57 protein-coding genes and 1 pseudogene (2 of these 58 running past the window's edge) are annotated in these 56,103 nt (G+C 66.7%); 40 read left to right on the top strand and 18 right to left on the bottom strand.

Going from position 1 to position 56,103, the window contains the following annotated elements:
• The 4 genes in view from CVV68_RS12300 to csrA are tightly spaced (at most 36 nt apart) and all read left to right on the top strand, a layout consistent with a single transcriptional unit that may run on beyond the window.
• A protein-coding gene (locus CVV68_RS12300) for an EscU/YscU/HrcU family type III secretion system export apparatus switch protein (protein ID WP_110501301.1) crosses the window boundary here: on the top strand, positions 1-1,032 show its 3' portion. 123 nt of this gene lie to the left of the window's left edge; the window shows 1,032 of its 1,155 coding nt (coding positions 124-1,155); its start codon lies beyond the left edge, outside the window; the stop codon is at positions 1,030-1,032.
• Positions 1,029-3,071 (top strand): flagellar biosynthesis protein FlhA, encoded by a 2,043-nt coding sequence (locus tag CVV68_RS12305; RefSeq protein ID WP_110501302.1) that lies wholly within the window; start codon positions 1,029-1,031, stop codon positions 3,069-3,071. The genes CVV68_RS12300 and CVV68_RS12305 overlap by 4 nt, the downstream gene beginning before the upstream one ends.
• Positions 3,049-4,032, top strand: a complete 984-nt coding sequence (locus CVV68_RS12310; RefSeq protein ID WP_146238879.1) for a hypothetical protein — start codon at positions 3,049-3,051, stop codon at positions 4,030-4,032. Before CVV68_RS12305 ends, CVV68_RS12310 begins: the two co-directional genes overlap by 23 nt.
• A gap of 36 nt (positions 4,033-4,068) precedes the next feature.
• The gene (gene csrA / locus CVV68_RS12315; RefSeq protein ID WP_110501304.1) at positions 4,069-4,395 is read left to right on the top strand and encodes a carbon storage regulator CsrA; all 327 of its coding nucleotides are present in this window, start codon (positions 4,069-4,071) and stop codon (positions 4,393-4,395) included.
• A gap of 42 nt (positions 4,396-4,437) precedes the next feature.
• Here csrA and CVV68_RS12320 read toward each other — a convergent pair whose 3' ends face one another.
• From CVV68_RS12320 to CVV68_RS12335, 4 genes are all read right to left on the bottom strand, one after another.
• Positions 4,438-5,961 carry a stealth family protein gene (locus CVV68_RS12320; RefSeq protein WP_110501305.1) on the bottom strand — a complete coding sequence of 508 codons (1,524 nt, stop codon included), beginning with the start codon at positions 5,959-5,961 and terminating at the stop codon, positions 4,438-4,440.
• Positions 5,962-6,017: 56 nt separating this feature from the next.
• Complete coding sequence (locus CVV68_RS12325) at positions 6,018-7,403, bottom strand: FAD-binding oxidoreductase (RefSeq protein WP_110501306.1); 1,386 nt, start codon at positions 7,401-7,403, stop codon at positions 6,018-6,020.
• A 100-nt stretch (positions 7,404-7,503) separates the two neighbouring features.
• On the bottom strand, positions 7,504-7,914 hold the full coding sequence (locus CVV68_RS12330) for a DoxX family membrane protein (RefSeq protein ID WP_110501307.1): 411 nt from the start codon (positions 7,912-7,914) through the stop codon (positions 7,504-7,506).
• Between the two features lie 183 nt (positions 7,915-8,097).
• Positions 8,098-8,787, bottom strand: a complete 690-nt coding sequence (locus CVV68_RS12335; RefSeq protein WP_110501308.1) for a TetR/AcrR family transcriptional regulator — start codon at positions 8,785-8,787, stop codon at positions 8,098-8,100.
• Positions 8,788-8,976: 189 nt separating this feature from the next.
• Here CVV68_RS12335 and CVV68_RS12340 point away from each other — a divergent pair, with 189 nt between their 5' ends.
• The 3 genes from CVV68_RS12340 to CVV68_RS12350 all read left to right on the top strand — a co-directional run bounded on the left by CVV68_RS12340 (position 8,977) and on the right by CVV68_RS12350 (position 13,008).
• Positions 8,977-10,353 (top strand): flavin monoamine oxidase family protein, encoded by a 1,377-nt coding sequence (locus CVV68_RS12340; protein ID WP_110501309.1) that lies wholly within the window; start codon positions 8,977-8,979, stop codon positions 10,351-10,353.
• A 193-nt stretch (positions 10,354-10,546) separates the two neighbouring features.
• Positions 10,547-11,479 carry a universal stress protein gene (locus tag CVV68_RS12345; RefSeq protein WP_110501310.1) on the top strand — a complete coding sequence of 311 codons (933 nt, stop codon included), beginning with the start codon at positions 10,547-10,549 and terminating at the stop codon, positions 11,477-11,479.
• Positions 11,476-13,008 carry an APC family permease gene (locus tag CVV68_RS12350; RefSeq protein WP_110501311.1) on the top strand — a complete coding sequence of 511 codons (1,533 nt, stop codon included), beginning with the start codon at positions 11,476-11,478 and terminating at the stop codon, positions 13,006-13,008. The genes CVV68_RS12345 and CVV68_RS12350 overlap by 4 nt, the downstream gene beginning before the upstream one ends.
• Positions 13,009-13,049: 41 nt before the next feature.
• On the opposite strand, the gene CVV68_RS12355 is transcribed toward CVV68_RS12350, so the two are convergent.
• Positions 13,050-13,412, bottom strand: a complete 363-nt coding sequence (locus CVV68_RS12355) for a DUF5997 family protein (protein ID WP_438502637.1) — start codon at positions 13,410-13,412, stop codon at positions 13,050-13,052.
• Positions 13,413-13,506: 94 nt separating this feature from the next.
• Here CVV68_RS12355 and CVV68_RS12360 point away from each other — a divergent pair, with 94 nt between their 5' ends.
• On the top strand, positions 13,507-14,322 hold the full coding sequence (locus tag CVV68_RS12360) for a substrate-binding domain-containing protein (protein WP_245933507.1): 816 nt from the start codon (positions 13,507-13,509) through the stop codon (positions 14,320-14,322).
• Positions 14,323-14,417: 95 nt separating this feature from the next.
• Here CVV68_RS12360 and CVV68_RS24250 read toward each other — a convergent pair whose 3' ends face one another.
• Together CVV68_RS24250 and CVV68_RS24255 are read right to left on the bottom strand one after the other, a co-directional pair.
• Positions 14,418-15,287: an MFS transporter gene (locus CVV68_RS24250; protein WP_245933508.1), complete on the bottom strand. Its 870-nt coding sequence runs from the start codon at positions 15,285-15,287 to the stop codon at positions 14,418-14,420.
• Positions 15,288-15,306: 19 nt separating this feature from the next.
• A pseudogene (locus CVV68_RS24255) lies at positions 15,307-15,876 on the bottom strand (MFS transporter); the annotation flags it as partial.
• 58 nt (positions 15,877-15,934) lie between these two features.
• On the opposite strand from CVV68_RS24255, the gene CVV68_RS12370 reads away from it, so the two are divergent.
• Positions 15,935-16,531: a TetR/AcrR family transcriptional regulator gene (locus tag CVV68_RS12370; RefSeq protein ID WP_110501314.1), complete on the top strand. Its 597-nt coding sequence runs from the start codon at positions 15,935-15,937 to the stop codon at positions 16,529-16,531.
• A 147-nt stretch (positions 16,532-16,678) separates the two neighbouring features.
• Here CVV68_RS12370 and CVV68_RS12375 read toward each other — a convergent pair whose 3' ends face one another.
• Together CVV68_RS12375 and CVV68_RS12380 are read right to left on the bottom strand one after the other, a co-directional pair.
• On the bottom strand, positions 16,679-16,948 hold the full coding sequence (locus CVV68_RS12375; protein WP_110501315.1) for a WXG100 family type VII secretion target: 270 nt from the start codon (positions 16,946-16,948) through the stop codon (positions 16,679-16,681).
• 197 nt (positions 16,949-17,145) lie between these two features.
• On the bottom strand, positions 17,146-18,153 hold the full coding sequence (locus CVV68_RS12380) for an NADPH:quinone reductase (protein WP_211320817.1): 1,008 nt from the start codon (positions 18,151-18,153) through the stop codon (positions 17,146-17,148).
• A gap of 492 nt (positions 18,154-18,645) precedes the next feature.
• Between CVV68_RS12380 and CVV68_RS12385 the strand changes: the two genes are divergently transcribed.
• From CVV68_RS12385 to CVV68_RS12490, 22 genes are all read left to right on the top strand, one after another.
• Positions 18,646-19,812 carry a branched-chain amino acid ABC transporter substrate-binding protein gene (locus CVV68_RS12385; RefSeq protein WP_211320818.1) on the top strand — a complete coding sequence of 389 codons (1,167 nt, stop codon included), beginning with the start codon at positions 18,646-18,648 and terminating at the stop codon, positions 19,810-19,812.
• A 143-nt stretch (positions 19,813-19,955) separates the two neighbouring features.
• Positions 19,956-20,849 (top strand): branched-chain amino acid ABC transporter permease, encoded by an 894-nt coding sequence (locus CVV68_RS12390; protein ID WP_110501318.1) that lies wholly within the window; start codon positions 19,956-19,958, stop codon positions 20,847-20,849.
• A complete protein-coding gene (locus CVV68_RS12395; RefSeq protein WP_110501319.1) occupies positions 20,850-21,914 on the top strand; it encodes a branched-chain amino acid ABC transporter permease in 1,065 nt (354 codons plus the stop codon).
• Positions 21,911-22,798: an ABC transporter ATP-binding protein gene (locus tag CVV68_RS12400; RefSeq protein ID WP_110501320.1), complete on the top strand. Its 888-nt coding sequence runs from the start codon at positions 21,911-21,913 to the stop codon at positions 22,796-22,798. Before CVV68_RS12395 ends, CVV68_RS12400 begins: the two co-directional genes overlap by 4 nt.
• Positions 22,798-23,508: an ABC transporter ATP-binding protein gene (locus CVV68_RS12405; RefSeq protein WP_110501321.1), complete on the top strand. Its 711-nt coding sequence runs from the start codon at positions 22,798-22,800 to the stop codon at positions 23,506-23,508. Before CVV68_RS12400 ends, CVV68_RS12405 begins: the two co-directional genes overlap by 1 nt.
• A 33-nt stretch (positions 23,509-23,541) precedes the next feature.
• Complete coding sequence (locus CVV68_RS12410; RefSeq protein WP_110501322.1) at positions 23,542-24,567, top strand: proline racemase family protein; 1,026 nt, start codon at positions 23,542-23,544, stop codon at positions 24,565-24,567.
• Positions 24,568-24,788: 221 nt separating this feature from the next.
• A complete protein-coding gene (locus CVV68_RS12415) occupies positions 24,789-25,064 on the top strand; it encodes a hypothetical protein (protein ID WP_211320819.1) in 276 nt (91 codons plus the stop codon).
• Positions 25,065-25,110: 46 nt separating this feature from the next.
• Positions 25,111-25,641, top strand: coding sequence for a hypothetical protein (locus tag CVV68_RS12420; RefSeq protein WP_110501323.1), 531 nt, complete (start codon positions 25,111-25,113; stop codon positions 25,639-25,641).
• Between the two features lie 19 nt (positions 25,642-25,660).
• Positions 25,661-26,254 (top strand): hypothetical protein, encoded by a 594-nt coding sequence (locus CVV68_RS12425; RefSeq protein WP_146238880.1) that lies wholly within the window; start codon positions 25,661-25,663, stop codon positions 26,252-26,254.
• Positions 26,255-26,266: 12 nt separating this feature from the next.
• Positions 26,267-26,629: a hypothetical protein gene (locus CVV68_RS12430; protein ID WP_110501325.1), complete on the top strand. Its 363-nt coding sequence runs from the start codon at positions 26,267-26,269 to the stop codon at positions 26,627-26,629.
• Between the two features lie 867 nt (positions 26,630-27,496).
• The gene (locus CVV68_RS12435) at positions 27,497-28,147 is read left to right on the top strand and encodes a hypothetical protein (RefSeq protein ID WP_110501326.1); all 651 of its coding nucleotides are present in this window, start codon (positions 27,497-27,499) and stop codon (positions 28,145-28,147) included.
• An 8-nt stretch (positions 28,148-28,155) separates the two neighbouring features.
• A complete protein-coding gene (locus CVV68_RS12440) occupies positions 28,156-28,791 on the top strand; it encodes an ATP-binding cassette domain-containing protein (protein WP_170133163.1) in 636 nt (211 codons plus the stop codon).
• A 225-nt stretch (positions 28,792-29,016) separates the two neighbouring features.
• Positions 29,017-29,922, top strand: a complete 906-nt coding sequence (locus tag CVV68_RS12445; RefSeq protein WP_110501328.1) for a dihydrodipicolinate synthase family protein — start codon at positions 29,017-29,019, stop codon at positions 29,920-29,922.
• An 11-nt stretch (positions 29,923-29,933) separates the two neighbouring features.
• Positions 29,934-30,935, top strand: coding sequence for a proline racemase family protein (locus tag CVV68_RS12450; RefSeq protein WP_110501329.1), 1,002 nt, complete (start codon positions 29,934-29,936; stop codon positions 30,933-30,935).
• On the top strand, positions 30,932-32,212 hold the full coding sequence (locus CVV68_RS12455) for an aconitase X (protein WP_110501330.1): 1,281 nt from the start codon (positions 30,932-30,934) through the stop codon (positions 32,210-32,212). The genes CVV68_RS12450 and CVV68_RS12455 overlap by 4 nt, the downstream gene beginning before the upstream one ends.
• A complete protein-coding gene (locus CVV68_RS12460) occupies positions 32,193-32,681 on the top strand; it encodes an aconitase X swivel domain-containing protein (RefSeq protein ID WP_110501331.1) in 489 nt (162 codons plus the stop codon). Before CVV68_RS12455 ends, CVV68_RS12460 begins: the two co-directional genes overlap by 20 nt.
• A gap of 33 nt (positions 32,682-32,714) precedes the next feature.
• The gene (locus CVV68_RS12465; RefSeq protein ID WP_110501332.1) at positions 32,715-33,668 is read left to right on the top strand and encodes an ornithine cyclodeaminase family protein; all 954 of its coding nucleotides are present in this window, start codon (positions 32,715-32,717) and stop codon (positions 33,666-33,668) included.
• A gap of 64 nt (positions 33,669-33,732) precedes the next feature.
• On the top strand, positions 33,733-34,401 hold the full coding sequence (locus CVV68_RS12470) for a GntR family transcriptional regulator (RefSeq protein WP_110501333.1): 669 nt from the start codon (positions 33,733-33,735) through the stop codon (positions 34,399-34,401).
• 426 nt (positions 34,402-34,827) lie between these two features.
• Positions 34,828-36,012 (top strand): NAD(P)/FAD-dependent oxidoreductase, encoded by a 1,185-nt coding sequence (locus CVV68_RS12475; protein ID WP_110501334.1) that lies wholly within the window; start codon positions 34,828-34,830, stop codon positions 36,010-36,012.
• Positions 36,005-36,352, top strand: coding sequence for a (2Fe-2S)-binding protein (locus CVV68_RS12480; protein ID WP_110501335.1), 348 nt, complete (start codon positions 36,005-36,007; stop codon positions 36,350-36,352). Before CVV68_RS12475 ends, CVV68_RS12480 begins: the two co-directional genes overlap by 8 nt.
• The gene (locus CVV68_RS24610; RefSeq protein WP_110501336.1) at positions 36,349-37,911 is read left to right on the top strand and encodes an FAD/NAD(P)-dependent oxidoreductase; all 1,563 of its coding nucleotides are present in this window, start codon (positions 36,349-36,351) and stop codon (positions 37,909-37,911) included. Before CVV68_RS12480 ends, CVV68_RS24610 begins: the two co-directional genes overlap by 4 nt.
• Complete coding sequence (locus tag CVV68_RS12490; RefSeq protein ID WP_110501337.1) at positions 37,908-39,368, top strand: aldehyde dehydrogenase (NADP(+)); 1,461 nt, start codon at positions 37,908-37,910, stop codon at positions 39,366-39,368. The genes CVV68_RS24610 and CVV68_RS12490 overlap by 4 nt, the downstream gene beginning before the upstream one ends.
• Before the next feature lie 114 nt (positions 39,369-39,482).
• On the opposite strand, the gene CVV68_RS23480 is transcribed toward CVV68_RS12490, so the two are convergent.
• The gene (locus CVV68_RS23480; protein WP_170133164.1) at positions 39,483-39,659 is read right to left on the bottom strand and encodes a hypothetical protein; all 177 of its coding nucleotides are present in this window, start codon (positions 39,657-39,659) and stop codon (positions 39,483-39,485) included.
• Positions 39,660-39,668: 9 nt separating this feature from the next.
• Between CVV68_RS23480 and CVV68_RS12500 the strand changes: the two genes are divergently transcribed.
• A complete protein-coding gene (locus tag CVV68_RS12500; protein WP_110501339.1) occupies positions 39,669-40,061 on the top strand; it encodes a universal stress protein in 393 nt (130 codons plus the stop codon).
• A 40-nt stretch (positions 40,062-40,101) separates the two neighbouring features.
• Here CVV68_RS12500 and CVV68_RS12505 read toward each other — a convergent pair whose 3' ends face one another.
• From CVV68_RS12505 to CVV68_RS12520, 4 genes are all read right to left on the bottom strand, one after another.
• The gene (locus CVV68_RS12505) at positions 40,102-40,785 is read right to left on the bottom strand and encodes a FadR/GntR family transcriptional regulator (protein ID WP_110501340.1); all 684 of its coding nucleotides are present in this window, start codon (positions 40,783-40,785) and stop codon (positions 40,102-40,104) included.
• Between the two features lie 69 nt (positions 40,786-40,854).
• Positions 40,855-41,988 carry an L-talarate/galactarate dehydratase gene (locus CVV68_RS12510; RefSeq protein WP_110501341.1) on the bottom strand — a complete coding sequence of 378 codons (1,134 nt, stop codon included), beginning with the start codon at positions 41,986-41,988 and terminating at the stop codon, positions 40,855-40,857.
• Between the two features lie 177 nt (positions 41,989-42,165).
• On the bottom strand, positions 42,166-43,140 hold the full coding sequence (locus CVV68_RS12515; RefSeq protein WP_110501380.1) for a bile acid:sodium symporter family protein: 975 nt from the start codon (positions 43,138-43,140) through the stop codon (positions 42,166-42,168).
• Between the two features lie 72 nt (positions 43,141-43,212).
• Entirely contained in the window at positions 43,213-44,319 is a 1,107-nt protein-coding gene (locus tag CVV68_RS12520) for a GTP pyrophosphokinase (RefSeq protein WP_110501342.1), read from the bottom strand.
• Between the two features lie 92 nt (positions 44,320-44,411).
• Here CVV68_RS12520 and CVV68_RS12525 point away from each other — a divergent pair, with 92 nt between their 5' ends.
• The 5 genes from CVV68_RS12525 (at position 44,412) to CVV68_RS12545 (ending at position 48,776) form a co-directional block, all read left to right on the top strand.
• On the top strand, positions 44,412-45,368 hold the full coding sequence (locus CVV68_RS12525; RefSeq protein ID WP_110501343.1) for a carbohydrate kinase family protein: 957 nt from the start codon (positions 44,412-44,414) through the stop codon (positions 45,366-45,368).
• Entirely contained in the window at positions 45,361-45,882 is a 522-nt protein-coding gene (locus CVV68_RS12530) for a YbhB/YbcL family Raf kinase inhibitor-like protein (protein WP_110501344.1), read from the top strand. Before CVV68_RS12525 ends, CVV68_RS12530 begins: the two co-directional genes overlap by 8 nt.
• Before the next feature lie 111 nt (positions 45,883-45,993).
• Complete coding sequence (locus CVV68_RS12535) at positions 45,994-46,803, top strand: HAD family hydrolase (RefSeq protein ID WP_110501345.1); 810 nt, start codon at positions 45,994-45,996, stop codon at positions 46,801-46,803.
• 9 nt (positions 46,804-46,812) lie between these two features.
• Entirely contained in the window at positions 46,813-47,616 is an 804-nt protein-coding gene (locus CVV68_RS12540; protein ID WP_245933509.1) for a glycerophosphodiester phosphodiesterase family protein, read from the top strand.
• A 44-nt stretch (positions 47,617-47,660) separates the two neighbouring features.
• Positions 47,661-48,776: a glycerate kinase gene (locus CVV68_RS12545; protein ID WP_110501346.1), complete on the top strand. Its 1,116-nt coding sequence runs from the start codon at positions 47,661-47,663 to the stop codon at positions 48,774-48,776.
• A gap of 18 nt (positions 48,777-48,794) precedes the next feature.
• Here the strand turns inward: CVV68_RS12545 and CVV68_RS12550 are convergent, their stop codons facing one another.
• Positions 48,795-50,099, bottom strand: coding sequence for a uracil-xanthine permease family protein (locus CVV68_RS12550; RefSeq protein WP_110501347.1), 1,305 nt, complete (start codon positions 50,097-50,099; stop codon positions 48,795-48,797).
• Between the two features lie 192 nt (positions 50,100-50,291).
• Here CVV68_RS12550 and CVV68_RS12555 point away from each other — a divergent pair, with 192 nt between their 5' ends.
• The gene (locus CVV68_RS12555) at positions 50,292-51,164 is read left to right on the top strand and encodes a class II glutamine amidotransferase (protein ID WP_110501348.1); all 873 of its coding nucleotides are present in this window, start codon (positions 50,292-50,294) and stop codon (positions 51,162-51,164) included.
• Positions 51,165-51,185: 21 nt separating this feature from the next.
• On the opposite strand, the gene CVV68_RS12560 is transcribed toward CVV68_RS12555, so the two are convergent.
• On the bottom strand, positions 51,186-51,494 hold the full coding sequence (locus CVV68_RS12560; protein ID WP_110501349.1) for an ArsR/SmtB family transcription factor: 309 nt from the start codon (positions 51,492-51,494) through the stop codon (positions 51,186-51,188).
• A 53-nt stretch (positions 51,495-51,547) separates the two neighbouring features.
• Between CVV68_RS12560 and CVV68_RS12565 the strand changes: the two genes are divergently transcribed.
• Complete coding sequence (locus tag CVV68_RS12565) at positions 51,548-52,471, top strand: cation diffusion facilitator family transporter (RefSeq protein WP_110501350.1); 924 nt, start codon at positions 51,548-51,550, stop codon at positions 52,469-52,471.
• A gap of 163 nt (positions 52,472-52,634) precedes the next feature.
• Here the strand turns inward: CVV68_RS12565 and pgm are convergent, their stop codons facing one another.
• Positions 52,635-54,278 (bottom strand): phosphoglucomutase (alpha-D-glucose-1,6-bisphosphate-dependent), encoded by a 1,644-nt coding sequence (pgm, locus tag CVV68_RS12570; protein ID WP_110501382.1) that lies wholly within the window; start codon positions 54,276-54,278, stop codon positions 52,635-52,637.
• A 215-nt stretch (positions 54,279-54,493) separates the two neighbouring features.
• Here pgm and CVV68_RS12575 point away from each other — a divergent pair, with 215 nt between their 5' ends.
• Entirely contained in the window at positions 54,494-55,030 is a 537-nt protein-coding gene (locus CVV68_RS12575) for a DUF4190 domain-containing protein (protein WP_146238881.1), read from the top strand.
• Between the two features lie 109 nt (positions 55,031-55,139).
• Here CVV68_RS12575 and CVV68_RS12580 read toward each other — a convergent pair whose 3' ends face one another.
• Positions 55,140-56,103, bottom strand: partial view of a peptide MFS transporter gene (locus tag CVV68_RS12580; RefSeq protein ID WP_211320825.1) — the 3' portion only. It continues 434 nt past the right edge of the window; the window shows 964 of its 1,398 coding nt (coding positions 435-1,398); its start codon lies beyond the right edge, outside the window; the stop codon is at positions 55,140-55,142.

Raw genomic sequence — 56,103 nt, forward strand, 5'->3', positions numbered from 1 at the left:
ATCATGGTTCCGGGCGTCATCAGCCGCGCGTCAAATGCCCTGGCGGACCAGATGTTCACGGCCGCCTCGATGGCCGCGCACCCCGATCCGCTGGTGGCCCTGCGCGCCCTGGAGACGGCGCTGGGCACCCTCGCCGGCATTCTGGGTCCCATGCTGTTCACCGTCGTCGCCGCCGTGACGGCGGCAGCGGCCATCCAGGGCGGCATCCACTTCAAGAAGTTCAAGCCAAAGTTCGAGCAGTTCGATCTGCTCAAGGGGCTCAAGAACGTGGTGGGCACCCAGGCGCTGTGGAACGGCGCGAAGGCGCTGCTAAAAACGGCTGTCGTGGGGCTGGTGCTCTACACCGTGGTCCAGGGCCTGATCCCGACCCTCCTTCAGGCGGGCGGCCTGCAGATTTCCGAGCTGCTCGGCGCGGCGGGCGGCGGCGTTGTCCAGCTGGTGCAGTACGCGGTGGCCGCCGGCATGCTGCTGGCCGTGGCTGACGTTTTTGTCATCTCGCGGCGCAACCGCAAGAAGACCCGCATGAGCAAGAAGGAAGTCAAGGATGAGAACAAGTCCACCGACGGGGACCCCTTGATCAAGTCGGCCCGGCGGCAGCGCCAGCTGGCCATGGCCCGCAACCGCATGATGAGCGCGGTGGGGACGGCCGACGTCGTCCTCGTCAACCCCGAGCACGTGGCGGTCGCGCTGCGGTACGAGCCCGGAAAGTCCGCCCCGCGCGTGGTCGCCAAGGGCGCGGACCGGGTGGCCGCCCGGATCCGGGCCGAGGCCGAGGCGAAGAAGGTGCCCATGGTCAGGGACATCCCGCTGGCCCGGGCCCTGCACGGTTCCTGCGAACTTGGCGCGGAGATCCCGGTGGAACTCTACAACCAGGTGGCGGCCGTGCTGGCGTTTGTCATGGCCCTGAAGAAACGCGGGGCCGCAGCCGGCACACACCGGATCCTGCCGGCCGGTTCAGCCATCCCGCCCCGCCCCGAGAAAAACAGCCCAGCCACCGCCGGCACCACCCTGAACAAAGGAATCCCCGCGTGAACCGCAACTTCTCGAAGCTGGCCGTCCCCATGGGGGTGGTGGGAATTGTGCTGCTCCTGGTGGTGCCGATTCCTGCCGTGCTGCTGGACGTCCTCCTGATCATCAGCATCGTCTTCGCCCTGCTCGTGCTGATGAACAGCATGTTCGTGAAGAAGCCGCTGGACTTTTCCGTGTTCCCTTCGCTCCTGCTGGTGGCCACGCTGTTCCGGCTGGGGCTCAACGTGGCCTCCACCCGCCTGGTGCTGGGCCAGGCGCACGCCGGAGCGGTGATCCAGGCGTTTGGCGAGGTCACGGTGGGTGGCAACCTGATCATCGGCGGCGTGATCTTCCTGATCCTGGTCGTCATCCAGTTCGTCGTGGTGACCAAGGGTGCCGAACGTGTGGCCGAGGTGGGCGCCCGCTTCACCCTCGACGCCATGCCCGGGAAGCAGATGGCCATCGACGCCGACCTCAACGCGGGCCTGATCACCGACATTGAGGCCAAGGAGCGCCGCGTGGAGGTCTCCGCCGAGGCCGACTTCTACGGCGCCATGGACGGTGCCTCCAAGTTCGTCAAGGGCGACGCCATTGTCGGCATCATCATTATCATCATCAACCTGGTGGGCGGCATCGCCATCGGCATGCTCCAGCGCGGCATGGACATCACAGATGCCGTGAACACCTACTCGCTGCTGTCCATCGGCGATGGCCTGGTGACGCAGATCCCCGCACTGTTGATGGCCGTTGCCACCGGTATGATCGTCACCCGCTCCAACGCCTCCTCGGACATGGGCACGACGGCGGCCCAGCAGCTTACGCAGTCACGCTCGGCGCTGCTGGTGGCCGGGACCGCGGCCATCATCATGTCCGTCATTCCCGGCATGCCGATCTTCCTGTTCCTGGCTGTCGGGGCAGTCCTGTTGTTCATCGGCCAGCGGGTCGGGGCGGCCGACACGGCTGCGGCTGCGGCGGCGGTGGTGGCGGCCGTGCCGGCGCCGCAGGCCGAAACCACGGAGGACATCATTGAGAGGATGCGGGTTCAGGCGCTGGAGATCCAGTTGTCCACCGACCTGGTGGACCTGGTTTCCGGCTCCGCCGACGATCTCCTGGCCCGCATCAAGGCGCTGCGGCACAAGGTGGCCATGGAGATGGGCATGGTGGTGCCGCCGGTGCGCACCCGCGACCATGTGGAACTGCCGCCGTCCACCTACGTGATCCGCATTGCCGGCGTCGAGGCCGGGCGGGGGACCGCCCCCGCCGGCCGGGTGCTGGCGCTGGGCGAGCAGCTGGGGTCCCTGCCGGGCACCCCCACTGTGGAGCCGGTGTTTGGGCTGGCCGGCAAGTGGATCCCGGCGGAAATGCGGCACAGCGCCGAGATGGCCGGTGCCACCGTGATCGACCGCGTGTCCGTGCTCATCACCCATCTTTCCGCCGTGGTCAGCGCCAACGCCGCCCGGCTGCTCAGCCGGGAGGACGTGCGCGTGCTCACCGAAGGGGTGAAGGAAGTCTCGCCGTCGATCGTGGAGGAACTGGTGCCCGGGATGCTGTCCCTGGGTGAGGTCCAGCGCGTCCTGCAGGGCCTGCTGGGGGAGCAGGTGCCCATCAACGACCTTCCCCGGATTTACGAGGCGCTGTCGCTGCAGGCGAAAAAGGGCACCGAACCGGAGCCGCTCGTCGAGTCGGCCCGGACCGCGCTGGGCCCCGTCATCGTGGACAGGTACCTCGATGGCGGTTCGCTGGCCGTGCTGATGATCGACCCCTCCCTGGAACAGTCCCTGCTGGAGGGCCTGCGCCCGTCCGAGCTCGGCACCCAGATTGTGGTGGACCCGTCCCGGATGGAGGCGTTCCTGGTGTCCGTGACGGAGTCCTTCGCCGCCGCGGAGACCGCCGGCCACAGCCCCGTCCTGGTCTGCGCCCCGGCACTTCGTCCGGCCGTGTGGCGGCTCGTATCCGGGCGCGTCAAGGGACTTCCCGTGCTTTCCTACACGGAGGCGACCGCCGGAAATCCCACCATCGATACCGTAGGGGTGGTGCGCAGTGTCCAGTCGATTTCAGCTTAGGGGACACACCATGGAGGGCCTGCGCTGGCAGCTCTTTGACACGTACGGCTCACGGGCCCGGATCATCCGGGCCGAGCGCGTCCAGACGGGCGGGGTGTTCGGCATCGGGGCCACCACCTCCTTTGAAGTGACGGTTGAGGTGGACGGGGGGCCGGCGTCGAACCCGGCGGCCACGTACCGGGGCAGGTCCGCGGCGGAGCGGGCCTTCCGCCGGCCCGCCTCCACGCGGCGCGGCCTGGCCGATTTGCTGGCGGATGCCGATGACGGGGACGACGCCGGCTCCTCCCCCCGCGCCATGGTGGTGTCCACGCAGAAACCCGACTTTGACGCCATCCTGGGCCGGATGGCCGAACGGATTGGCGACGGGCCCGGCAGGCACGCACTGGCTGCGGCGGTGCCGGACGCCGGCGTTCCGGGCGCCGGAGTGTTGGACTCCGACGTGGTGGATGCCGGGTTGCCGGATGCCGGGACGGGAGTACCGCAACTGTCCACGGTGCCCGGGGACCTGGTGGTGTTGGTGGGGCTGCGCGACCAGCCGCTGCGCACGGCCTGGACCATGGCCGGCGCGCTTGAGGGCGGGGTCGAGCTGCGGACCTCTGGCGACTACCGGTCGAACGGGGTCGGCCACGTCCTCATCGACAGCCCCGAGGTGGAAAAGGTGCAGGCCCTGGCGGCCGTTGACGGCAAGCCGCTGTTGATAGCATTCAGTGTGGGCGCAAGGGGGTCCTCAAGCCCGTCGGCACTCGCCTCGTTGCGTCCCGACCAGCTGTGGCTCGTGGTGGACGCCGCCCACAAGCCGGATGACACCCAGACCTGGGTCCGGCAGGTGTCCTGGCATGCGGTGCCCGATGCCCTGGCGGTGCTTGGATCGGCCGACACAGCCACCCCGGAGACCGTCAATGAGCTGGGCTATCCGCTCGGCTGGGTGGATGGCTACCAGGCAACGTCGCCCATTTTTTAGGATTCACCCCATCAGCACATCCATGGAAGGAACGCCATGCTGGTATTGACACGCAAGATCGGCGAGACGATCATCATCGGCGGGAACATCACGGTGACCATCCTCGACGGCGGCCGCGGCGAGGGGGTGCGCATCGGCATCGACGCGCCCCGGGACGTCAGCATCCACCGCAGCGAGGTGGTGGAGGCAGTGTCCGCCAGCAACCGGGAAGCCGTTGCCGGTTCCGCCGGAACTGCCGCTTCCACCGCTGAAAGCCCCGAACAGCTGATCCTGGCGGCCCTGGGACTTGGTCCGGCGGATCCCGCCCCCGTGGACCCAGCACAGACGGGACCGGCGCCGGTGGACCCGGCCGCCACGGATTAGCGCCCGCGCGCAGCCGAGGGTGGATGCGCCTGGCGTTAGGGCCTATTTTTCCCAGGGCGCCTTGATGGGGAAGTACTTTTCCAGGAAGTCCGTGAGACGTTCGCGGCGTTCGGTGGCATCCACCTGGGGATTGCTGCCGTCGTTCAGGCACAGGAAATCGGCGTTTCTGCCCGCCAGGATCCGCTCCAGCGAATCCAGCCCCTTGGGTGTGGTGGTGTCTACGTAGACGCCCTTGCCGTCGGCGTGCATGACGGCGCGGCCGGTGAACAGGGCGTAGTAGTGGTACAGCGAATTTGTCACCGAAATGTTCTCCGCCGCCCGGAACCGGCTGGCCGCGGTGGCGGCAAATTCCTGGGGGAACGCGGCCTCCAGCTCCGCCATCACCGACTTGCGGAACGGTGCCGCCGAGTGTTCCAGGTGCCGGGTGGCCACGCGGCCAAACCTGTCCTGCAGGAGCCGCCGGTTGACCCTGGCGGAATTTTCAAAGCCGCTGCGCTCCACGGAACGCTCGCCAAGGCCGATCCTGTTCGGGGAGACCATGAAGCGGGTGATCCCGCCCGGGGTGAAAAACATGTCCGGGCCAACGGGCCGGCCAAAAAACATGTCGTCGTTGGAATACAGGAAGTGCTCGGCCAGGCCCTCGATGCGGTGCAGCTGGGATTCCACGGCCATGGAATTGTGGGTGGGGAGGACGGACGGGTCCGCAAAGTGCTCGCTGCTGCGCACAATGCGAACCCGGTGATGCTCCGCCAGCCAGGCCGGGGCGGGGGAGTCCGTCGCGATGTAAATGGTGCTGATCCACGGCGCAAACATATAAATGGAGCGCAGGGCATATTTCAGTTCATCGATCTGGCGGTAGCGGGACTCATGTGCGTCACCTTCGCCAAGCACGGCGCCGGCTTCCTGCTCCTGGCGGGCTGCCCGGTACTCCGGGGAGCTGCCGTCCACCCAGCTAAAGACGATGTCCACCGTGAACGGGACGTCAAAGGCGTGGCTGGAAAACATGTCCTCGATGGTGGGCCAGGACTTGCCGTGGAGTTCGACGGTGCCGCGCCGGACATCCTGAACCCATACGCTCCGGCGGGTCAGGGAGTTCTCCACGGGAAGCTTGATCCGCCCCTTCCCGGGGTTCCACAGTTCCAGCTGGACGCCGGCGGCGGCCCCGAAATACAGCCCGCCGGCCGGTTCCACGCGCGGCCGGAACAGGCGCAGGATTCGCGTTTTCGACTCCTGTGCCAGCTTGCCGTCGGCCACCAGCAGCGTGACCTTCTTCGTGTCGATGCTGCGGGCGTAAAACGGCTCGTCGGCGAAGGCCCGGACCAGGGCATTTTTCAGGGCGTGACGGTGGGACCTGTCCACCGCCAGCACGGGGTGTGCCCGGTTGCCCCGGACCAATAAATAGGGGATGGCGTACGCATCGAGTGCGGCGCGGACGGCCAGCAGGTCCGCCACGGTGGCCTGCTCCTGCGTCAGCGTGTCATTGAGGAGTGTCAGGCGGCCCTTGTGGAGGACGACGCCGGCCCGCGCCAGTTGTCGTGCCGCGGCTGGCGTGGGCTGGGTGGGCAAAGCGGCGCTCCTGAAAAGGGTGGTGGCGGCTGATGCGCCGGGCGGGCGCTCCCAGTTTACCGTGCGGGCACCTGGCCCAGCCTGAACAGCGAATCGGGGTCATAGTGGGCGGCGAGCCCGGACAGCCTGGCAAGCACGTCCGGTGTGTAGCTGGCGGCGAAACCGGCGGCGCCGCCGCCCGCTGAGAAGTTCGGCAGGCTTGCCCCGAATTGCCACGCGTTCATGGCCGACTGGACGCCCGCGGCGTGGTCGGCCACGGCGGGCAGTTCCGGTGGTGCCGCCACGCCCACGCTGTACAGGCCAAAGGCGGCGTCACGGTGGCAGAGGGCGCTGGCGATCTCAGGTTCGGCGGACAGGGCACCGCCGAACTGGCGCACTTCCACGAGCAATTGAGGTGAGCCGGTTTCCGGGCCTACGGCACCCACCAAGGTTTCGGCGGCGTCGGCGGAGAAGTCCGTCAACAGGCAGGAGGCCTCGGAGGCGGGCATCGCGTCCTCGGGATCGGAGTGCACCAAACCGATCATTGAATAGGGCATCGTTTGCACCGCATCGATGAGGGGCGCCCCGGCCGCGCGCATCGGCGCAAGCCAGCGCGCGCCGTCGTCCGCGTTGCCGGTGTACACATACCGAACCGCGACGGTGAACTTTCCGGCCAGCGGTTCGGGAACCCCGGGCATGGGCGGGAGCTGCATGAGGCCCAGCGATGTGGTGGCCTCCGGAGGAAGTGTGGGGCACCACTGGGACCAGGCGGCAGTGACGTCCGCGACCGAGTCCGTGCCGAAGAACAGGGCGCCGGCGTAAATATAAGGCAGGGGGAGCAGGCTGAATTCAGTGGTCGTGATGATGCCCAGGGACGATTTTCCCCCGCGCAGCCCCCAGAAGAGGTCCGGCTCGGATTTCGCGGTGACGTGGCGGAGGCGGCCGTCGCCGGTGACGACGTCGAAGGAGCGCACCCGGTCGGAAGCCGCTCCGAAGGTCCGCGCCACGGGGCCGATCCCGCCGCCGCTGGTGTATCCGGCCACGCTGACGCCGGGGGACGAACCGCACAACCCGGCGAGCCCGTGGTCCGCGCAGGCCGCAAGCACGGTTTTCCAGGTGACGCCCGCGCCGGTGCGCGCCCAGCCGCCAGGGTCGACGGTGCACCCGGCCAATTGCCGCGTATGGACCAGCAGGGCGCCGTCCAGGTCGCTGGCGATCCCGTGCCCCGTGGCCTGCACGGCGACAGCCAGCCCGTTGGCGGCTGCGAACCGGACGGCCTGGACGACGTCGTCGGCGGTGGCTGCCTCGAGAACTGCGGCCGGGCTGGTGCGCACCGCAACGTTCCACGGGGTGGCCAGCTCGGCATAGCCGGGGTCGCCGGCTTCGTAAAGGGTGCCGGCCACGTTGCTGCGCAGTGAATCAAACGCGGCCAACCGACCCGTCTGGTGTCCAATGGGTTCCATGTCTTCTCCTCCAAGGTGCGGCCGCGCTACACGATGGATGAGACCTATGGCGGCCTATGCCTAGGATGCCATTGAAGTGGTGGTGTGGCCAGTGCCCCCTTTACTTGCGCTTGCGGTGGAAGATCAACGCAATGGCAATCCCGACCATCCAAATGTCCTTGGCCATGGCCGTGCCGGCGGCTGTGGGGCGGACGCCGTCCGCCTCGGTCATGCCGGGGGACTTCAGGTACGTGGCGAAGAGGCCGCCGGAAAACGCGGCGAGGGCCAGGCCCGCCAGCCGGGAGGGGATGAAGGGGGTGAGAATGAAGGTGCCCAGGCCGATCTCCGCGGCGCTGAGGTACTTCCCGAACTGGGCCGGCTCCAGGGCCGCGGCCTGCGGGATGACGCGGGCCGCTGCGCCCTGCAGCCCGGCCGCGTGCTCAGGGTCCAGATGGAGCTTGCCGATGCCGGAATTGAGGATGAAGGCTCCCGTTGCCAGCCGGAGTGCGGCGTTGCCGATGCTGAAACCCATGGTGTTCTCCCTTGAGGCGTTGCTCGAAATGGTGTCGAAGTTCAGCCTAGGGATTCGCCGGCGCCATGGCTAGTCATTCTCCCGGTGTGGACGGCGCGTCAGCACGCGCGGGGGCGTGCCAAGCTGTCCACGGCGTAGTAAATTTCCCACGCCGCCGCTGGCTTGGCACGCCGTCGGCGTATGTCAGCGCGTGGCGGACGCCAGCGTCGCCGCCAGCCCGGCCACCATGGCGTCCAGGCCCAGCGCGAAGGCGGCGTCGGCGTCGTTGTGCCCTGCCGGATTCCCGCGCCGGGCGACGGCGGCCGTGAAGTGGGGCGCCGCGTCCTCCAGCTCACCGGTGGCAAAGATATCCCCGGGGGCATTCACGTCGTACGCGGAGCCGAAGACAAACGACTCAAGCGCCACGATCGCGTTGATGATTCGCTCCTGCGGCCAGCCTGCCCGCAGGAAGCCGTCCGTCACGGCCTCGTACATCGTGATGGTCTGCGGCGCATTGGTCACGGGCAGCAGCGCAATGACGGGGATCAGCGGCAGATGAGCTGAGAAGACGTCCCGGTACGAATGCGCCCACAGCCGGACCGCCTCCTCCCACGGCCTCTCGGTGAATGCCGAAACGTCCACCCTGCCCATGAGGGCGTCCTCGACCAGCAGCAGCACGTCCTGCTTGGAACTGACGTGGTTGTACAGGGCCGACGGCGCCACATTCAGCGACTTGGCGAGCCCGGACATGGTGAGGGCCTTGTAGCCGTCGCGCGTCACCAGCCGCAGTGCCGCCCGGGTGATCTGCGCATGGCCCAGCAGGGCGCGCGGGGGCCGGCCGGCCCGGCGTGGTGCGGTTTTGGTGCCGACACCCTTTACCGGCACCGGCGGCATTGGCGCTGGCTTCCCGGACACTGCACTTTCGGACACTGCACGCTCCCCTTCGTTGCCGGTGAGCCGACCGGCGCAAATTATTTTCCCGCACCCGTTTACCTTTCGGGGTGACGTCGATTACAGTATATTGTAAATGAACGTCATTCATTTAGTGAAACGGCTCACCAGCCGGTCACGGGAGAGGGAAACATGGGCACCACAGAAATTTTGCAGCGCGACGTCGTCATCATCGGGGCCGGTCCGTCCGGGCTGACGGCGGCGCATGAACTGACCAAGGCCGGCCTCTCAGTGGCCGTCATCGAGGCGCGGGACCGCGTGGGCGGGCGCACCTGGTCCAACACGATCGACGGCGCCTGGCTGGAAATCGGCGGCCAGTGGGTCTCCCCGGACCAGACCGCCCTGATCGGCCTGCTCGAGGAGCTGGGTCTGGACACCTATTCCCGCTACCGCGACGGCGACAGCGTCTACGTTGCCCCGGATGGCACCCGCACCCGCTACACCGGCGAGATGTTCCCGGTCGCACCGGACACGCAAGCCGAGATGAACAAGCTCATCGACACGATGGACGACCTCGCAGCGCTCATGGACCCGGAAAAGCCCTGGGACCATCCGGCGGCCCGCGAACTGGACACCATCTCCTTCCACCACTGGCTGCGCACGCAGTCCACCGACGAGGAGGCCTGCAACAACATCGGCCTGTTCATCGCCGGCGGCATGCTCACCAAGCCCGCCCACGCATTCTCGGCACTGCAGGCCGTCTTCATGGCATCCTCCGCCGGCTCCTTCACCAACCTCGTGGACGACAACTTCATCCTCGACAAGCGCGTGGTGGGGGGCATGCAGGGCGTATCCCTGGCCATCGCGGAGAAGCTCGGCGCCGACGTGATCCTCAATTCACCGGCCCGCACCGTCCGCTGGGAAGAGGCCGACGGCGGCTGGCTCGCCACCGTGGTCAGCGACAACGCCACCGTCACCGCCAAGCGCGTGGTCATGGCCGTGCCGCCGAACCTGTACAGCCGCGTCTCGTTCGACCCGCCGCTGCCGCGCCGCCAGCACCAGATGCACCAGCACCAGTCCCTGGGCTTCGTCATTAAGGTCCACGCCGTCTACGAAACCCCGTTCTGGCGCGAAGACGGGCTCTCCGGCACCGGCTTCAGTGCATCCTCGCTGGTTCAGGAGGTCTACGACAACACGAACTTCCAGGATCCCCGCGGCACCCTGGTCGGCTTCATCTCCGACGAAAAGGCCGACTACGCGTTCACCCTGTCGCCCGAGCAGCGCAAGAAGGAAATCACGGCCTCGCTCGCCGAGTTCCTGGGCGACGCCGCCCTGGAGCCCGTGGTCTACTACGAATCCGACTGGGGCACCGAGGAATGGACCCGCGGCGCCTACGCCGCCAGCTACGACCTCGGCGGCCTGCACCGCTACGGCCCCGACCAGCTCACGCCCGTTGGCCCCATCCACTGGTCCTGTTCCGACCTGGCGGCCGAGGGCTACCAGCACGTGGACGGCGCCGTCCGCATGGGCCAGTTCACCGCCGCGAAGCTGATCGCGGACCTGGCGTAGGACTCGTGGTGGTGGACCGGCATTCCCTCGGTCGCTATCCGACGCGTCGGCCGCGGGCGGCCTTTGGCGTCTCCTTTACGCGACCTACGGAAACACCGGTCCACCACCTCGCCATTGGAACGCCGCAGTCGCGATCCGGTTGCGGCGGATTCACCCGGCATGATCATGACAAAGACGTCCAAGGAGGACACTTATGCGTTTCGTAGTCGGATACACGGCCAACGCCCGGGGCGGCGACGCGGTCAACCTGGCGGTGGCACTGGCACGCAGCCAGGGTGCCTCCCTTGACCTGGTCATGGTGCTGCCGGAGGACTCGCCGTACAACGGCGCCTACCCGCCCGAGTCGGGCTTTGAGTCCATCCTGGCCGGGCAGTTGGCGGCCTGGCTGGACGAGGGCCTGGCCCTGGTCCCGGCGGACGTGCCCGCCAAGGCGCACATCCGCCGCGGCGAATCGGAGGCGGAGGCCCTCATCAGCGCCGCCGTCGAACTGGACGCGGCCATGCTGGTCATCGGGGCCAGCAGCACGGGGCCGTTCAAGCGGTTCTCCATCGGCTCGGTGGCCGGCGCCCTGCTGCACGCGTCCACGGTGCCGGTGGTCCTGGCCCCGACCGGGTACAGCCGCACCAAGCCCATCACCCGCCTGACATGTGCGCTGGGGACCCGGGCCGGCGCCGAGGACGTGCTGCGCACCGGCATCGCCATGGCCAGGCGCCGGCCCCTGCCGCTGCGCCTGGTCTCGCTCGTGGCGCTTGGCGCGGACGACGCCGGTGCCACCGTTGATGACGCCAGGAACCACCTGAGCGCCGTCGCCCAGGCCAGCCGGGGCGTGGACCCGGCGTCTCTGGACAAACTCGACATCGACGTCGTGGTTGGACGCGGCCGCACCATCGAAGACGCAGTGGACCGCCTGAACTGGAAGGCCGGGGAGCTGCTGCTGATCGGCTCCAGCAGGCTGGCCCACAACAAGTCGATCTTCCTCGGCGCCACCGCCAACCGCATCCTGCGCGCGCTCCCGGTCCCCATGATTGTGGTGCCCCGCAACCATGAGTTCCAATCCGACGAGCTTTTCCACACAACCCAGGTCCCCGTCGTTGACGCCGCCGGACCCACAGAGGTGAGCAAATGACTACCCCCAAGATTGTCAAGAACGCCACGGGCGACCACGGCCTGAGCGAGAAGGGCCTGAAGGCCGGATCCGTCGGCCTGATCGGCGCCGTCGTGATCGGCATTTCCTGCATCGCGCCCGCCTATACGCTGACCGCTGCCCTGGGCCCCACGGTGTCCGAGGTGGGCGTGCACCTGCCGGCGATCTTCCTGGTTGGCTTCATCCCCATGCTGCTGGTGGCGCTGGGCTACCGGGAACTGAACAATGCCATGCCCGACGCCGGCACCTCCTTTACCTGGGTGACGCGTGCCTTTGGCCCCTGGCTGGGCTGGATGGGCGGGTGGGGCCTGATTGCGGCCACCATCATTGTGCTGTCCAACCTGGCGGCCGTGGCGGTGGACTTTTTCTACCTGATGCTGGCGCAGATCTTCTCCAACCCGTCGCTGGCGGACCTCACCCGCGTGCTGCCGCTGAACATCGCCACCACGCTGGTGTTCATCGCCGGGGCATGCTGGATCTCCTACCGCGGGATGGAAACCACCAAGGCGTTCCAGTACATTCTGGTGGCGTTCCAGCTGCTGGTGCTGGGCTGGTTCGCCATTGCGGCGTTTGCCCACGTGGCCAACGGCACGGCCTTTGACGCCACCGTCATCTCGGCGGACTGGTTCAACCCCTTCGCCGTGGGGTCCTTCTCGCAGTTCGCTGCGGGCGTCTCGCTGTCCATCTTCATCTTCTGGGGCTGGGACGTCACGCTGACCATGAATGAGGAAACAAAGAACCCGGAGAAGACGCCCGGCCGCGCGGCCACCGTCACGGTGGTGGTGATTGTGATCATCTACATGGTTGTTTCGCTGGCAACGCTGTCCTTTGCGGGCATTGGCACCACGGGGCTGGGCGCCGGAAACCCGGAGAACCAGGGCAGTATTTTCGCCGTGCTGGCCGGCCCCGTCATGGGTCCGTTCGCCATCCTGATGTCGCTGGCCATCCTCAGCTCCTCGGCCGCGTCCCTGCAGTCGACGTTTGTCTCCCCGGCAAGGACGCTGCTGTCCATGGGCCACTACAAGGCACTGCCCGGCAGCTTCAGCAAGATCAGCCCCACCCACAAGTCACCCAGTTACGCCACCATCGCAGCAGCCATTGCCGCCGCCGGGTTTTACATCATCACCCGGACCCTGTCGGAGAACGCCCTGTGGGACACCATCACCGCCCTGGGCATGATGATCTGCTTCTACTACGGCGTCACGGCGCTGGCCTGTGTCTGGTACTTCCGCGCCGAGGCCTTCCACGGCGTGCGGAACTTCCTGTTCAAGTGGCTGGCCCCGCTCATTGGCGGGGTGATCCTGCTGGTCATGTTCTTCAAGACCGCCTACGACTCCATGGATCCGTCCTACGGTTCCGGCTCCAACATTGGCGGGCTGGGCCTGGTGTTCATCCTGGGTATCGGCGTGATCCTGCTCGGAGCCGTGTTGATGCTGATCATGAACTGGCGCCACCCGGAGTTCTTCAGGGGCCAGGTCCTCAGCCGCACCAGCCAGGTCTACAACCCGTAACCCGGGCTTTGCTTCGGATGGCAGGTACCGTGAACCCGGTGTCAGCTCTTCGGGCGGCGGGCCGCCTCGCGCTCCTTGGCCAGCTTCGCTTCGGCACGGGCCTTGGCGTGCACGGCGCGTTCCTCCACCAGCCACGCCGGGGGAGCCTGGAGCAGCGCGGTGATCTCCGCCGTCGTGAGCGGCTCAGTAATGTCCGAGCGGTTCAGGCCGCCAATGGAAATGTTCAGCTTCTGGGCCACCACCTGGCGCGGGTGCGGGCCGTTGCGGCGCAGCTCCTCCAACCAGGCCGGCGGATTCTCCTGCAAAACCTTGAAATCCTCCCGGATGATCGCGCTTTCTTGAAATTCCGCGGGGGCGGCGGGCAGGTGGATGCCCAGCTTCTTGGCCGCGGTGGCGGACTTCATGGCTTGGGGCGACGGTTCAATGGTCATGGTTCAAGGGTACCGGTACCGGTGCCGGCACAGTGCCCCAGGGGATGCAGTGCGTTAGGGTAAACAAGTGCCTGAAACCCGCGAACTTACAGTGACCTTTGTCCCGGGAGTGACCCCCGGGAAGTGGATCCACCGCTGGGAGGAACGCATGCCGGATGTGGCCCTCCAGTCACACCCCGTGGCGGAATCCCGCCAGCTCGACGCCGTGCGCGCTGGCGAGGCGGACATGGCCTTTGTCCGGCTGCCCGTGGACAAGGCCGGCCTGAACGTCATTCCGCTCTATACTGAGCTGTCAGTGGTGGTGGCGCCCAAGGACCATCCGATCGCCGCGTTTGAGGAAATCGCCGTCGAGGAACTGGCCGACGAGTACCTGCTGGCGGACCCCGACGACTTCCCCGCCTGGCGGGACACCTCCACCGAAATCCGTGAAGGCACGCGCAAACCGCTGCCGGAAATGGCTTCCGCGGAGGAGGCCCTGGACCTGGTGGAGGCCGGCCTGGGCATCTTGATTTTGCCCATGTCCGTGGCCCGCCACTTCAACCGCAAGGCGCTGCGGGCGCGCGTGGTGACGGGCATCCCGGAATCCGGGATCGGCCTGGCCTGGCTCCAGTCCGACGTGCCCCTCCCGGACGGCTTTGACGCCGTCATCGAGGAATTCATCGGCGTGGTGCGCGGGCGCGGGAGGAACAGCTCGCGCCAGCCGTCTGTGCAGGCCAAGCAGGATGCGGCCCCCAAGAAGGGTGCCAAGGGTGCTGCAAAAAGTACGACGCCGGGCGCCGGCGGTGCCAAGGGCAAGAGCGCAGCCGGAAAGGGCGGTCCCACGTTGCGCGGGGGCGGGCGCCCCGGCGGCAAAGCCCGGGCACAAAAGCGCGGCCGGCGCTAGCGTCACACTGGCATCGCGGTGCATCGAGTGGGCAGTAGTGGCCAGTGTTTTTCGAAACCATCCGCCACTACTGCCCACTCAATTTAGGGAAGTGGTCAGCGGTCACCCGTGGCGGCCACTGTTTCCGGCTGCTTGGGCGACACGGCGGCCCGTCCCGGCAAGGCAAGCGACACCGCGACCGCGACGACGGTGAAGCCCACGGCCCACCAGAAGGCCTGGTCAAAGGCGGCCGCCAAGGCCGCGGCGCCGGTGCCGTTGGCCGTGATGAAGGCCTGCAGGATCACGGCCAGCACGGCAACTCCGAACGAGCCGCCGATTTGCTGGGCGATGCGGGTCAGGATGCTCGCATGCGGAACGTCAGTGCGTTCCAGGCCAATGAACGCCACGGTCATGAGCGGGATCGTCACGGCGCCCAGGCCGAAGCCGCGCACCAGGAGTGCGGCCATGAGCAGCCAGTCGCTGGAGCTGGGCGTGGCCAGGGCAAAGGGGATCGTGGCCAGGCCCACGGTGGCGAATCCGACGCACGTGACCACCTTGGCACCGATGCTGTCCGTCAGGCGTCCGGCCAGGGTCCGGCTAAAGAGGGTCCCGATGCCCTGCGGCACCAACATAAGGCCGGCCGTCAGGGCGTCGGCCCCGCGGACCTCCTGCCAGTACAAGGGCAGCAGGAGCATGGCACCGTACAGGGCGGCACCCGAAAGGAACAGCAGGGCCGAAGCGGAGGCCACCGGCCGGCGGCGGAGCAGGCGCACATCGACGAGGGCGCTGCCGGAGCGCCGGGCCGAGTGGACGACAAACAAGGCGACCAGGATCGCGCCGACAAGTGCCGGAACGATCGCGTCGAAGCGGCCGAAGCCGCTGGCTCCGCTGGCGTTGGAAAGTCCGTACAGCAGGCCTGCCAGGCCGGGGCAGCAGCAACGCCCAGCCCAGGATGTCCAGCTTCGGATGCTCGTCCGGGCTGTCATGCGGCAGCAACCGCCACGCCAGGGCAATGCCCACCACGCAGAAGGGCACGTTGACCCAAAACATCCAGCGCCAGTCGAGCCAGTTGAGGATTGCCCCGCCCAGCACGGGACCGAGCACCGGGCCGAGGACCGCCGGCAGGCCGACCAGGCTCATCGTGCGCCCCAGCGCCTTTCCTGCGGCGGCCTGCATGACAAGCGTGGACATGAGGGGCAGCATCAGGCCCCCGCCGAGCCCCTGGACAACCCGAAAGGCGATCAGGCTGGGGGCGCTCCATGCCAGGCTTGAGGCAACCGAGCCGATCAGGAAAACGGCCAGCGCGAACATCCACACGCGCCGGCCGCCAAAGCGGTGCTGCGCCCAGCCGGCCAGGGGGACCGTGACGCCGAGCGCCAGCAGGTAGCCGGTGCTCACCCACTGGATCTCGGCGACGGTGGCGTGCAGTGCGGCGGCGAGGGTGTGCAGGGCCACGCTCACAATCGTCGTGTCGAAGATGACCGCCATGGCGCCGACAATGAGCACCATCGCGATTTTGCGCACCTTCGGGTCAAGGTGTTCCCTGGGTTGTTTTGTGGCCATCACGCCCTCCATATTAGATACATTGTTGTATCTTAAAAACAAGGCTAGGCGCCTGCGATAAGATACGCAAGTGGATCCAAGAGAATTGCCAGAGCCCCGGCGCCGTCGCGGAAAGGTGCTGGAGGATGCCCTCCTCGGTGCGGCGTGGGACCAGCTTGTCGAGGGCGGCTACGCCTCATTCACCATCGACGCGGTGGCTGAACGTGCCGGCACGAGCCGCCCCGTCCTGTACCGGCGCTGGCCCAGCCGTGAAGAGCTGGTTGTCGCCGCCATTCGCCACCGCGATGCGCAGGAAGTCCGTGTGGCGCCGGATACCGGGTGCCTGCGCGGGGATGTCCTTGAACTCATGAATGCGGCCAACGAGACCCGGATGGCCTTCATGGCATTGTTCAGCGTGCAGATGGGGGGCTATTACAGCGAGACGGGAACGACCCCGGCCGACTTGCGCCGCCAGCTGTTGGGCAGCCGGCCCTTGGCCATCGACGCCGTGTATCGCCGCGCGGTGGACCGCGGTGAGGTGGACCCCGCCCGGCTGACACCGCGCATCGCTGCCTTGCCGTTCGACCTCCTGCGGCAAGAGGTCCTGATGACCCTGCGGGCCGTCCCGGAGGAGGCCATCCTCAGCATCGTCGACGAGGTCTTTTTGCCGCTTGTACTCATGCGCTGAAGGTGGCCCGGCGGCGCACAGTGGTGCGGCCCGGCCGCGCGCTGGGTAAACATCCTCGGCAGCAGAGGGCGCAAACTCGGCCGCCCGGGACACAAGGCAGGCCCGGTGCGATTGCTTCGCGCCGGGCCTGCCTTCGTGTTCCGCGTCTTAGTGTGCGGAGGTGGAGATCTGTTCCTGCTTTTGCTTGTTCACGTTGTGCTGGACCTGCGCCAGGCTCTGGGCGACCTTGTTCAGCTGGGTCTTGTACGTGGGCCAGTCGGTGTGCTTGAAGCGGTCCGCGTCCGGGCCCTGCCACTGCACGGAGGTGGCCTTGCCGTCCAGGGTGGAGGTCAGCTGCTGGATCTGGTCCACGGCGTGGCCGATCTTGTTGGCCAAATCTGCCATGTCCTCGGGGTTGTTTCCAATCAAACCAGCCATGATGCACATCCTTATGTTCTAGGTAATCTTGCGATATCCGCGGCCCCGGAGATTTCCGGTTGCTCCACTGATACGAACCTATCCCGGTACGGCAACCGGGTCGATGGGGCGTCCTCCCCATGCACAAGTACCCATCCCCCGGGCCGGCCAGTCCCGGCAATCCCCACCCCCAGCTGCATCCGCGGCGGCCACATCCGCTAGGGGATGAGCACCAGCTTGCCGCGGTTCGTGCCGGCTTCAAGCGCTGCATGGGCGGCCGCGGCGTCACGCAGCGGCAGCCTGGTGATGTGCCGGGCTTGCAGGGCACCTGCCGAGAGGAGCACGTTGACGGCCCGTGCCGCGTCGGTGAGGTCAGAAACGGAGGCGTTGCTGATGGCAAATCCGCGGATGCTGCCGTCCCGCGTGTAAAGCCTGCCCAACGGAACCATGTTGGTGGCCGCCATCCCGGACAGGGCGATGATGCGGCCGCGCAGCGCCAGCAGCTCGACGGCGGCCTCCAGATGGTGTCTGCCGGACGTTTCGATGTGGACATCGAGCCCGCGGCCACCGGACAGCGTGCCGACGGCATCCGCCAGTTCCCCTGCCAACCCTGCGGAGCGGTAGTCCAGGGCGACCTCGGCCCCCATGCTGCGGCAGTAGCCGGTGTCGGCCGCGCTTGAGGAGGTGATCACCCGGGCCCCGGCCCGGACAGCCTGGACCACGAGGGCGGAGCCGAGCTGGCCGGCGCCGCCGCCCACGAACACGGTTTCACCGGCCTGGACCCGGGCATGCCGGTGCAGTGCCAGCCAGGCCGTGGCACCGGAATGGAGCGCGGCCGCCGCCTCCACGGGGTCGACGCCCACCGGCAGGCTGTAGAGCCTTTCGGCCGGCACGACGGCGAATTCCGCCCCCGCCCCCGGCCTGCCGTCGAAGCCCATGGAGTTTGACCATACGAGGTCCCCCATCAGGAACCCCGCCGTTCCGCCGGGCCCGACCTGCTCGACCGTGCCCGCCAGGTCCCGGCCAATTATCTGGGGGAAGGAGAGCTCCGTGGCGAACGCGCCGCTGCGCACATGGGTGTCCACGTGGTTTACCGCCGTCGCCGCCACGCGCACCAGCACCCTGCCGGTCTCCGGCAGCCCAGGAACGGGCAGCTTGCCGAATTTGATCGCACCGGCGCCGCCAGTGTGCCTGAAATACGCTGCGTCCATCAATCCAGGGGCCATGGCTAGGAGTTTAGGCCTTAAACGCGGAAAGGCCCGGTGCGGGGGGGTGGGCACACCGGGCCGACAGGCCCGGTCCGCGAATCTGGGGGCGCGGACATGGTGGCCTGTTCCTGCTTATTTATGGGCGATTCTCGGGATGCCTGGCATCCGTCGAAGCCCTTGTAATGAAACTATCCGGCAACCGCGATGGGGTCGATGGGGAGAACTACCCATGCGGCATCGCAGCCCGGAAGATGCCCGTCTAAAGTTGCCGGTGAAATCAAATTCCGGGCCGCGGTTTATGCACTGACCGGCACGCAGTTGCCCTGGCTCCGGGGAATGTATCGCTCGGGTCTCGATTGCGCCGGGGAGCCCCAAAGCTGTTGACAGCCAAAGCGTGACATGTCATATTTTACTCACATGCGCAGTGTGATTTACCTTACAAGTGCCGTGCGTGGGTCAATGGAACACGGACCCATCCGGCATATTGTCACGTCAAAGGAGATGCAGGCAATGAAACTTCGAATTCCCAAGGCACTTGCCGTCGGCGCAGTGGCGGCAGCCATGCTGGCCACCACCGGTTGCGGCGGAATCCTCGGAGGCGGAGGCGACAAAACCGCCGATTCCGGCCCCATCAAGATCGCAGCAGTCATTCCGATGTCCGGCTCCAGTGCACCCACTGGTGTGTACATGAAGAACGGCATGCAAATGGCCGTCGACGAGATCAATGCCAAGGGCGGGGTGTTGGGCCGCCAACTCTCCCTGGACCTGGAAGACGGAGCCTGTGATCCGACCCAGGCTGCGGCCGCGGCGAACAAGGCGGTGTCCAATGGCGCCGTTATCTCCGTCGGCGGCTATTGCTCCGGCGCCACGCTCCCCACCCTTCCCATCTTTGCCAAGGCCAACATCCCGATGATCATTCCTGCCGCCAACTCGCAGGAGCTGGTGAACCAGAAACTGCCCAATGTGTTCATGATCAACGGCACCGGCTCGCAGCAGGCGGCCGCCGCCGTGAAGTTCATGGCCAAGGACGGCGTGAAGAGCGTGGCCCTGGTGGATGACAACACCAGCTATTCCAAGGACATTGCCACCGAAACCAAGAAGGACCTGCAGGCCGACGGCACCGTGAAGGTCGCGCTGGCCACCTCGGTCACCGCCGGTGAGAGCGACTACTCCTCCGCCGTGCACGACATTATGGGCGCCAACCCGGACATGCTGTATTGGACAGGCTACTACCAGGAAGGCGGGCTGATCATCAACCAGCTCAAGGCCGCCGGCTACAAGGGCAAGATCATGGTGGCGGACGGCAGCGTGGACCCGTCGCTGGTGAAGATTGCCGGTGCGGCCAACGCCGAGGGCGTCTTCGCCACGATGACGCAGACCCCTGACACCATCAAGGGTGCCGAGACCTGGATTGCCAACTACACCAAGGCGTTTGGCAGTGCGCCGGGACCGTACTCCACCCAGTCCTATGATGCAGTCCGCGTGGCGGCCGAGGCCATGACGCAGGCCAAGGGCACCGGCGGAGACGCGGTCATCAAGGCGCTGGCGGGCATCGACGGATTCCAGATCTTCTCCGGGCCGTTGAAGTTCACTCCGGAGCACACGCTGAGCAGCGGTGGCTTCCAAATCCTGGTGGTCCAGGGAGGCAAGTTCATCTTGAAGGACGCGCTGGCCTAGCCCGGTCGCGTCCCCACGCCCCGCTTCGCCCGGCGCGGGACCCTGGCGCGTCAGGCGGCAACCGGCGGGGCCCGCCCACGGGCGCCCGCCGGTTGCACCATCCCACCACGAAAACCACTTGCACGGCTTTAGGCAGGTCAAGCATGACGCAGCTCATCTGGAACGGCCTTTTCGTAGGCTCCTTTTACGCACTCATTGCCCTGGGCTATTCCATGGTCTACGGCATCATCAAGCTTTTGAACTTCGCCCACGGCGACATTTACATGCTCGGCGCGTTCGTCGGCTTCGCCATGCTGACCTCCGTCGGAGTGATCCCGGCCTCCATGTCCATCACGGCACTGCTGATTGTGCTCCTGCTGTGCATGATCGTCACCGGCGGGATCGGCGTCGGCATTGAATACCTGGCGTACCGTCCGCTGCGCAACTCGCCGCGGCTCGCGGTGCTGATCACCGCCGTCGGCGCGTCCTTCACCCTGGAGTACGGGGTCAGCGCCGTTGCCGGCCCCAACCCCAAGGTGTTTCCGGTGCGGCTCGAGGGCGACAGCTTCACCGTGCTTGGAGCCCGCATATCGGTCCCGCAACTTGTCCTCATGGTGATCGCCGTGGTGCTCATGTGGGGACTGAACTCCTACATCCAGCGCACCTCGATGGGCCGGGCCATGCGCGCCATCGCCCTGGACACCAAGGGGGCGCTGCTGATGGGCATCAACGTCAACAAGGTCATTACGTGGACGTTCTTCATCGGTTCGGCGCTGGCTGGCGCCGCCGGGGTCATGGCCGGGGCGTACTACGGCAAGATTGACTTCCTCATGGGCTTCATCATCGGCCTGAAGGCGTTCACCGCAGCCGTCATTGGCGGCATCGGCAACATCAAGGGCGCCATGCTCGGGGGCCTGCTGCTTGGCCTGCTGGAAGCGTTCGGTTCCCAGTGGCTCGGCGGCCAGTGGCGCGACGTCTTCACCTTTGGCGTCCTCATCGCGTTCCTGACCCTGAAACCCACCGGCCTGCTGGGCGAACGCGTGACGGAGCGTGTCTAGATGAGCGACAATGTAGACGCCACCCGCGCCCCCCGCCGGATCGGCAAGCCCGCCAGCCGCATCTCCCGCCTGTTTGAAAGCAGGCAGCTGGGCTGGGCGGCGTTTGTGATAGCCGTCCTGTTCCCCTTTGTCCTGGCCAGCAACTACGCCATGAGCATCGGCACCACCGCCGTCATCTTCATCCTCCTCGCCTCCGGCCTGAACATCGTGGTGGGCTACTGCGGCCTGCTGGACCTGGGCTACATCGCGTTCATGGCGGTGGGCGCGTACACCTCCGGGATCGTGTCCAAGGCCTGGGACCTGCCCATCCTGTTCACCATCCCGGCCGTGCTCGTCATGTGCATCATGGCCGGGTTGATCATCGGCGGCCCCACGCTGCGCCTGCGCAGCGACTACCTGGCCATTGTCACGCTCGGCTTTGGCGAGATCATCCGCCTGACAGCCAACAACCTCGCGATCACCGGCGGTCCGTCCGGCATCTACGGCATCCCCGGCGTTTCGCTGTTTAGCCTTGACCTCTCCGGACCGGTCCCGTTCTACTACTTCTGCGTGGTGGTCGTGGCACTGATGGTGCTCGGTTCCGCACGGCTGGGCAGGTCGCGGCTGGGCCGCGCCTGGCGGTTTGTCCGCGAGGACGAGGACGCCGCCGAAGCCATGGGCATCCACACCTACAAGGTAAAGCTGGCGGCGTACATCTTCGGCGCCATCTGGGGCGGCCTCGGGGGCGTGCTGTTTGCCGCGCACCTCTCCGCGATCTCCCCGCAAAGCTTCGTGTTCCTACAGTCGGCCCTGGTCCTGATGGCCGTGGTGCTCGGCGGCATGGGCAACACCCGCGGGGTGGTGGTCGGCGCCGTCGTCATCTCCCTGCTGCCGGAATTCCTGCGCGACATGGGCAACCTGCGCTACGTGATCTTCGGCGTCGTGCTGGTGGCCGTCATGGTGCTCCGGCCCCAGGGTTTCTGGCCCTCGCGCGCCTATGAACCCGAGAAGCCCGTTGGGGACGCGGACGACGCCGGACCCGCCCCGGGTGCCCCAGTCACCACAGCGAAGGGAATGACCCCGTGAGCCCGCTGCTGGAAGTGAGCGATCTGCAGATTGCCTTTGGCGGCGTGAAGGCCGTCAACGGGCTGTCCTTCTCGGCCGACGCCGGGGAGATCGTCTCGGTGATTGGTCCCAACGGTGCCGGGAAAACCAGTGCGTTCAACTGCATCACCGGCTTCTACAAGCCGGTGAGCGGAAGGGTGACGCTGGACGGTGCGGACATCACCGGCAAGCGCCCGGCCGTCATTGCCGCCACCGGCGTCACCCGCACCTTCCAAAACCTGCGGCTCTTCCCGGACCTGACGGTGCTGGACAACGTCCGCGGAGGCATGCACCTGTACGGTGGGCAGAACTTTGTGGACGCGCTGCTCCACACGCCCCGGTACCGCAGGAGCGAACGGGAGTACACCGCCGAGGCCCACCGCTGGCTCGACTTTGTCGGTTACAAGGGCGGGCGCGGCATCCCCGTGCGCAACCTCGCCTACGGCCAGCAGCGGCAGGTGGAAATGGCCCGTGCCATGGCCCGCAAGGCCAAGCTCGTGCTCCTGGACGAGCCCGGCGCCGGGCTGAACCACTCGGAAAAACGGGACCTGCTGGAACTGTGCCGCAAGATCCGTGACCTGGGAGCCGCCGTCGTCCTTATTGAACACGACATGAGCGTGGTCATGGAGGTGAGCGAGCGCGTGGTGGTGATGAACTTTGGCAAGGAGATCGCGGACGGGACCCCGGATGAAGTGAAGAAGAACCCGGCCGTCATCGAGGCATATCTGGGCAAGGCCGACGACGAACCCGCGCCGCCGCCCACCGCCGCGAACGTCCGCGACGCCGAAAAGGCCGCCGACGACGCGGCGGATTCGGCCGCGGGCGACGCTGCCGCGGGCGACGGAAACGAAGGGGGCGGGTCCTGATGTCCATGCTCGAGTTTGTTGACGTGGAAGTGTTCTACGGCAAGATCCAGGCGCTGCGCGGCATCAACGTCCGGGTCGAGGAGGGCGAGATCGTTGCGCTGCTGGGCAACAACGGCGCCGGGAAGACCACCACGCTGTCCGCGGCGTCGGCCATTGTGAAGGCGCACGCCGGGAAGATCAGCTTTGCCGGCCGGGACATCACCCGGGCCAAGCCGTGGGAGGTGGTGGGCGCCGGGCTGATCCACGTTCCGGAAGGACGCCGGATCTTCTCCACCCTGTCCGTGCTGGAAAACCTGCAGCTGGGCGGGTACCTCGTCAAGGACCGCGCGGCCGTGCAGAAGCGGCTGGCCGACGTCTTTGAGCTGTTGCCGCTGCTGGCCGAACGGCGCTCGCAGCAGGGCGGCACGCTCTCCGGCGGCGAGCAGCAGATGCTCGCCATTGGCCGGGCGCTCATTGCCGGGCCGCGGATGCTTATGCTTGACGAGCCGTCCATGGGGCTGGCGCCGTTGATCGTGGCCCAGATCATGGAGGTCATCAAGGAAGTGAACGCCAACGGCACCACCGTGCTGCTGGTGGAACAAAATGCGCGGGCCGCGCTGAAAATCACCAGCCGCGGCTACGTTATTGAACAGGGGGCCACCACCATGACCGGAACCGGTGCGGAACTGATGGCCGATTCACGCATTGTTGAGGCCTACCTGGGGTCGTAGTCGTTTTGCTGGGGAAGGTTGGGAGAGGGCGGCATGAAGGTTGAATCGTGGGAAATTGAAACGGTGGATTACCACACGGCGGGCGAGCCGTTTCGGATTGTGCCGGCGCCGCCGTTCATGGTTCCCGGCGCCACCGTGCTCGAACGGCGAGAAAACGCGATGACGGGCGATGCCGACAAGCTGCGGCAGCTGCTGGTCAACGAACCCCGCGGACACGCGGACATGTACGGCGGCTTCATTGTCCCGCCCAACGATCCCGGCGCCCACTTCGGCGTGCTGTTCTGGCACAAGGACGGCTTTTCGACGGCCTGCGGGCACGGGACCATCGCCCTCGGCGCCTGGGCGGTGCGCAGCGGCCTAATCCGTACGGCGAACGACGGCGTCACGGACGTTGTCATTGACGTGCCGTCCGGGCGGGTCACGGCCCGGGTGGTGAAAATTGGCGGGCTTATCGAGAAGGTCACCTTCCGCAACGTCCCTTCCTATGTGGTGGCCCGCGGCATCGAGGTGAAAACCGCGGACTTTGGAAGGCTGCGCGTCGACGTGCTCTGGGGCGGGGCGCTGTACGCCGCACTGCCGGCACGGGAAGCGGGACTGGACGTCACGCCGTCGAACCTCCACCGGCTCATCAACGCCGGCCGCCAGGTGAAGGCCGCGCTCGCCGACCACCCGGCCGCCCACCACCCCAGCGACACCCGGCTGGACGGGATTTACGGCACCATCTTCCATGAGCCGGTGGGCCCGGACAGCGGACTGGCCCTGACGGGGGCGCTGGCGCAGCGCAACGTGACGATTTTCGCCGACGGGCAGGTGGACCGCTCGCCGTGCGGTTCCGGGACGGCGGCGCGCATGGCTGCGCTGACAGACTCCGGCGAGCTCGCGTACGGGGACGTGCTGGACCACTTTTCCATTATCGACTCGCACTTCACGGCCGAGGTGGTGGACCATTCCGAGGACGGGGTGGTGGTGGAAGTGTCGGGGCGCGCTTTCCCCGTGGGCGAGGGCAAGTTCACCCTGGAGGCCGACGACGAACTGGGCCTGGGGTTCGTGTTGCGGTAAAGCCGCAGCCAGGCTTGCGGCAGGCAGATGCCTGATGGAGTCAAGTGCGATTCCCAGCTCGGAGGCTTTCGTCATGTTCGCGGCCCGCGACATTGAAGCTCACAACAGTCCCGTTTGTGTCATACCGAATTTACAAAAATTGACATGCGTGACCGAAGTGTGTCATATTTTTCAAACGAATGGAGATACTATTCGCGACTCACACTGAATTGGGGTTCATTATGGAAACAAGCACGTACGCATCAAAGCGTTCCATTGCTGTTGCGGGGTTGATCAGTTTCGTCGGCATCGCCTTCGCGACGGTCAGTGTCATGTACGTTGCCGGCATGTTCGGCATCTCGGCGTCGCTCGCCGGCCAGATCGTCAGTGCAGTTGAAGTTGGAGGCATCGCTCTTGCGATTGTCATGGGGCTGTTGAGCGGTGGCGTTGGTGCTGCGGCTGTTGCGACGGCCCGATGGGCGATTGCTCGATGGGGCAGAAACATCGCCATTGCCTGACCTTCCTTCCCAAAGCTGACCGGCCATGGGTGCCAAGGAGAGCAGCATGTATACACGTTTAGGTGCCACTGCGCTTTCCTTGGTACTCATGGTCGGCGGGATCGCCATTGGCTTCCAGACTGATCTCGCCAGCGCAATAGTGCTGGACCGCAATGGCATAGCACAAGAATCCTGGGGTGCGGTCTTTCTCGGGGTCATCATTTCTAACGGTCCAGCGCTATGCCTAGTCTATGGAGGCGTTCTGAGCGGTGGACTCCTGACACTCATCGCCTGGCCCATAATTTCGATCTACATTGGCTCGACAATGCGAACAGGGATCAACATTATGGGTGTAGAAGGTGTAGCCGGAGCGATTTGGGCATACGCGCCCGTTGAATTCGTGGCGCTGGCCCTAGCTGCCGCAGCCGGAATGATGCCAGTTGCCGCAGCCGTTTGGGCCTCCCTATCGACCGGGGGCTCAAACCGTCCCTTACGGGCCTATCTCAATGAGTTTCCACACACGCTAAGGTTCTTCGGTATCGCTGTAGTTACACTCCTTGCGGCCGCAGCAATTGAAGCGTTCGTCATCACAAACTGATAGCAGAGAGGCGCACTCCTTGGGGAATTCAAAGAACAACACCACGACTCCAATCCTTTCTCCCGTTCCTGCTGACGCCGTGAAGGGCCGTTTCCAGAGAAATACGAGCCCCACTTGGTGGGTGCTTGCGTTTCTGGCGGTTCTCTTCATCCTCGTTTTCCGTTTGCAACTGCTTCAGCCCGAAGTGGCGGCCCGAGTTGCGGCTTCAGCCGCTGCAGTGAATATCGAGGATGATTCGGTGGTAGGTCTGGCGACGGGCATAGGCTCGTATCTGGGCATCATTCTGTCGGCAGCTTTTACATCCGTCTACTTCTCAGTGGCCTCGACAATCGAATCTCGAGTCCTGCCTGGCCTCAAACGTGGGCGGGGTCGACTTCAGGTTGGTCTGCTGGGGGCCGTCTCCATCGTTTCACTTGTAGGAATTCAGCTGTTTAGTCTGCTGGCCGGACTTCAATCGCCCAAAGCGCATTGGGGGAGCTACCTGTTTGTGTTGGCCATTGCCGCTGCTGTTCCGCTGTGGTTCCACTCGATATGGTCGGGGCTCAGTCGTGCCGTAATTGTGTGGATGTTTGGCATTTCCGTCGTAATTGCCGCCACATCGCTTCTCTTTTAGACAGGATTATTCATGGTCTACTTTTCAAAATTCCGCAGCTGGGGCATCCGGCTCGTTGCCTCATTCGTCGGCGTGAGTCTCTTGCTCACTTTTGGTTTTGGTAATCGCGGAAATGCCGTTGTTTGGGGAGCTGCCATAGTGGCGATCATAGCCATCTTGGTATTGGTACTTCTTCGGCACCGCGGCACTAGGATCAGCGCCACGCTCTTTTTGCTTGCCGGTATCAGTGGCGCAGTGTTTGCCTCCGGCGCCGGTCTGGGTTGGCCGGCGGCCCTTCCCCTCTGGCTCTGGATTGCCACAGCGCTCGGGCTGGCCACCGTGGGAATTGTTGAGGATGCGGACACGACTCAAACACGATCAACCAGCAGGCTGTGAAGAGTGTCCGGGGGACGTTCCGCGGCGACTGCTTTCGCCGGAGTTCGAATACTCTCCGCCCTGGGGTGGCGCGTATCAGTGAAACTTCTCATCTGGGTCGGAGCCACGCTTGCAGTTTGCGCGGCCATCGTTGTCTTCGCGCTGTCCTTGATCTTGTGCCGTGCCATCCTTGTTGCCAAAGACGTTGGTCACATATCCAGGATTCTGGACGACGGAGCTCTGGTTTCAGCTCTCGCTGTGGCCGCGTGCGCCTATATTGGCATCGGGACTTGTGCCCGAGAATTGCTGAGCGCACGGCGCTTTTCCGTCCGGTTCAGTCCCAACAGGGGCCTGTTCCGTGCACTCGATATTTCGATGCGAGACGTTTTCCTAGTCGAATATGGCCCCCGCGCGATTCTCATTTTGTTGATGACCTTGGCCATCTGTGCTGGAAGTGCTCTCGCACTCTCAACTAATGGCGGGGCGGCTGAATCTGGGGGACGACTTTTGTGGGTTGTTCCGGCCGTAGTCGTGTCAGCTTGGCTGGTGCTTTGCACGTATTTGGCGTCACATGATCCTCGTCCGAAATCGGCCCGGACGTCGTGGCTATTGCGACTGACCGGAGGCCTGCTGGCTTGGGGCCCGGCCTTTGGACTCGCTCTGGTGCTCTCTTCTGGCCTAAATACATCGATTGCAGGACCTGTGCCCCGATTACCTTCTTCTGCGGTAGCTGGGTCTGTTGTTGTCGCGACGGCATTCGTCCTGCTGTGCGTGGGTGCGGTCGTGCGGAACCTCAGATGCATGGCCCGCGACTCGTTTGCCCTCGGAACTGTCGGCCCCATGCCCCATCGTTCACCGCTTCGGAACTGGAATCCGAAGACGTTGAGCATGTTCTTCCTCATACGCAACATAACGGGGACCAGGAATTTTGGGATCTTAAAAGGAATTGCCACCGGTCTCGGCCTCCTCGGCGCGGCGGCCCTAGGCTTCAGGATGGGTGGTATCCACTTGGAAGCCGTGGGGATGACTCCGCAAATTCTGAATATCCTCAATTTCTTGCTATTCACGCTCGCCGTGATTGCCATTGAAGTCATTGCCAAGGACAACAGCCCAATTTCCCTCCTTCCACGTCTGCGATTTCTTTGGGAGTCCGGCCTCTCGTCCCGGTTTCTAGCCGCATCGGTTCTTCTTGTCCTTGGCCTGTTGGTATCCCTGCTGCTCATTCCACCGTTTGCTCTCCTGGCCTGGGCCACTTTGGGTGTCCTTCCGTGGGCGGGGCTCCTGATCCCGTGGGGCGCCATGATGGCGAGTCTGGCTGGAGGCACTATCAGTAAGGCCAGTGTCCTTCAGCCCGACGGGTCCTCAGAACCGTCTTTGGCGGCAGCCCTCATTTCAGTTGCACTTGCCCTCCCCTGCCTGGGGCTGGCCACCCTGTCGGCGCCCGGACCGGCTGCAGGTTTTTTATACGTCGTCCTATTGTCAGGAGCGAGCGCACTATGCCTACGCCACAGAATTCAGCAACAGCCATCGCATTCGTAGGGGTCACTGTGGGCTACGAGAAAGGGAAACCTGTTCTAACGAACGCCGATCTTTCGCTTGCCGGTCCAGGACTCTTTCATCTTCAGGGGCCTAACGGTTCCGGAAAGTCAACGTTTGTGGAATTGGCAAGCGGATATTTGCGCCCATCGAAGGGAGTCGTCGAGGTCTTCGGTTCGCAGGCGAACAGTCCGGTGGCGCGAGACCACAGGAGGGTGTGCCGTGCGGAACCGGCATTGTTTCCTTCCATGACCGTCCACGACCACATTGTCCTTGCCTGCATTGCCAGAGATGCCGACAAGTCGGTCGCTCTGGCGCGAGCGGAACGGCTGGGTGTGGGGCCTTGGCTCAACGAAAATGCCGGCAACTTGTCCACGGGAAACCGGCGGAAACTTTGGTACGTGATGAGCACTGTCGGCGCTTTCGATCTGGCGATTCTCGACGAACCATTCAATGGACTAGACGAGGACGGGCTAAGGGAAGTTTCCGACGAGATACTGTCCTGGTCGGACAAGGCAGCCGTTGTCCTCATTGCGCACTCCCTACCCGGCGTGCTCGCCCGTGCCGCACCGGTGTTCATGACGGATCTGAACACTTCAGTTTCGGTGCAACGCTCGGGAAGTCACTCTGGCACGGATCGCGCTTGATTCTCGCGCCAACCTTTGGGAATTGGAGGTCGAGGGGGGTGCACCACCAGACTCTGGGATGATGGTGGACCGGGTTGTGGCGGTCGTACACCTCACTGATTTGCCGCTACATGCGGTGGGCTTAGCCGCTGACGGGCGCCAATGCAGGCACTAGTATTATGTGACATTGTACTGTTATGCTGAGAGCAGTCGCTTACCTGTTAATTAGTGGCAAAGGAGCCTCTCATGACAACCCGCACCCAGCCCTGGCAGGGCATCCACGTGGCGACTGCCCTGGCGTTCAATGATGACGGCAGCGTGGACCACGCATCCTTTGGCGATCATGTGGCCTGGCTGGCCGAGAACGGCTGCGACGGCGTGTGCCCGAACGGCTCCCTGGGCGAGTACCAGACATTGACGGCCGAGGAGCGGGCCAAGGTGGTCGAAACCGCCGTCGCCGCCTCCCCGGAAGGCTTCACCGTGATGCCGGGCGTTGCAGCGTACGGCGCCGACGAATCCCGCCGCTGGGCCGAGCAGGCCCGCGACGCCGGTGCCGCCTCGGTGCTGGCCCTGCCGCCCAACACCTTCAAGGCCGATGATGACACCGTGGTGGCGCACTACCGGGAGGTCGCGAAGGCGGGGCTGCCCGTGGTGGCCTACAACAACCCGTACGACACGAAGGTGGACCTGGTGCCGTCACTGCTGGCGCGCCTGCATGAAGAAGGCTTGATCGTGGCCGTGAAGGAATTCACCGGGGATGTACGCCGCGCCTATGAGATCGCGGAACTGGCACCGGAGCTGGATTTGCTGGTTGGTTCCGACGACGTCCTCCTGGAGCTGGGCCTGGCCGGGGCCGTCGGCTGGATTGCAGGCTACCCCAACGCAATTCCGCAAAGCACCGTGGAGCTGTACAAGCTGGCGACCAGCGGCGTGGCGGAGGACATCATGGCGGCGCTGCCCATCTACCGCGACCTCCACCCGCTGCTTCGCTGGGACTCCAAGCCCGAATTTGTCCAGTCGATCAAGCTGTCCATGGACCTTGCCGGGCGAAAGGGCGGCGCCTGCCGCCAACCGCGCCTGCCGCTGCCGGCCGAACTGGCTGCCCGGATCACCGCCGACACCCGGGCCGTGCTGGCCAAGGGCTACAAGTAAAGGAATAGTCCATGCGCTCCAAGCGGGTCTTCCACTCCGTGGAATCCCACACCGAGGGAATGCCCACCCGCGTCATCACCGGCGGTGTGGGCACCATCCCCGGAGCCACGATGGCCGAGCGCCGCCAGTGGTTCATGGACAACAGCGACGACGTCCGAACCCTGCTGATGTACGAGCCCCGCGGCCACGCATCCATGAGCGGCGCCATCCTGCAGCCGCCCACCCGGCCCGACGCCGACTACGGCGTCCTGTTCATTGAGGTCTCCGGACTGCTGCCCATGTGCGGGCACGGGACCATCGGCGTGGCCACCGTGCTGGTGGAAACCGGCATGGTCCCGGTGGTGGAGCCGGTGACCACCATCCGGCTGGACACCCCGGCCGGCCTCGTCATCGCCGAGGTCGCGGTGGAGGGCGGTGCGGCAAAGTCCGTCACCATCCGCAACGTCCCATCGTTTTCGCTGGCCCTGGACCAAAGGGTGGGCGTGGAAGGCATTGGCGAGGTCCGTTACGACATGGCCTTTGGCGGCAACTTTTACGCCATCGTGGAGCTGGCCGAACTGGAACTGCCCTTCGACCGTGCGGAGAAGGACCGGCTGCTGGATGCCGGCCTGAAGATCATGGCCGCCATCAACACCCAAAATCCGCCGGTGCACCCGGAGCGGGCCGACATCAGCGGCTGCCACCACGTGTGTTTATTGGCCCCCGGCTCCACGGCCAAACATTCGCGCCACGCCATGACCATCTACCCGGGCTGGTTTGACCGCTCACCGTGCGGCACGGGCACCAGCGCGCGCATGGCCCAGCTGCACGCCCGCGGCGCACTGGCCCTCAACACCGACTTCGTGAATGAATCCTTCATCGGCACGCAGTTCACCGGCCGGCTGGTGGAAGAAACCACGGTGGGCGGGCTGCCCGCCGTCGTCCCCACCATCACTGGGCGGGCCTGGGTGACGGGCACCGCCCAGTATCACCTGGACCCCGACGACCCCTTCCAGGCCGGGTTCCTGTTATGACTGCCCCGGCGCTGCGCCTCACCGGGGAGGAAACCGCCATGCTCGACGGCGGCCGCGGCGCCGGGACCGCCATGGCCATGCGGATGGTGGTGGCCCTGGCCGGCGTACTGGGCGCCGAACGGCTGATTCCCATCACCGGCGCGCATATTGACAGCTGCCTCTACCACGGGCAGGCCGGGCTCGACTTCGCGCAGAAGCTGGCCGGGCTGGGCGCCGCGGTGACAGTGCCCACCACCCTCAACGTGAGTTCGCTGGATTTGATGCACCCGGGCCTGGTGCGGCTGCCGCCCGCGGACGCCGTTCCCGCCCGGGCGCTCATGGAGGCCTACCGCGCCCTGGGTGCACGGGCCACCTGGACGTGCGCGCCGTACCAGTCCACGGAGCGTCCCGCCTTTGGCGAGGACATTGCATGGGCCGAGTCCAACGCGATCGTGTTTGCCAACTCCGTACTGGGCGCCCACACCGAACGCTACGGCGACTTCATCGACATTTGCGCGGCCATCACCGGCCGCGTCCCGCACGCCGGGCTGCACCTGCCCGAACACCGGTTGCCGACCCTGGAACTGGACTGTTCGGCGCTGTCCACGGCCAGGCTGGGGGAGGAGGCGGTCTGGGCCGCGCTCGGCGACGTGGTGGGGCGCCAGTCCGGCTCCGGCGTTCCGCTGCTTGCCGGCATCGACCCGGCCGTGGTGGATGAGGACAGGCTCAAGGCGCTCGGGTCCACGGCCGCCTCCTCCGGCGGCTTGGCCCTGTTCCACGTGGCCGGGGTGACGCCGGAGGCCCTGGCGGCAGCGGGCGATCCGGCGTGGTCCGGGCTGCCGTCGCTGGCTGTCACCGCCGCGATGCTGCGGACCGCCCGCGACGAACTGTCCCATGGCGCGGACCCGTCGGCCCCGCTCGACGCCGTTGCCCTGGGCACACCGCACTTTTCCGTGCGCGAGTTTGGGAAACTGGCTGCAGCCCTGGAAGGCCGCCCCGCCTTCCACCCCGGCTGCACGGTGTGGATCAACACCTCCCGGGAGGTTTTGGCACAGGTGCGCCAAAGTGGCCTGGTACAAGCTGCCGAGGAGCGGGGCGCAAGGATCGTGGTCGACACCTGCACCTACATCACCCCCATCCTGGGGCCGGAGGAGCGCACTGTCATGACGCCGTCGGGCAAATGGGCCTGGTACGCGCCCATGAACATCGGTGTCGACGTGGTGCTTGGCACGCTCTCCGAATGCCTGGACTCGGCCTGCGCCGGAAGGGTGTTGCGCGATGAACGCCAGTGGGACTGAGCCTGCTTTGGCCGCGGTGGTGCTGGCGGCGCGGACGCTGTGCCCCGGCGCGGGCAGCGGCATGCTGCTGGTGCTCTCCGAACCGCTGTCTTTTTGGGGCGGCACGGACAGGAGGACCGGCAGGGTCATTGACGCCCACCACCCGCAGCACGGCATCTCCATGGCCGGGCGTGTGCTGGTGATGGACGCCTCCCGTGGATCGAGTTCATCATCGTCCGTCCTGGCCGAGCAAATACGCGCCGGCGTGGGCCCGGCCGCCATCCTGCTCACGGCCCGGGACGCGATTGTCGCGCTGGGGGCCTTGGCCGCCGCCGAGCTTTATGGCACATATGTGCCAGTTGTGTTGCTGGACGCGGGAGGCGCCGCCAGGCTGCGGGCGGCCGCCGGCACTGCCAACGGAACCACAGCGGTGGTGACCGCCGGCGAGGACGGAACTGCCGGCGTCGTGCTGTCCAAGCCGGGCGGCTGAACGCCGCCACTGCAACCCAAACAAAGGAAGAACATGTCTCTGCCCTACATTGACGCAGCCGCGTTGGCGGCGCTGGTACCCGCGGTTGCCGCCGTGGCCGCACTGGAGGAAGCCCTGCGCGGGGGCCAGGACCCGGAGCTGGATTCGCCGCGGCTTTTTGCCCCGCTGGACGCCGGGGAGTTCCTGCTGATGCCGGCGCAGTCCGCCAAGTACGCCGGGGTGAAGGTGGCCACGGTGGCACCGGGAAACCCCGCGAAGGGACACCCCAAGATCCAGGGCACCTACCTTTTGCTTGACGGCGAATTCCTGACACCGCTGTGCGCCCTGGACGGCGCCGAACTGACATTGCTCCGCACGCCCGCCGTCACCGTGATGGCGCTCAAACACCTGCTGGCGCTGCGCGGTGCCAGGTCCGCCGGCGCGGTGGTCGTGTTTGGGACGTCGTTGCAGGCCGACCGGCACATCGAGGCGCTGCTTGCCGTGTGCGGGATCGAATCGCTGGTGGTGGTTGGCCGCCGGTCGGGGGCGGCGCAGGAACTGGCGGCGAAGTGGGCGGCTCGGGGCCTGGACGCCCGGGCCGGTGGCGCGCGTGACGTGGCGGTGGCCGACGTCGTGGTCTGTGCAACCTCGTCCGCCGAGCCCGTGTTTGACGGTTCCCTGGTGCGGGATTCCGCCGTGGTGGCCGCGATTGGATCGCACGGGCTGGACGCGCGGGAGGTCGATCCGGTACTGGCGCGGCGTGCGGACGTGGTGGTGGAGGGACTTGGCTCCGCGCTGCGCGAGGCCGGGGATCTGATCCCGGCGCGCCCGGCGGAGGAATGGGCCGAACGTGGGCTGGCGACGCTTTCCGGGTTGGTGAACGGCCGGTTTGTCCCGGGACCGGGCCGGCCACTGCTTTACACGGGCGTGGGGATGTCGTGGGAGGACATCGTGGTGGCGGGCCGGGCGTATGAACTTTTCGCCGCGTCCGGGGCTCCTGTCAACTAAAATGTCATATTGTAGTGGGCCGATCGATCCACTGTCGCTGCTTTAGCTGGGGATTGGAGGGGCCATGAGCTCCCTGGAACGCTCTCACCTGACCACGGTCATCAAGAATGTCAGCCTGCGTGAAACCGTGACCCAGGCACTGCGCGCGGCCGTCATCTCCGGCGAGATGAAGCCCGGCGAGGTGTACTCCGCACCCACCCTGGGCAAGCGCTTTGGTGTCTCGCCCACGCCCGTGCGGGAGGCCATGCTGGACCTGGTCAAAGAGGGCCTGGTGGTCTCCCTGCCCAACAAGGGCTTCCGTGTCACTGAGGTTTCCGACGCCGACCTCGACGAGATCACCGCGCTGCGCCTCTTGATTGAACCGCCGACGGTCGCAGCCGTGACGGCGTTGATTGATGAGGACGGACTGGAGCGGCTGCGCTCAATGGCCGCCGACATCGTGGACTTCGCTGGGGAAGGGGACCTGATCGCCTACACGGAGGCCGACCGCGCTTTTCACATCGCCATCCTTGAATACAGCGGCAACAGGCGCCTCGTGTCGCTGATCTCCAAACTTCGCGCGCACACACGGCTGCTGGGACTGGCGCCGCTGGCCGCCAGTGGAAAGCTGCGGGAGATGGCCCTGGAGCATACGGAGCTGGTGGAGCTGATGGCCGCCGGCAAGGCCGCCGAGGCGCAGGAGCTGATGACCCGCCACATTGGCCATGTCCGCGGCGAATGGGCCAGGCACTGACGCGACCGCCGGTCGAGGCGGTCGGGACCCGGCGTCGGCCAGGCATTTTTCCGTCCTGCGTACATTTCCCATTCCAGTCCTACGCATAAGCCCGCCGCTATTCCGGCATGCGCACAACTCCGGCTGAGTTGTGCGCATGGTCGACTCTGCGCACAACCGGCGCTGAGTTCCGCGCATAGCCGAAGTGGGTTTCTTCATGCGCAGCGCACCAGCGGGGAATTGCGCATGGCGGAAGTGCTGATTTTTTATGCGCAGCGCGGGTCTCTGAACCCTGCGCAGCTTGGACACCTGCGCAATGCCAGGGACCAGGGCAGCGCATAACGGAAGTGTGCGAGTACGCAGATCCGGCGGCTCAGGTATCGACGGGCTCTTGACCACCGAACTGCGGAGCTGTTCCGCAGTTGTGACATGTGACATACTACAGCCATGGAGCTTCCCCGAACCGTTGACGTTGTGGTCATCGGCGCCGGTGCCGTGGGTGCCGCGTGCGCGTACTTTGCCGCCCGTGCCGGGTTCAGGGTGGCCGTCGTGGACCGCGGATCCATTGCCGGAGGCACGTCCAGCGCCTGCGAGGGCAACATTCTGGTCTCGGACAAGGAGGCCGGTCCCGAACTCGGGCTGGCCCAGTACTCACAGTCGCTCTGGCGCGGTGAGCTGGCCGAATTCGGGCATCTGTGGGAGTTCGAGTCCAAGGGCGGCCTGGTGGTTTCCGCCAAGCCCGCCACCCAGGCCAAGCTCGCACGCCTGGCGGGACGGCAGCGGGAGGCGGGGATTGACGTCGAACTGGTGGACGGACCGGAACTGGTCGGGCTGGAACCCCATTTGAACCCGAACATGGCGGGCGGAGCGTACTATCCGCAGGACGCGCAGGTGCAGCCCATGCTGGCCGCCGCGCACCTGCTCCGGCTGGCCCGCGGCATGCGCGCCACCGTCCACCCGGACACGCAGGTCACCGGCTTCACCCGCACGGGCGGCAAGGTCACCGGCGTCGTGACCGGCCGGGGCACCATCAGCACGGATGCGGTAGTCAACGCCGCCGGCACCTGGGGTGGGGCCGTTGCAGAGCTGGCCGGGGCCAAGGTGCCCGTACTTCCGCGGAAGGGCTACGTCATGGTGACCGAGCCCCTCCCGGCCATGGTCCGGCACAAGGTGTACGCAGCCGAATACGTGGACAATGTGGCCAGTTCCGACGCCGGGCTGCAGACCTCGCCCGTGGTGGAGGGTACAAATGGCGGCACCATCCTGATCGGCTCCAGCCGCGAACGTGTGGGGTTCGACAAGTCCTTCAACCCCCGCGTCCTGGCGGAAATGGCCGTCAAGGCCATCGCGCTGTTCCCGTTCCTGGCCGACGTCAAGGCTCTGCGCAGCTACTCCGGATTCCGCCCCTACTGCCCGGACCACCTGCCCGTCATCGGCCCCGACCGGCGGACGCCCGGGCTCTGGCACGCCTGCGGGCACGAAGGCGCCGGGATCGGCCTCTCCGTCGGCACCGGTGCGCTCATCGCCGCATCCCTGGGCGGCGGCGAACCCGCGCTGGACCTGGCGCCCTTTGCACCGGAACGCTTCAACGGCCAGGCCCCGGGCCATACGACGGAGGCCGCACATGCCTGAGCTTCAGCTTTTCCTGGATGGCGAACCCCTGGCCGCCCGCCCCGGCCAAACGGTGGGGGCCGCCCTCACCGAGGCCGGTGTCACCTCGTGGCGCACCACCCTGCGCGGCGGGCGCCCGCGCGGCCTGTTCTGCGGCATCGGCGTCTGCTTTGACTGCCTGTTAATGGTCGACGGCGTGCCCAACCAGCGCGCCTGCCTCACCCCCGCGCGCGACGGCATGGAGCTGGAAACCGGTACCTCGACGCAGACGCGTCCTGACAAGGCAGATACGGATGACACTGCCCCGGGCGGAGTCGTTTCGGGCAGCGTTGCGGCCATGGACGGCGGGGCCGAGGTATGAGCCGCGGGGCTGCACTTTTTGACGTGGCCGTGGTGGGTGCAGGGCCGGCCGGGCTCGCAGCAGCCGTCCACGCCGCCGACACCGGCCTGTCAGTGGTGCTGGTGGACGCCGGTGCGCAGCCGGGAGGGCAGTTCTGGCGGCACCCGGATGAGAAGGCGGGACTCGATGAAGGGACGGACAACCACCCTGTTGAGGCCGCCGGGCACCACGACTGGAAGCGCTTCGCGGACCTCCGTTCCCGGCTGTACGCTCACGAAGCCGCCGGCCAGGTGGCGTATTGGCGCAATACCCAGGTGTGGCTCATCGAGCCGGACGCGGTCACGGCGCTGGGCCTGACACCCACCCTGGACGTTCCGGCCAGCGCGCCGGACGGCCTGCCCGCCACGGTCCGCGCCCGACACGCCATCCTGTGTCCCGGCGGCTATGACCGCCAGTTGCCCGTCCCCGGCTGGGACCTGCCCGGCGTCATGGCCGCCGGCGGTGCCCAAGCGCTCCTGAAGGGCAACAGGACGGCGGGCGGAAGTATCGCCGTCGTCGGCGGGACGGGACCGTTCCTGCTTCCGGTGGCCACGGGCCTGGCCGCTGCGGGCGTGAAAGTGGCAGCAATTTGCGAGGCCAACAGCCCCTCCGGCTGGCTGCGAAACCTCCGGGGGGCGGTGCGGGCGCCGGAAAAGGCGTTGGAGGGCGCCGAATATGCCGCCGCGCTGGCCAGGCATCGGATCCCGTACCGGATCCGCACCGCCGTCACCGAAATCCACGGCTCCGCCCGTGTGGAGGCAGTGACCATTTCCAAACTGTCAGCGGACGGCTCCGTGCTGCCCGGGTCCGGCAGGCGCGTTGCCTGCGACGTCGTGGCGCTGGGCTGGGGCTTCACGGCGCAGCTCGAGCTGGTGCTTGCAGCGGGCGCCGAGACCTGCGTGGATGTGGACGGCTCGCTGGTGGCCGTCGTGGACGGACGGCTGAAAACGTCGGTGCCCGGCGTCAGCGTGGCCGGCGAGGCCACAGGCGTCGGTGGCGCCTCGATGGCTGTAGTGGAGGGTGAGCTGGCAGCCCTGTGCGTCGCGGCGGAATCGGGCGCGGCGTCGGCGGGTGCCGCCGGCATGGGCGTCCGCATTGCCCGGCTGCAGCGTGAACGGGCCAGGCTGCGCTCCTTTGCCGTGGCCATGCACCGCGCCAACCCGGTCCCGGGACGGTGGCACGGCTGGCTGACGCCGGAAACGGTGGTGTGCCGCTGCGAGGAAGTCAGCTACGGGGAGCTGTGCAGTGCCCACGCCGAGCTCGGCGCCGGGGATGCCCGCAGCCTGAAGTCGTTCGCCCGGCCGGGCATGGGCTGGTGCCAGGGCCGCGTGTGCGGCTATGCCACGGCCTCCATCGCGGCGGAACTTGCCGGCCGCCCCTTTGAAGGCCCGGCTGCGGCCGCGGACCTGCGCTCCATGGCGAAACGTACGCTGGCGGCCCCAGTGTCATTGGGCCAGCTGGCTGCCCTGGTTTTTGACGGGCCGGACCTTGAAACTCCAGACTTTGCACCTCCTGCTACTGACAAAGGACACGAACCATGAGCGCCGCCGACACCACACCAGATGAACTTAAAGCCATTCTCGCTGCAGCCGCAACCGCCGCCACCGAGTGGGCGCTGCGGTCCGCTGCCGAGCGCGCGGCTGCCCTCACCGCAGTGGCCGACGCCCTCGACGCAGCCGCCACGAAACTGGTCCCGATCGCGCAGGAGGAAACGTTTCTGGCGGCCGGCAGGCTGACCGGGGAACTGAAGCGGACCACCTTCCAGCTGCGCCTTTTTGCCGAACTGCTTACCGACGGCGGCTACCTCGACGCGCGCATCGACCACGCCGACGACGCCTGGCCCATGGGCGCCCGGCCCGATATTCGACGGGTGCTGGAACCGCTGGGCCCGGTGCTGGTCTTTGCCGCCAGCAACTTCCCCTTTGCATTCAGCGTCATGGGCGGTGACAGCTGTTCCGCGCTCGCCGCCGGCTGTTCAGTGGTGCTCAAGGCGCACCCGGGGCACCCAAGGCTGTCGGCCGCCGTCGGACGCATTGCGGCGGACGCACTCCGCGCCGCCGGCGCGCCGGAAGGTCTTCTGCAGCTCATCTACGGGACCGAGACCGGGCGTGACGCCCTGCTGGACCCGCGCATCAAGGCCGGGGCGTTCACGGGGTCCATCGCGGGCGGGCGGGCGTTGTTTGACCTGGCCACTTCCCGGCCCGAGCCCATCCCGTTCTACGGCGAACTGGGCAGCGTGAACCCCGTGTTTGTCACCGAGGCTGCCGCCGCCGGCCGGGGCGCGGAGATTGTGGCGGAATTTGTGGCGTCGTACACCCTGGGCGCCGGCCAGTTCTGCACGAAACCGGGCATCCTGCTGGTGCCGGCCGACTCCGGGATGGTGGAGGAATTGTCCTCCGCGGCCCGCCCGGAAGCGGCCCGGCTGCTCAACGACCGGATCCATTCCGGCTACCTGGCGTCGCTGTCCGGGCTGTTGGAGCACGACGCCGTCGACTCGCTCGGTGCAACGGAGGGCGCCTTTGACGCCCCGCCGGCCCCGGCGCTGACGACGACCACCGCGTCCGCCCTGCTGGCCGATCCGGAAGGGCTGATCACCGAGTGCTTTGGGCCGTCCGCCCTGGTGGCCACGTACCGGACCGACGATGAGCTGCTGGCCGTGGCCCGGGTCCTCAACGGCCAGCTCACCGCCACCATCCAGGGCGAGGAGTCCGACGCCGTGGCCCCCGAGCTGGTGCGGCTGCTGGCGAAGAAGGCCGGCCGGGTGCTGTGGAACCAGTGGCCCACCGGCGTTTCGGTGACGTACGCGCAGCAGCACGGCGGCCCGTATCCGGCGACCACCGCGCCGACGTCAACGTCCGTTGGCACGGCCGGCATCACCCGGTTCCTGCGGCCGGTGGCCTATCAGGGCCTGCCCGCGCACCTGCTGCCCGCTGCCGTCCGCGACGACAATCCGCTTGGCGTACCGCAAAGGGTCAATGGGAAGCTCGCCGGGCAGTGACTGCGCCCGCCATCCACGGCGTGCACCCATGCGCCCATGCACAGGATGATTAAATGGACTTTTGAGGCCGATATATCAGGATCAATTGTCCCAATCGTCATCTTGGACCTGGAACTACCCCAGGAGCACGGCGTTGACGGCGATGACCGGCAGCGACAGGAGCGAGGACAGGAAAATGACGTCCCGCACCGCGCCGGAGGGCGTGTGGAACCGGCTGGAAAACAGGTACACGTTCCGCGCCGTGGGCGGCGCGGCCATGACCACGGTTCCGAAAAGATCAGTCCCGCCCACGCCGAACACATGAGTGTACTCGTTGGATACGTCCTAGCTCCCGTCGGCGAGGCTGCCCTGGCCGCCGGTTTTGCCGGGGCCCAGCTCCGCGGCGAGGAACTGGTGGTGGTCAATTCCGTTCGGGAAGGGGCCTTGGTCGACAAGGGCACGGCCTCGCCGGAAGACCTGGCACGCATCACCTCCCAGGCAAGGGAGTCCGGGGTACGGCAGACACTGTTGGACTCCACGTACCGGGACGACCTTGCCGGGGAGGTCGTGGACCCCGCCGAGCAGCACGATGTCAGCGTGATTGTTCTGGGCCTGCGCCAGCGCAGCCAGGTGGGCAAGTTCATCATGGGCTCCCACGCCCAACGCATCCTGCTCCAGGCGGACCGGCCCGTCCTGGCCGCGGGGAGCCGCTAACAAATGCCGCTTCGTCGGCCAAAACGCCTCCGGCAGCGGGCTACTGGCCCGACTCGACGTCCAGGCGCCGGCGGGAGTTGACTAGGTGCGTGCGCATTGCGGCGGCTGCGGCGACAGGGTCTCCGGCCTCGATGGCGGCCAGGACGGCCTCGTGCTCCGCGGCGACGGCACCCAGGCCGTGGGCGCCGCCGGCGTCCAGCCGGTGCCGGGGCATGGAAATCATCGCGGGGCCAAGGCCCGCCAGCGTGTCGGTGAAAAAGGGGTTGCCGCTGGCGCCTGCCACGGCCTGATGAAAGTCAAAGTCGCGGGCCATGGCATCGGCGGGACTGGCGTCCGCCTCGGCAAAGGAGGCCAGTGCTTCGCGGAGGGCGGCAAGGTGGTGGGGGTGGTGCGCGGTGGCCGCGAGGGCGGCCGCCTCGGATTCCAGGCCGGCCCGGAACGCCAGCAAATGGCGCCGGTCTTCGAGTGTGCGCACGGGACGGGACTGGATCGGGGCATCCATTCCGCTGGGTGGAGTCAGCGCAAAACTGCCGCTGCCCTTGCGTGTGTGCACCAGCCCTTCAGCTTGCAGCCGCATGATTGCTTCCCGCACCACGGTGCGGCTCACCGAGTGCTCGGCGATCAGGGCGTTCTCGCTGGGCAGCTTCTGGCCCGCAGCGATCCGCCCTTCCACAATGTCGCTGCGCAGCTGGTCGACGAGGCTGCTGGTCAGGTTCCGGCTCATGGCTCCATGATTTCATGCGCGGGGCCGGCTCGAAGCGCCGTTGGCGTCCGGGCGGCTCCGCAACGGTCGTTACCGGCGGCCGAACTCGACGGTGCCCGTGGTCCAGGCGCGGGCCTGGTCGCTGAGCGTGATTCCCAAGCCGAGCCGCTCCGGGACCAGCATGCGGCCGTCGCTGGTCTCCAGCTGCTCGTTGAACAGCGGGTCCAGCCAGTCGAAGTGCTCCACCCACGGTTCGCGCGGATAGGCGGCAGCCAGGTGCAAGTGGATTTCCATGGCGAAGTGGGGCGCCAGGTCCAGGCCGGCCTGGTCCGCCAGGGTTGCCAGCCGCAGGAATGAGGTGATGCCGCCAATGCGCGGGGCATCGGGTTGGATGATGTCGCACGCACGGGTGGCGATCAGGCGTTCGTGTTCGCCCACGGAGGCAAGCATCTCGCCCGTGGCGATTGGCGTATCCAGGGCGGCGGCCAACGCGGCGTGGCCTTCGGCGTCGTAGGCGTCCAGGGGTTCCTCGATCCAGGTCAGGTCGAACTCCTCCAGCTTCCGGCCCATGCGCAGCGCGGTGGGCCGGTCCCACTGCTGGTTGGCGTCCACCATGAGTGGCACGTCGGGGCCGATGTGCTCCCGCACGGCGGCGACGCGGCGCAGGTCCTGCGCAGAGTCCGGCAGCCCCACCTTGATCTTGATGCCGCCAATGCCCTCGGCGATGGACCGGGCTGCCCGTTCCTTGACCTCCTCAATGGAGGCATTCAGGAAGCCGCCGGAGGTGTTGTAGGTGCGCACGGAATCGCGGTGGGACCCCAGGAACTTGGCCAGTGGGAGGCCGGCACGCTTGGCCTTGAGGTCGTAAAGTGCAATGTCCAGGACGGCGAGGGCCTGCGTGGCGACGCCGGAGCGTCCCACAGATGCGCCGGCCCACAGCAGCTTGTTGTACAGCTTGGCGATGTCGTTGGGGTCTTCGCCGATCATGATTTCGGCAACTTCGCTGGCATGCGCATACTGGGCCGGCCCCCCGGCGCGCTTGGAATAGCTGAAACCGATGCCTTCGTGACCTTCTTCCGTGGTGATCTCGGCGAAGAGGAAGACCACCTCGGTCATTGGCTTCTGCCGACCGGTAAAGACCTTTGCATCCGAGATGGGAGTGGCCAACGGCAGGGTGATGGTGGAGACCTTGACATGGCGGATGGCGTCGGGGGAGTAGGTCACGGGAGCGTCCTTGGGGATCGGAGGAATGCTCCCATAATATAAGTTCTCAACTTATATAACAAGTACGTTTTTCGCGACAATGATGACAACTCGCGAGGACGACGCCCAGAAGATGCGCCGCCACCGCGGGTTGCCCCCGACCTCGGCGAAGGCGCTTCTGCGGCATTGCTCCGTGTACTACTTGGCGGCCAGCGGCTTGCGGGCCAGCCAGGCGGCCACCACGGCGCCGGAGATGTTGTGCCACACCGAGAATACCGCGGACGGCAGGGCGGCCAGCGGCGAGAAGTGGGCCGTGGCCAGGGTGGCGGCCAGGCCCGAGTTCTGCATGCCGACCTCGAAGGCCAGGGCGCGGCGTGCCCGGGCGTCCAGGCGGCCGGCCTTTCCGGCCAGGTAGCCCAGGCCAAGCCCGAAGCCGTTGTGCAGGACCACTGCCAGGAACACGATGCCGCCGGCGGCGACGATCTTGGACGCGGAACCGGCCACCACGATCGCCACGATCAGGGAGATGACCACGGCCGAAATCCAGGGCAGTGCCGGCAGCACACGGTCCACGAGGCGGTTGAGGAACAGCCGGGCCAGGAGGCCCACGATGACAGGCACCAGCACGGTCTTGAGGATGTCGAGCATCATGGCTCCGGCGTCGACGTTCAGGAAGGAGCCGGCGAGGAAAAGGGTGAGGGCCGGCATCACGATGGGTGCGACCAGCGTGGAGACGGTGGCTACGGCAACGGAAAGGGCGACGTCGCCCTTGGCCAGGTACGCCATGACGTTCGACGACGTCCCGCTGGGTGCGCAGCCGACCAGGATGACGCCGGCCGCCAGTTCCGGGCTCAGGTGCAGGCCCATCGCAATGAGCCAGCCGGCGCCGGGCATGATGACGTAATGCGCGGCCAGTCCCAGGGCGACGGCCCACGGCCGCCTGGCGACGGCGGCAAAGTCGGGCAGGGTCAGCGTCAGGCCCATGCAGAACATGATGATGCCGAGCAGGTATGGCACGGACGGGGCCAGCGGCTTGAATGAACCGGGGAGCAGGAAGCCGAGGACGCCGGCGACAATCACCAACAGCGGGAAGACGGTGACGGCAATCCGCGCCGCGCGGTCCGCCGTGGCGGGCGTGGCGGAATCCGGGGCAATTTTAGTTGACTGGGGCACCTGTTTATTTTGTACCCGGGCTCTCACCTTGAACAAATAATCTCATTATTTGGACAAATTATTTGGACGGGCCTAGAACCCCAAGGCCTTGCGGTACCTCTGCATCTGCTGGTGGCGGCGCTGCAGGCTGTCGCGGCGCGGGGTCTGCCCGGCGGCGGCATCCTCGGCGGTCAGGTCGATGTGCCGCTGCCCAAACTGCCACAGCAGCAGGTCGTCCAGCAGACGGTCCGGTCCGGGGGAGTAACGGTGGTCCAGCGCCTTGCGGACGTTGGAAATGATTTCCGGCTGCAGGAGTGCGGCCAGGTCAATGGTTTGGGCCAACCCGTGCGCGGCGACCAGCTCGGCAGCCCAGCCCCAGTCGTCGTCGGCCTTGCGGTCAACGTGCGGCAGCAGCGTCTGCCAGACGGTCTTGATCCGGTTCGGCGTCAGCGAAACCTTGCCCTCGCCGTCGGCATCCCAAAAGCTGGTGACGGTCTCATAGCGTTCGTGCAGCTCGGAAAAGGCGGATTCCACGGTTTCGAGCATGGCCGCCGTCGCGGTGAACTGGCGGTCAAAGTAGGGGCTCCAGGCGCGCGGGTCCTGGGCCTTGAAGCGGATATCGTGCTCAATCTCGCTCCAGGCGTGGGCAAAAACAGTGCGGATCTGACACTCGAAAAAGTAGCTTCCATTGGGCTTGCCATCCGGATCCAGCACCTCCTGGTAGGCGCGCACCACGTCATTTTGGATGCTGCGCAGGATCAGGTGCCGGCTGGAATAGCCGTAGGTGCCGGACTCAATGGAGCCGATGTCCTTTTCCCGGTCCCCCCGGCAGTCGAAGATGCTCCGGCGCCGCTTGATCAGGTTCGCCACGTTCGCGTTTTCGCCCGGCAGCGTGGTGATGACGCGCACCCCCACCATGTCCGTGAGGTTGCGCAGGGGCTCTGGGAACAGCAGCGCCGGTGCGGCGTCTGGTTCCGGCACCACCATCCGCGAGGCCTTTTCCCGGAACGACTCCACCGTCTTGGTGCGGCTGGTGACGAACAACGGCAGGTCGTCCGCGTCCTCCATGACCTCGCGCACCAGTGCCTCCATCTCGGCCGTCACCAGCAACAGCACCGGCCGGGCACGCTCAAAGGCGGCAATGGAAGCATTTACGGAAGGGCGGAGAGATTCGTCGAGGCGGTCCCAGTTGCTGCTCATGTCATTGAGCCTATGCGCCGCGGCCCGGGAAGGTCGAGCGCGCCGCCCAACAATTGGCCAGTGTTTTCCCGCCAGCCCGTAGGCTGGGTGGCATGCTGACGGTAATTGGTGAAGCCCTGATCGACGAAGTGGTGCGCGCCGGGCAGGCGCCCGTGCCGCACGTGGGCGGCAGCCCCCTGAACGTGGCTGTCGGCCTCGCCCGCCTGGGCCACCCCGTGCAGTTCCTGGGCCGCTTTGGCAGGGACGCGTACGGCGACATGGTGGCTGCGCACCTGGCGGGCAACGCCGTCCTGGTGCCGGTGGCCCCGGACGGGCTCCCCACCTCCATTGCCCGCGCCGTGCTTAGCCCTGGCGGTGCCGCCGCGTATGAATTCGCGCTGGACTGGGAGCTTCCCGCCGTTGCCCGCCAGCCCGACGGCGCCCCGAACTTTATGCTGGCCGCCACCACGCTCCTGCACACCGGTTCCATCGCCACGATGCTGGCCCCGGGTGCCGGCCAGGTGTTCAGTGCCGTGGTTGCCGCACACCCCTCCGCCACCATTTCCTACGACCCGAATTGCCGCCCCAGCATCATCAAGGACGTCAACCACGCTAGGGAGCAGGCCGAAAAGTTTGTCCGGCTCTCCGACGTGGTGAAGGCCTCCGACGAGGACCTGGCGTGGCTTTACCCCGGCACTGACCCGAAGGAATCAGCCCGCCGGTGGCTGGCCATGGGCGGCACGGAAGGTCCCGCCGTCGTGATCGTCACCCAAGGCGGGGATGGTCCCTGGGCTGTATGCGCCGCCGGCGAGGCCGCCTGTGAGGTGCCGCCCACCGAGGTGGTGGACACCGTGGGCGCCGGGGATTCCTTCATGGCCGCCCTGCTGGCCGCGCTGGTGGACCGCGAACTGGACGGCGCCCAACGGCGCGACACCCTGCGCGCCATCACCCGCGAGCAGCTGGAGGAGCTGATCCGCTATGCCGCCCGCGCCGCCGCCATCACGGTGTCCCGCGCCGGCGCCAACCCGCCCACCCGTGCCGAACTGCAGAAAGGCCAGCACCATGTATGACTACGACCCCTATTCATTCCTTGCCCCGGTCCCCGATTTCGCGCTGACGAGCACCTCGCTTGACGACGGCGGCACCCTGTCCGCAAATCAGGTCAATCCCGGCGGCCACCCGGACGGGAAGGACCTCTCCCCGCAGCTCTCCTGGTCCGGCTTCCCCGAGGGCACGCGGGGCTTCGCCGTCACCATGTTCGACCCGGATGCCCCCACCGCCAGCGGCTTCTGGCACTGGGCCGTGGCCAACATCCCCGCGTCCGTGACCTCCCTGGAGGAGGGTGGGTCCCGCGGCCTGCCCGCCGGGGCGCTGAGCCTGAAGAACGACGGCGGCCACCCCGGCTACATGGGCGCCGCACCTCCCGCCGGGCACGGGACGCACCGCTACATGGTGGTGGTCCACGCCGTCGACGTGCCCACCCTGGACGTAGACGCGAATGCCACCCCGGCAGTGCTGGGCTTCAATCTGGCCTTCCACACCCTGGCGCGGGCCCGGATCACGGGAATTTTCGAAGTGGCGTGACCCGTTGTGCGCGCCGTTCGCCCCGTCGGTCGCGCATGACAGTGTTCTGCGCGGCATTCGCTCCGACCGAGGCGCATAACACTGCAGCGGTGAAGTTGGATAGCCTTGGGTATGCGTTTAATTGCCAGTGACATTGACGGGACCATCCTCGGCCACGACGGAAGCATCAGTGTCCGCACCATTGCCGCGTTCCGGGATGCCGCCGACGCCGGAATCGACATCGTGTTTGTGACCGGCCGCCCGCCGCGCTGGCTGGACCCCATCCGGGAACAGATCGGGCACACGGGAACCGTGATCTGCTCCAACGGCGCCGTCACGTACAGCCTGGAAAGCGAGTCGGTCACGGCGTCGCACCTGCTGCCCTGGGAAACTGTCGAGCAGGTCCGGCACATCATCGCCGGGCTCACCCCGGAACCGTACTTTGCGCTGGAAAGCCTGGACGGACTCCATGTGGAGCCCGGCTTCTTCGCGCAAAGCCGCCCGGCCAGCCTATTGGACGTTGTCCCCGCCGCGCTGTCGCCGGGCATGGCCGACGGCGGCATCATCAAGATGCTCTCCGTGCTGCACACCGGAAGCGCCGACGAATTCCTGGGCCTGGTCCGTCCCAGCCTGGGCAGGCTGATCTCCGTGACCCACTCGGCGCCCGAACTTGCACTGCTGGAAATGGGCCCGCTGGGTGTCAACAAGGCTGTCACGCTCGCCGAATATGCCGCAGCCAAGGGCATCGACGCTGCGGACGTGGTGGCGTTTGGCGACATGCCCAATGACATTGAGATGCTCGGCTGGGCCGGCGCAGGCTACGCGATGGCCAGCGGCCACCCGGACGCGCTCGCCGCCGCAGCGCTGCTGGCCCCGCGTTTTGAGGACGACGGCGTGGCCCGGGTTATCGAGGAACGCCTGGCCGCCCTTCACCGGGCGTAGGCGCCGGACGTGAATCCGCTAAAGGCCGTCAAGCCCTACCTTGACTCACCCGTCCCGCTGGCCATCGCCCACCGCGGATTCTCCCTGGACGGGCTGGAGAACACGCTCCCGGCGTTCCGGGCGGCCGTTGAGCTGGGCTGTCAATATCTTGAAACCGACATCAACACCACCGCCGACGGCGTCACGCTGGTCTTTCACGACGCAACCCTGGACAGGATCACCGACCGGGACGGGACGATCGCCGAGCTGCCGTATGCCGTCGTCGGGAAGGCCCTCATCGGCGGACGGGAGCACATCGCCACCTTGCGTGAATTCTTTATGGCGCTACCCGCGGCGCGGTTCAACATTGACGTCAAGGATGCCGGATCGGTGGCGCCCCTGGCCCAACTTATTGAGGAAATGGGCCTCCATGAGCGGGTCTGCGTGGCCTCGTTTTCGGACCGGCGGCGGCGCGAGGTGGTGTCACGGTTGAGCAGGCCCGTCGCCAGTTCGGCCGGCCAAAAGCTGCTCGTGGCCTATTTCGTGCTGGAACGGTGGATGCCGGCACCCGTGCTGCGCGCCTTGATGCGCAACGTTGACGTGCTGCAAATTCCAGTCCGGCACAACAAGGTGGAGCTGGTGACACGCCGGTCCGTGGCCAGGGCGCACCGCCTGGGCCTGAAGATGCACGTCTGGACCATCAACGACCCGGGGGAGATGAACCGTCTTCTGGACCTGGGCGTGGACGGCATCATGACGGACCGGGCCGACCTGCTGGCCGGCATCATGCGGGAACGCGGCTGCTGGCCCGGCGGCCCGGGGACCGCAGCTTAAGTGCGGGCACCGTAACATGCGCCCCGGACTGGCAGGATGGGAGCATGCGAATTTTGATTGCACCTGACAAGTTCAAGGGCACCCTGACCGGCGTCGAAGCGGCCGCCGCCATGAGCGAAGGCGCTCTCCGTGTCTACCCCGACGCCGTGGTGACAACGCTGCCCGTGGCCGACGGCGGCGAGGGCACCCTGGAGGCCGCCGTCGCGGCCGGCTTCGAGGAGCACATGAACGCCGTGGTGGGGCCCATCATCAAGCCCGTGGGCGCGGCTTGGGCCATCCACCAGGACACGCATGTGGCCGTCATTGAAACCGCCCAGGCCAGCGGCTACCTGCTCTCCGAACCGACGGTGGAGAATGCCCTGCGCGCGCATTCCTACGGTTCCGGGCAGCTGATCGCCGCCGCCCTAGAGGCCGGCGCCACCGAAATCATCATCGGGCTCGGCGGCTCCGCCATGACCGACGCCGGCTCGGGCGCCCTGCGCGCACTGGGCCTGAAGCTGCTCGACGCCCACGGCAACCTGGTGCCCCTTGGCGGTGGGTCCCTCCTGGACGTGGCCACCATCAACGCCTCCGGGCTGGACCCGCGCCTGGCCGGCACCAAAATCCGCATGGCCGTCGACGTGGACAACCCCTTGTACGGCTACAACGGCGCCGCCCACGTCTTCGGCCCGCAAAAGGGCGCGGACGCGGACGCCGTGGAGAAGCTCGACGCCGGGCTGCGCCACCTGGCTTCGCTGGTCCGGGCCGCGACCGGCGTCGACATCGACGTCCCCGGCGCGGGCGCCGCCGGGGGCTTCCCATCCCTGTTCACGGCCTACGCCAACGCGACGATTGAGCGCGGATTTGACCTGGTTGCGGAGATGGTCGGCCTCGATGCGGCCCTGAACGGCGCGGACCTGGTCATCACCGGGGAGGGCTCCATGGATGAACAGTCACTGTCCGGAAAGGCGCCCATCGGCGTGGCCGACGCCGCCCACGCCAGGGGACTGCCCGTCGTCGTGGTTGCCGGACGGATCACCGTCACGGCGCAGGAACTTGCCGCACACGGCGTGGTCGCTGCCGTCAGCGCCACGGACGTCGCGGGATCACCCGAAGCCGCCCTGGCCGAGGCGGCAATGCACACCGCCAGGGCCACCTCGGAGGCGCTCAACGGCATCTAGGTCCTCCGTTGACGCGGCCTAATGCGCGGCGGCTTCCTTTTCGGGTTCCAGGGGGTCGCCGGCCGTGCCGCGCCACTTCGCCAGCGCGTGCATGCCGTGGTAGACCACCAGGGCGGCGGCCGTACCGAGCGCGATGCCCGCAAACTGCAGGTTCCCCGCCACCCAGGTGTAGTCGGCCACGCCCACAATGAGTGCGACGGCGGCGGTGGTCAGGTTGATGGTGTTGGAGAAGTCCACCTTGTTTTGCACCCAGATGCGCACGCCCAGCACACCGATCATGCCGTACAGCAGCGTGGCCGCCCCGCCCAGCACGCCCACCGGCACCGTGGCGATCAAGGCGCCGAACTTGGGGAAGAAGCTCAGCAGCAGCGCGGTGGTCGCGGCAACGTAGTAGGCTGCCGTGGAATACACCTTGGTGGCCGCCATGACGCCAATGTTCTCCGCATACGTGGTGGTGCCGGAGCCCCCGCCGAGGCCGGCCAGGGTGGTGGCGACGCCATCGGCGATGATGGCGCGGCCGGCGTACGGGTCCAGGTCCTCCCCGGTCATCAGTGCCACCGACTTCACATGGCCAATGTTCTCCGCCACCAGCACCAGCACCACGGGCACAAACAGGCCAATCACCGCCACGTGGAAGGTGGGCGCCTGGAACGGCGGCAGGCCGATCCAGCCGGCGTCGTGGATCTTGGAGAAGTCCACCTCGCTGCGCATGATGGCCACCAGGTAGCCCACCACCACGCCCACCAGGATGGATAGCCGGCCCAGGATGCCGCGGAACAGCACGCTGACCAGGATGATCACGAGCAGGGTGACGAAGGCCGTGACGGGTGCCTTGAGGAAGTTGTCCTTGGCGGACGGGGCGAGGTTCAGCCCGATCAACGCCACGATGGTGCCGGTGACGGGTGCAGGCATGAGTCGGTTGATCCAGGTGGCGCCGAACTTTTGCACCAATAGTCCGATCAGGGCCAGCACGACGCCGGCCATCACCACCCCGCCCAGCGCGCCTCCCACACCGAACTCCTTTTGTGACGCCATGATGGGGGCGATGAACGCGAAGCTGGAGCCCAGGTAGCTGGGCACCTTGCCGCGCGTGAGGAGCAGGAAGAAGAAGGTGCCAACGCCGGAGAAGAACAGCGTGGTGGCCGGCGGCATGCCCGTGAGGATGGGCACCAGGAACGTGGCACCGAACATCGCCACCACGTGCTGAAGGCCGATGCCGATGGTGAGCGGCCAGATCAGCCGCTCACTGGGGGCCACCACCTGGCCGGGCTTGACGGTCTTGCCGTCTCCATGGATGCTCCATTTGGTGCCCAACAAACTCATTGCGTGCCTCTCCATGCGCTGTCCCAACTGTGTGCGGCTACGGACAAGAATATCGGGTGGCCGGTCATTCCGTGCGCCAGCGCCACTTTGCGAAGGCCAAGGGCCGGCGGCACGGATAGGATCACAGCATGCCGTTGGCCGGCATTTTCCCCGCGCGTCATCGACTTCTCCTGAGCGTGAAAGGTTCACCCTATGTGTCGACTCTTTGGACTGCATGCCGGCGCGGAGCCGGTCCAGGCCACGTTTTGGCTGCTCAAGGCCCCGGACAGCCTTTCCGAGCAGAGCCGGCGGGAACCTGACGGCACGGGCATCGGTGTTTTCAGTGCCGGAGGAGTGCCGGAAATTTCCAAGCAGGCGATCGCGGCCTTTGTGGACGAGGAATTCGCCACGGCGGCCCGGGAGCTCAAAAGCACGACATTCGTGGCCCACGTCCGGTACGCCACCACGGGCGCCCATACGACGGCCAACACCCACCCCTTTGAGCAGGATGGAAGGATTTGCGCCCACAACGGTGCTTTTGGGGAGTTGGACAGGCTCGACGCGCGCCTCGCTGATCTCGGCGGCACTGAACTGGTGCTGGGCCAGACGGACAGCGAACGGATGTTTGCCCTGATCACGCTGGAGACCCGGCGCCACGGCGGCGATCTGTCGGCGGGCATCTCCACGGCCCTGACGTGGATTGCGGAGAACCTGCCGGTCTACAGCCTCAACCTGGTCATCACGACGGCCACCGGGCTGTGGGCGCTGCGGTACCCGGAGACGCACGAACTCCACGTCCTCGAGCGGGCACCCGGCGGGCATCGGAACGGCCAGCCGCTGAAGGTTGACAGCAGTCGAATCCACGGGCGCAGCCAAGTCTTGGCGGGGAAGCGCGCGGTCGTCGTCGCCACCGAACCGATGGACAGCGACCCGGGATGGCGGATGCTGGAACCGGGCGAGTTGCTCCATGTGGACGCCGGCCTCACCCTCCACAGCAGCCGGCCGCTGCCGCCAAGTCCTGCCCGCCGGCTGTTGTTGACGGAACCGGTGCCGCCCGCCGCCCCAACCTTCGGTGCGGCAGGCTAGCTCGATAGGTTCCCAGGGCGGCTACGCGGCGTCGTGCCCGGGGGCCACCATGAGTGCCAGGCCCAGCAAATCGTTCAGGGCGTGTGACAGCGCGGGGTGCGACAGCTCGTATTTTGTCCGCCGGCCCTCGGTGATGGTGACCACCAGGCCACAGTCGCGCAGGCAGGAGAGGTGGTTGGACATGCTCTGGCGCGATACTTCCAGCTTGTCAGCCAATGCCGCCGGGTAGTTTGGCGCATGGGCCAGCTCCATGAGGATTTGCGCCCGGGTGGGGTCCGAGATGGCGTAGCCGAACCTTGCCAGGACGGCGGCGTTGCTAATGGACTTCATTCTCAATATGGTACACCTTTTGATGAATTCATCATTCGATGTACTGTTGAGGCATGTCAGGACACAGCCACTCCCACGCCGGCGCGCCCGGGGAAAGCCATCAGGGCCGCATTGCCGCTGCCCTGTGTGTGACGCTGGCCGTGTTTGTCTTCCAGGTCATAGGCTCCCTTCTGACAGGATCGCTGGCCCTGCTCTTTGACTCCGCCCATGTGTTGACCGATGCCGGCGGGCTGGCCATGGCATTGCTGGCCGCGCGCCTGATGGCCCGGCCGTCCACCAACCGGCGCACGTGGGGGTTTGCCCGTGCCGAGGTGTTGGCGGCGACGGCGCAGGCCGCCATCCTCCTTGCGGTCGGCCTGGTGGTGCTGGTGGAAGGCGTGCAACGGCTGTTCCACCCGGCCGACATCGCATCGCAGGAAATGATCGTGTTTGGCGCGATCGGCCTGGCGGGCAACGTGATCTCGCTCTTCGTGCTGATGGGCGGGCGCAGCAGGAACTTCAACATGCGCGCGGCCTTCCTGGAGGTGCTCAACGACGCCCTGGGGTCGGTGGCCGTCATCGTCGCCGCCATCGTCATTTCCACCACCGGCTGGATGCAGGCCGACGCCGTGGTGGCCATGCTCATTGGTGTGCTGATCCTGCCGCGCACCGTGAAGCTGCTCCTGGAAACCATTGGCGTCCTGCTCGAATCGACCCCCGCCGGTCTGGACCTGGCCAAGGTGCGCGAGCACATCCTGGGCCTGGACCACGTTCGCGAGGTCCACGATCTCCACGCCAGCCAGATTGCTACCGGCCTGCCCGTTCTGTCCGCGCACGTGGTGGTGGATGAGGAGTGCTTCCACGACGGCCACGCGGCCACCATGCTCGACGCGCTTCAGCACTGCGTTGCCGGCCATTTTGACGTCAGCATCGAGCACTCCACGTTCCAGCTGGAGCCCGTGGGCCACGCCCAGCATGAGCCCGGCGCCCATCACTAGCGCCGCAGCCTGGAGCTTCCGTCGGGGGCCCTGGCGCTCTCGCGAGGTGGGGGCTGGTGCCCGCGCGCGCCGCACACGACTTCGTTGGAGCGGACGCTGCGGCGCCCACCACGCCGCCAGCCCCCACCATCGCTGCGCGCCGGCAGGGTCCCCAGCGCCAATGCTAGGAGATGACGCCGTCCACGAGCGCCTTCGCCTCGGCCTGGACCTTCGCCAGGTGCTCCGGGCCCTTGAAGGACTCCGCGTAGATCTTGTACACGTCCTCGGTGCCGGAGGGGCGCGCGGCGAACCAGGCATTCTCCGTGACCACCTTCAGCCCGCCGATGGCCGCGCCGTTCCCCGGGGCCGCCGTCAGCTTGGCCGTGATGTCCTCACCGGCCAGCGTGGTGGCGGTGACGTCGGCGGCGGACAGCTTGCCCAGCGCCGCCTTTTGCTCCCGGGTGGCCGGCGCGTCAATGCGTGCGTACGACGGCGCGCCGAAGCGGGCGGTCAGCTCACCATAGTGCTCGGAGGGCGACTTGCCGGTGACGGCGGTGATCTCCGAGGCGAGCAGCGCCAACAGGAGGCCGTCCTTGTCCGTGGTCCACACGGAACCGTCCTTCTTCACGAAGGAGGCCCCGGCAGATTCCTCGCCGCCAAACACACCCTCGCCGGAAAGCAGGCCGGGCACAAACCACTTGAAGCCAACGGGCACCTCCACGAGCTGGCGGCCAAGGTCGGCGGCCACGCGGTCAATGATGGAGGAGGAGACAAGCGTCTTGCCAACGCCGGCCGTGGCGGGCCAGAGCGGGCGGTGCGTGTAAAGGTACTGGATGGCCACGGCAAGGTAGTGGTTCGGGTTCATGAGCCCGGCGTCCGGGGTGACGATGCCGTGGCGGTCCGCGTCGGCGTCGTTCCCGGTGGCAATGTCGTAGGGCGCGCCCGCCTCGAGCTTGGTGATCAGGGAGGCCATGGCGAACGGTGACGAGCAGTCCATTCGGATCTTTTCATCCCAGTCGAGCGTCATGAAGGCCCACTGCGGGTCCACGGTGGGGTTCACCACTGTCAGGTCCAGGTGGTGGCGCTCGCCGATCTCGCCCCAGTAGTCCACCGAAGCCCCACCCATGGGGTCGGCGCCGATCCGCACGCCGGCGCTGCGGATCGCGTCCAGGTCCAGGACGGAGGGGAGGTCATCCACGTAGCCGGAGAGGAAATCGAACTTGCCGGTGGATTCGGCCACCAGCGCGTCGGCCAGCGGCACGCGCCGTACGCCGCGGAGGCCCTCCTCGAGCAGCTCGTTGGCGCGGTTGGCGATCCAGCCTGTCGCATCGGAGTCGGCCGGGCCGCCGTGCGGGGGGTTGTACTTGAAGCCGCCGTCGCCGGGCGGATTGTGGGACGGGGTGACCACGATGCCGTCCGCCACGGCCTCAGCGCGTCCCTTGTTGTAGCTGAGAATGGCGTGGGAAACCGCGGGTGTGGGCGTGAAACCGTGGCGGGCGTCGATGAGCACCTGCACCCCGTTGCCGGCGAGCACCTCCAGTGCCGTGTTCTGGGCCGGCTCACTGAGCGCATGGGTGTCCTTGCCCATGAACAAGGGGCCGGTGATGCCCTGACCCGCCCGGTATTCCACAATGGCCTGGGTGATCGCGGCGATGTGGCCCTCGTTGAAGGAGGCCTTCAGCGACGAGCCCCGGTGCCCGGACGTGCCAAAGGCCACCCGCTGTCCCGGGTCGCCCAGATCGGGGGCAATGTCATAGTAGGCGTCCAACAACGCCGTGAGGTCTACAAGGTCCTGGGGTAGGGCAACTGTGCCCGCGCGGCTAGCCATGTCCCCAGCATGCCAGAGCGGGCCGGGTTTGCGCATCAGTTTGCCACACTGTGGACGCAGCCGGGCGATTGTGGCGACTGCCGAGGCAACTGCCGAAACCGCCAAATACGGGCGCAAACACGGGCGTGGGCCAATGCTGGTCTACGATGGAAGCCAAGTTTCCATCAGTTAATTCGCCTCCCTTTGTGGAGGCCCGCAGCCAGCAGGAGCCAGCCGTGTCGAACCAGCCGGACCAGCCGCAGCCAAATTCCGACCCGCCGCCGGGCTACACTCCGCCGGGCTACATGGCCCAGCCCGTCCCGCCTCCGCCCTACGGCCAAGCCCCCTACGCTGCGTCCGAGCAGCAGCACCAGCCCTATGGCCAGAACCCCTACGGGGCGCCGGCCGGCGGCCAGTTTGCCCAGCCGCAGTACGGCGCACCCACGTACTACCAGGGCGGTCCGGGCTACGTTGATTCCACCAGCGGACCCCGCGGCCTGAGCCTGGCCAGCATGATCATTGGCCTGGCGTCCCTGCTCGTCGCCGGCTGGTTTATCATTCCGCAAATTGTCGGCATAGTCCTGGGCCACGTCGGCCTGTCCAAGGAAAGCCCGCAGGGACGGCCGTTTTCCATCACCGGCCTGATCACCAACTACCTGGCTCTGCTGATTTACCTGGGCATCTACGCGTTCTTCATTTACCTTGCAGCCTCGTTGGGCGACTATTCCAGCAGCACCGGCGACACGTGGTCGTCGCTGGAGTCTGCCCTCTAAGCCGGCCCGCGAGGCGCCCGCACCAGGGGCAGGTTTCTCAGCGCCAAGCGGCACCCGCCCCAGCGCCGCAGCGCAGGCTCAGGTGCCGCCGTCGTACGTTAAGAACCGCCTAAATGACCCCGGCCATCAGCTTCTGGATGGGCTTGCGCGCCAGCAAAAGCAGCACGCCAAAGCCGATCGAGACCAGGCCGATCACCAGGAAGTACGGGGACTCGTTGGCGGGGTCGTACCACTGGGCCAGCACGCCCGACATGGCCGTGCCGAGTGAGACGGACAGGAAGAACAGCGCCACCATCTGCGTCTGGAACGCCGCCGGCGCCAGCTTCGTGGCCAGCGACAGGCCCACGGGGGAGAGCATGAGCTCGGCCACCGTGAACAGCAGCAGGATGAACACGATGGCCAGCATTGGCACGGCCGCCATGCCCGCGAATGGGATGAACGCCAGGTAGGCTGAGCCCATGACGACCAACGCCACGGAGAACTTCACCGGCGTGCCCGGCTGGCGGGCGCCCCACTTGGTCCAGAGCGCGGCAAACACGCCGGCCAGGACAATGATGAACACCGGGTTGATGGACGTCACCCAGCTCGGCGGCATTTCCCAGCCAAACACCGTGCGGTCCAGGCGCTTGTCCGCGTACAGCGCCACCACGGTGAACTGCTGCTGGAACAGCGACCAGAACACCGCGCTCGCCACGAACAGCGGCATGAACGAATACACGCGGCTGCGCTCGGTGCCGGTCAGCGTCCTGTTCGCCAAAATCACGGCAAAGTAGGCGATGGAAGCCAGGACGACCACCGTCACGATCACCCACTTGAGGTTCTCGGCGGTGATCAGCTTCAGCGCCACGGCGGCAATGATGAGCACGACGGCGGCCCCGGCCAGTGCGCCGACCTTGCCACGGTTTTTGGCCGGGAGCGGGTTGGGGACCAGGTGCGCCGATTCCGGCAGGTTCTTGCGGGTCAGCCCGTACTGGACCAGGCCCAGGGCCATGCCGACGGCCGCGGCGGCGAAACCGATGTGGAAGCCCCACGTGACCTGCAGCCAGCCGGTGACGAGCGGGCCGATGAGCCCG

Source organism: Arthrobacter livingstonensis (assembly GCF_003219815.1).
In the GTDB taxonomy this organism is placed as follows: domain Bacteria; phylum Actinomycetota; class Actinomycetes; order Actinomycetales; family Micrococcaceae; genus Specibacter; species Specibacter livingstonensis.

Coding starts and splice junctions, on each gene's coding strand:
- csrA (WP_110501304.1), top strand. CDS start 4,069: ATGCTGGTATTGACACGCAAGATCGGCGAGACGATCATCATCGGCGGG.
- CVV68_RS12325 (WP_110501306.1), bottom strand. CDS start 7,403: ATGGAACCCATTGGACACCAGACGGGTCGGTTGGCCGCGTTTGATTCA.
- CVV68_RS12330 (WP_110501307.1), bottom strand. CDS start 7,914: ATGGGTTTCAGCATCGGCAACGCCGCACTCCGGCTGGCAACGGGAGCC.
- CVV68_RS12335 (WP_110501308.1), bottom strand. CDS start 8,787: ATGCCGCCGGTGCCGGTAAAGGGTGTCGGCACCAAAACCGCACCACGC.
- CVV68_RS12340 (WP_110501309.1), top strand. CDS start 8,977: ATGGGCACCACAGAAATTTTGCAGCGCGACGTCGTCATCATCGGGGCC.
- CVV68_RS12345 (WP_110501310.1), top strand. CDS start 10,547: ATGCGTTTCGTAGTCGGATACACGGCCAACGCCCGGGGCGGCGACGCG.
- CVV68_RS12350 (WP_110501311.1), top strand. CDS start 11,476: ATGACTACCCCCAAGATTGTCAAGAACGCCACGGGCGACCACGGCCTG.
- CVV68_RS12355 (WP_438502637.1), bottom strand. CDS start 13,412: ATGAAGTCCGCCACCGCGGCCAAGAAGCTGGGCATCCACCTGCCCGCC.
- CVV68_RS24250 (WP_245933508.1), bottom strand. CDS start 15,287: ATGACAGCCCGGACGAGCATCCGAAGCTGGACATCCTGGGCTGGGCGT.
- CVV68_RS12375 (WP_110501315.1), bottom strand. CDS start 16,948: ATGGCTGGTTTGATTGGAAACAACCCCGAGGACATGGCAGATTTGGCC.
- CVV68_RS12380 (WP_211320817.1), bottom strand. CDS start 18,153: ATGGCCCCTGGATTGATGGACGCAGCGTATTTCAGGCACACTGGCGGC.
- CVV68_RS12385 (WP_211320818.1), top strand. CDS start 18,646: ATGAAACTTCGAATTCCCAAGGCACTTGCCGTCGGCGCAGTGGCGGCA.
- CVV68_RS12390 (WP_110501318.1), top strand. CDS start 19,956: ATGACGCAGCTCATCTGGAACGGCCTTTTCGTAGGCTCCTTTTACGCA.
- CVV68_RS12395 (WP_110501319.1), top strand. CDS start 20,850: ATGAGCGACAATGTAGACGCCACCCGCGCCCCCCGCCGGATCGGCAAG.
- CVV68_RS12405 (WP_110501321.1), top strand. CDS start 22,798: ATGTCCATGCTCGAGTTTGTTGACGTGGAAGTGTTCTACGGCAAGATC.
- CVV68_RS12410 (WP_110501322.1), top strand. CDS start 23,542: ATGAAGGTTGAATCGTGGGAAATTGAAACGGTGGATTACCACACGGCG.
- CVV68_RS12415 (WP_211320819.1), top strand. CDS start 24,789: ATGGAAACAAGCACGTACGCATCAAAGCGTTCCATTGCTGTTGCGGGG.
- CVV68_RS12420 (WP_110501323.1), top strand. CDS start 25,111: ATGTATACACGTTTAGGTGCCACTGCGCTTTCCTTGGTACTCATGGTC.
- CVV68_RS12430 (WP_110501325.1), top strand. CDS start 26,267: ATGGTCTACTTTTCAAAATTCCGCAGCTGGGGCATCCGGCTCGTTGCC.
- CVV68_RS12435 (WP_110501326.1), top strand. CDS start 27,497: ATGTTCTTCCTCATACGCAACATAACGGGGACCAGGAATTTTGGGATC.
- CVV68_RS12445 (WP_110501328.1), top strand. CDS start 29,017: ATGACAACCCGCACCCAGCCCTGGCAGGGCATCCACGTGGCGACTGCC.
- CVV68_RS12450 (WP_110501329.1), top strand. CDS start 29,934: ATGCGCTCCAAGCGGGTCTTCCACTCCGTGGAATCCCACACCGAGGGA.
- CVV68_RS12455 (WP_110501330.1), top strand. CDS start 30,932: ATGACTGCCCCGGCGCTGCGCCTCACCGGGGAGGAAACCGCCATGCTC.
- CVV68_RS12460 (WP_110501331.1), top strand. CDS start 32,193: ATGAACGCCAGTGGGACTGAGCCTGCTTTGGCCGCGGTGGTGCTGGCG.
- CVV68_RS12465 (WP_110501332.1), top strand. CDS start 32,715: ATGTCTCTGCCCTACATTGACGCAGCCGCGTTGGCGGCGCTGGTACCC.
- CVV68_RS12470 (WP_110501333.1), top strand. CDS start 33,733: ATGAGCTCCCTGGAACGCTCTCACCTGACCACGGTCATCAAGAATGTC.
- CVV68_RS12475 (WP_110501334.1), top strand. CDS start 34,828: ATGGAGCTTCCCCGAACCGTTGACGTTGTGGTCATCGGCGCCGGTGCC.
- CVV68_RS12480 (WP_110501335.1), top strand. CDS start 36,005: ATGCCTGAGCTTCAGCTTTTCCTGGATGGCGAACCCCTGGCCGCCCGC.
- CVV68_RS24610 (WP_110501336.1), top strand. CDS start 36,349: ATGAGCCGCGGGGCTGCACTTTTTGACGTGGCCGTGGTGGGTGCAGGG.
- CVV68_RS12490 (WP_110501337.1), top strand. CDS start 37,908: ATGAGCGCCGCCGACACCACACCAGATGAACTTAAAGCCATTCTCGCT.
- CVV68_RS12500 (WP_110501339.1), top strand. CDS start 39,669: ATGAGTGTACTCGTTGGATACGTCCTAGCTCCCGTCGGCGAGGCTGCC.
- CVV68_RS12505 (WP_110501340.1), bottom strand. CDS start 40,785: ATGAGCCGGAACCTGACCAGCAGCCTCGTCGACCAGCTGCGCAGCGAC.
- CVV68_RS12520 (WP_110501342.1), bottom strand. CDS start 44,319: ATGAGCAGCAACTGGGACCGCCTCGACGAATCTCTCCGCCCTTCCGTA.
- CVV68_RS12525 (WP_110501343.1), top strand. CDS start 44,412: ATGCTGACGGTAATTGGTGAAGCCCTGATCGACGAAGTGGTGCGCGCC.
- CVV68_RS12530 (WP_110501344.1), top strand. CDS start 45,361: ATGTATGACTACGACCCCTATTCATTCCTTGCCCCGGTCCCCGATTTC.
- CVV68_RS12535 (WP_110501345.1), top strand. CDS start 45,994: ATGCGTTTAATTGCCAGTGACATTGACGGGACCATCCTCGGCCACGAC.
- CVV68_RS12545 (WP_110501346.1), top strand. CDS start 47,661: ATGCGAATTTTGATTGCACCTGACAAGTTCAAGGGCACCCTGACCGGC.
- CVV68_RS12550 (WP_110501347.1), bottom strand. CDS start 50,099: ATGAGTTTGTTGGGCACCAAATGGAGCATCCATGGAGACGGCAAGACC.
- CVV68_RS12555 (WP_110501348.1), top strand. CDS start 50,292: ATGTGTCGACTCTTTGGACTGCATGCCGGCGCGGAGCCGGTCCAGGCC.
- CVV68_RS12560 (WP_110501349.1), bottom strand. CDS start 51,494: ATGAAGTCCATTAGCAACGCCGCCGTCCTGGCAAGGTTCGGCTACGCC.
- CVV68_RS12565 (WP_110501350.1), top strand. CDS start 51,548: ATGTCAGGACACAGCCACTCCCACGCCGGCGCGCCCGGGGAAAGCCAT.
- pgm (WP_110501382.1), bottom strand. CDS start 54,278: ATGGCTAGCCGCGCGGGCACAGTTGCCCTACCCCAGGACCTTGTAGAC.